The organism is Rhizobium bangladeshense, assembly GCF_017357245.1.
Classification (GTDB): Bacteria; Pseudomonadota; Alphaproteobacteria; order Rhizobiales; family Rhizobiaceae; genus Rhizobium; species Rhizobium bangladeshense.
Genome location: NZ_CP071612.1, coordinates 2939339 through 2996618, shown reverse-complemented (window position 1 = coordinate 2996618; position 57280 = coordinate 2939339). Strand labels below are relative to the sequence as shown.

Genomic DNA, 57280 nt, shown 5'->3' with positions numbered 1-57280 from the left:
TTGTTCAGCTCGGCAAAGAACTTCAGGCCCTCTTCGCCTGCCTTGGCAGCGTCACCGCCGGATGCGGAAAGACCAGCCGCATAAACGCCCTGAACAGCCTGGTTGGCGCTGCGCGGATCGCCTGCGAGTGCTACGCTGTTCGCATAGTCGCTCTTCTTGAGATCGGCCCAATCTGCCGGCGATTCCTTGACCAGATCCTTGTTCACGAGGAACGAGAGAACGCCGTAATAGTCGCCGTACCAGTAGCCTTCGGCATCCTTGGCGCTATCGGGGATCGAATCCCAGGTAGAAACCTTGTAAGGCTGGATCAGGCCATCTTTCTTGGCGGACGGGCCGAAGGAGAGGCCGACGTCGATGACATCGGGGGCCTGCGGGCCGGTGTTGCCCTTGTTGGCCTTGATGGCTTCGATTTCGTCACCCGAGCTGGCATCCGGATTCAACTCGTTGACTTCGATACCGTACTTCGCCTTGAAGCCGGCGATGACATCGCCATAGCCGCACCAGCTGTGCGGAAGAGCGATGGTGGTCAACGTGCCTTCCTTCTTGGCGGCGGCGATAAGTTCTGCGCTCGGTTCTGCGGCGGCAATCGCGGTCGAAGCCACGATCATCGCAGTAGAAAGCGACAGAAGTCGAGAAATGTTAGAGATCACTGTTGTTCTCCTTCGGTTTTAGTGTCTGGCGATGCTGTTAATGAGCTTACATGAAGCTTGTGTGACGGCTGGATGACGTTAATTTTGCCGGAATAGCAGGCGCTTGAGGCAGATGTTTCATTTGCGACTGCATTGCTCATTTCCGCCAATCCGTGCTTGTTTTTCCTCTCCTTAATCTTGGCCCCCTAACCGAGTTTGCGGAAAAGCTTGGTCTGCTCGAATAGCCCTTCCAGCGTCTTCATGCGTTCCTTCGTCTCGTCCCAGGTGGAGTTCTGAACGGCTTCGATCAGAGCCTCGACGATGAAAAGGGTGACGACCGACGAATCCCAGGCCGAAGGCGCTTCGATGCGGACCCGGAAAGCGTGCCGCGCGAGTTTGGCGGCAGGCGAGCCCCATTGGTCGGTGAATAGGACGATTTCGGCCCCGCGCTTGCGGGCGGCGGTGGCAAGGCTCACCATTTCCTGTTCGTAACGTCGGATGTCGAAGATGATAAGGATGTCGCCGGCATTCATGTTGAGGGCATATTGCGGCCAACTGCTGGAATTGGACGACAGCAGCGTCGTTGCCGGCCGGATGACCTGCATGTGAGTGAAGAAGTACTCGGCCAGCGCTCCGGTTATGCGGCCGCCGACGAAATAAAGGCCGCGCTTGCGGTCGGACAACAGCGAGGCGACGCTGTCGAAAGTGGCGGTGTCGAGATCGGTCAGCGTCTGGCGTAGATTGCCCATGATGGCATCGGCAAAGCGGTTGAGGATATGGGTGCCCGGCGCATTTTGCGCCCAGCGGTCATGCTTGGCGATCGGGTTGGAGATCGTTGCCTCGACCTCCTGATGCAGGCGCGCCTGAAAATCCGGATAACCCTTGAAGCCCAGCTTCTGCACCATCCGCACGACAGTCGGCGTGGAGACGCCAGCATTCTCCGCGATGGTGGTGATGCTGCCAAGGCCGGAAACCGGATAATTGTCGAGCAGGCTTTCCGCCAACTGCTTTTCGGCACGTGTCAACACGCTCAGATGCGAGTGTATGACGTCCGAAACCGTCTTCGACGCAGTTGTCACCTAGCTATGCTCCCCGGGATGGTCTAGCGCCACTTTCCCACGCAAAGTTAACAACGCTGTCACAATCAATGTCAACTACTGTCATGAAAAGAAATTTTCAGAGACTGCTTGACACCCGGCAAAAGCTGAAGAATTCTTTTCTTAAAGATTTTATTAAGGGATAGGAGTGGCGGCTTTGGTGCTGGCCCGGCCGAACATCCTCAGCGAAGCGGACGGCGATTGCGTCGGGATTGAGCGCGTTGATGGCCGGAGCCCCGTGATGCTCATCTGTGAGCATGCATCAAACAGGCTTCCTGCCAAGTTCGGCGATCTCGGCCTTTCCAAAGAAGCGCTGTCGAGCCACATCGCCTGGGATCCCGGCGCTCTCTCGGTCGCCCGCGGCATATCAGAAGGCCTCGATGCGACACTCGTATACCAGCGGTTTTCCCGGCTGATCTACGACTGCAACCGGCCGCCGAGCTCTCCGGGGGCCATGCCTGAAACAAGTGAGATCTATGCCATTCCCGGCAACAAGGATTTGACTTTCGAAGAACGTCTTGCGCGCAGAGACGCGCTCTACGTGCCCTTTCATGACGCCATTCGCGGGCTGATCCGCGATCGCCGGGCAAAGGGACAGGACAGCGTCATCGTGACGATGCACAGTTTCACGCCGGTCTATCACGGGCGTGAACGGCTGGTCGAACTCGGCATATTGCATGACGAGGATAGCTGGCTCGCCGATCGGATGCTTGATGCTGCGGCCAAAGCGCCGCTTTATAGAACCGAACGCAATCAGCCCTACGGGCCTGAGGACGGCGTGACCCACACGCTGATCCTGCACGGGCTTTCGAACGGCTTGCGCAACGTGATGATCGAGGTCCGCAATGACCTCATCGCAGACGATGTCGGCCAAGGGGTCGTGGCCGATTATATAAAAGGGCTGCTCCAGCAGAGCCTAGACGCCTGATAAAAAGAAGACCCGAGGGAGCAGTCTAACTGCGGACGTCCGAAGGCGAAATGCTGCGGACTATTGGCAATGAACCGGTCGCAATCCCGCGGCCGATCGTCAACAGGGGGAAGTCATGTCGGATTATACCGAATTGGACAAGAAGCAGGATGTTCACATCCTGCATTCCATGGGCTATGCCCAGGAACTCGAACGGCGAATGAGCTCGTTCTCGAATTTTGCAATCTCGTTTTCGATCATCTGCATTCTTTCCGGCGGCATCAATTCGCTCGGGCAGGCAACAGCCGGAGCTGGCGGAGCGGCGATTGGCATTGGCTGGCCGCTCGGCTGCCTCATTTCGTTCATCTTCGCATTAGGCCTCGCGCAGATCGGCTCCGCCTATCCGACAGCAGGGGGGCTCTATCACTGGGGCTCAATCCTCGGAAACCGCTTTACCGGCTGGCTGTCGGCTTGGCTCAACCTGCTCGGGCTCGTCACCGTGCTCGGCGCCATCAATGTCGGCACCTTTTATTTCTTCTTCGGTGCCTTCGGGCCGCAATTCGGTATTGAGGACACGCTTCTTCATCGTGTCGTGTTTGTGGCGATCATCACAGCGCTGCAGGCGGGGATCAACCATTTCGGCATCGGCCTGACCGCCAAGCTTACCGACTTCTCGGGATATCTGATCTTCGCAACGGCGATCCTCCTGACGATCGTCTGCCTTGCGGCCGCGCCGAGTTGGGATATTTCACGGCTCTTCACGTTCGCCAACTATACGGGCACCGAAGGTGCATCGCTGGTCTGGCCGGTGACCGTCTCCACCGGCATGGCATTCCTGCTCGGCTTGCTGTTGCCAGTCTATACGATCACCGGCTACGACGCCTCGGCGCATACGTCGGAGGAGACAGTGAAGGCCGCCGTTTCCGTGCCCCGTGGCATGGTTTCCTCAGTCCTCTGGTCGGCGCTCTTCGGCTATCTCATGTTGTGTGCTTTCGTGCTCATGATCCCGAACATGGACGACGCTGCAAAGCAGGGCTGGAACGTGTTCTTCTGGGCGATGGAGTCGCAGGTGAACCCGACGATCAAAAGCATTCTCTACGTGCTGATATTCGTCGCTCAGTTCCTGTGCGGGCTTGCGACCGTCACCTCGGTTTCGCGGATGATCTTCGCTTTCTCGCGTGACAAGGGTCTTCCGGCATCCTCGACCCTCTCCAAGGTCAGCCCGAGCTTCCGCACGCCGGTCGCGGCCATTTGGACGGGCGCCATCCTCGCCGTCCTCTTTGTCTGGTTTACCTCGGCGATAACCATTGCCGGGACGCCGGCCTATTCGATCGTGGTGTCGTGCACGGTCATCTTCCTGTTCCTGTCCTTCGTCGTGCCCATCGCTCTCGGCCTCGTTTCGATCGGAACGGCGAAATGGCCGACAATGGGGCCATGGAATATGGGAGTGGGGCTGTACAGGGTGGTTGCCGTCCTCGCTATCCTCTCAATGGCGCTGATCTTCTACATCGGCATTCAGCCGCCGAACGACTGGGCGCTTGAAATTACCGTCGGTTTCCTAGTGTTGACCGCTATCGTGTGGTTTGCATTCGAGAACCGCCGCTTCAAAGGTCCGCCGATCGGCGACGCCATTGCCAAGCGTCAGGCTGAGATCGCGGCCGCCGAGGCGGCTGTCGGCGAGGCCTGAGAAACGAACTTCCCTCGATTGGCGGGGCCGCATCCTGCGGCCCCGCCACCGGTTCAACGAAAAGGCATCGGGCCGCGATACCAGGCCGAGCGTATGCAGTTTCGTTGCCTCGATTTTTCAATCCCTATTTCAGGCGGATCAATCATGAGCAGCAGCTATACAATCGACGATCTCAGGAAGGATGTTGCCGAAGGGCGCATCGATACGGTTCTCGCCTGCCAGGTGGACATGCAGGGCCGGCTGATGGGCAAGCGCTTCCAGGCTGAATATTTCGTCGAAAGCGCCTGGAAGGAAACGCACAGCTGCAACTACCTGCAGGCGACTGACATAGAGATGGAAACCGTCTCCGGCTACAAGGCGACGAGCTGGGAGAAGGGATACGGCGACTATACGATGAAGCCGGATCTTTCGACACTGCGCCGCATCCCCTGGCTCGAGGGTACCGCGCTCGTGCTCTGCGACGTGCTCGACCATCACACCCATGAAGAGGTCGCCCATTCGCCACGCGCGATTCTGAAGAAGCAGGTGAAGCGTCTCGAAGACATGGGCATGAAGGCCTATATGGCCTCGGAGCTCGAATTCTTCCTGTTCGACCAGAGTTATGAGGCGGCGCATGCTTCGGGCTACCGCAATCTGAAGCTCGCCAGCGCCTATAACGAGGACTACCACATCTTCCAGACCACCAAGGAGGAAGAGGTGATGCGGGCGATCCGCACCGGCCTGCAGGGTGCCGGCATTCCGGTCGAAAACTCCAAGGGCGAGGCCTCGGCCGGACAGGAGGAGATCAACGTCCGCTACGCCGACGCGCTCGCCATGGCCGATCGGCATGCGATCATAAAGAATGGCTGCAAGGAGATCGCTTGGTCGAAGGGCAAAGCCATCACTTTCCTTGCCAAGTGGAACTACAATGCCGCTGGTAGCTCCTCTCATATCCACCAGTCGCTGTGGAGCCTTGAGGAAAAGCCGCTATTCTTCGACCATACCGGCAAATACGGCATGTCGCCGCTGATGCACAATTACGTTGCCGGACTTCTCGCCCATGCGAGCGAGATCACCTATTTCCTGGCGCCTTACATCAATTCCTACAAGCGCTTCATGGCTGGCACTTTTGCTCCGACCAAGGCGATCTGGAGCAAGGACAACCGTACCGCCGGCTATCGCCTTTGCGGCGAGGAGACGAAGGGCATCCGTATCGAATGCCGCGTCGGCGGCTCCGATCTCAATCCCTATCTCGCATTCGCAGCGCTGCTCGCCGCCGGTATCGACGGGATCGAGAACAAGATGGAGCTCGAGGCTCCCTTCGTCGGCGACGCCTATGGCGGCAAGGACATTCGTGAGATCCCGCGCACGCTGCGTTCGGCGGCGATTGCGATGACGGAATCGGCGATGCTGCGCAAAGCCTTCGGCGACGAGGTGATCGACCACTACACCCGCGCTGCCGAATGGGAGCAAGAGGAATACGACCGCCGCATCACCGATTGGGAAGTGGCGCGCGGTTTCGAAAGAGCTTAATAGGCATTTCGCGGGGTTGCCCCTCACCCTAACCCTCTCCCCGTAGAAACGGGGAGAGGGGACTTGCCATGCGAGACGTTGCGGGGGGACCGAAAGGTTGCGGCATATCCCCTTCGCCCCGTTTGCGGGGAGAAGGTGCCGGCAGGCGGATGAGGGGCTGTCGCCCACCAATTTTGAAATGATACGAGGACAGGAAATCGATCATGGCAATGATCCAATGCATTTCACCGGTCGACGGATCGGTTTACGCGGAGCGTCCGGCGCTTTCGCTCGATGCCGCCAAGGATGTGGTGGCGCGCGCCCGCAAGGCGCAGAAGGCCTGGGCGAGGCGGCCGCTTGAAGAGCGCGTTCAGCTCGTGCTGAAAGGAGTTGCGCGGCTGAACGAGATGTCGGACGTCGTCGTGCCGGAGCTTGCCTGGCAGATGGGGCGGCCGGTGAAGTACGGCGGCGAATACAGGGGCTTCAACGAGCGCTCCAACTATGTCGCCTCGATCGCGGCTGACGCGCTCGCCCCGCTGGTCGTCGAAGAAAGCGACCGTTTCGAACGCCGCATCGAGCGCGAAGCGCATGGCGTCGTCTTCGTTGTCGCGCCGTGGAACTATCCCTATATGACGGCGATCAATACGATCGCGCCGGCGCTGATGGCCGGCAATACGGTCGTTCTGAAACACGCCTCGCAGACCTTGCTCGTCGGCGAACGGCTGGTACAGGCCTTCGTCGAGGCGGGTGTTCCGGACGACGTATTCCAGAACGTCTTTCTCGATCATGAAACGACGTCGGCACTAATTGCTGCCGGCAGCTTCAACTTCGTCAATTTCACCGGATCGGTCGAAGGCGGTCGCTCGATGGAGCGGGCCGCCGCCGGCACCTTCACCGGCCTCGGCCTCGAGCTCGGCGGCAAGGATCCGGGTTACGTCATGGAAGACGCCGATCTCGATGCGGCCGTCGACACGCTGATGGATGGCGCCACCTATAATTCCGGCCAGTGCTGCTGCGGCATCGAGCGCGTCTACGTGCATGAATCGCTCTACGACGCCTTCGTCGAGAAATCGGTTGCCTGGGTGTCGAACTACAAGCTTGGCAATCCGCTCGATCCCGAGACGTCGCTTGGGCCGATGGCGAACAAGCGTTTCGCCAAGGTGGTGCGCGAGCAGATCGCCGATGCGGTTTCCAAGGGCGCCAAGGCGCTTGTCGATCCCAAGCTTTTCCCTCAGGACGATGGCGGCGCCTATCTCGCACCGCAGGTCCTCGTCGATGTCGATCATTCCATGGCCTTCATGCGTGAAGAGACCTTCGGTCCGGCAGTCGGCATCATGAAGGTGAAGAGCGACGAGGAGGCTCTCGCTTTGATGAACGACAGCCAGTACGGGCTGACGGCCTCGCTCTGGACCAAGGATGTCGAGCGGGCTGCGCGTCTCGGCCGCGACATCGAAACCGGCACCGTTTTCATGAACCGAGCGGACTATCTCGATCCGGCGCTCTGCTGGACCGGCGTCAAGGAGACCGGCCGCGGCGGCTCGCTGTCGATCATCGGCTTCCAGAATCTGACGCGTCCGAAATCCTTCCACCTGAAGAAAGTGACAGCATGAGCAGCAGCAACATCACCGCAAACTGGAGCTACCCGACATCGGTCAAGCTCGGCCGGGGCCGGATCAAGGAACTGGCCGACGCCTGCAAGAGCCTCGGCATGAAGAAGCCGCTGCTTGTCACCGACCGCGGCCTCGCCGCGATGGCGATCACCAAGAACGCGCTCGATATCCTCGAAGATGCCGGTCTTGGCCGGGCGATCTTCGCTGACGTCGATCCGAACCCGAATGAGAAGAACCTCGAGGCCGGCGTCAAGGCCTTCAAGGACGGCGGCCATGACGGCGTCGTCGCCTTCGGCGGCGGCTCCGGCCTCGATCTCGGCAAGTGCGTCGCCTTCATGGTTGGCCAATCGCGGCCGGTCTGGGATTTCGAGGATATCGGCGACTGGTGGACGCGCGCCAGCGTCGAGGGCATCGCGCCGATCGTCGCCGTACCGACGACGGCCGGCACCGGTTCGGAAGTCGGGCGCGCCAGCGTCATTACCAATTCCGAAACGCATGTGAAGAAGATCATCTTCCACCCGAAGTTCCTGCCGGGCGTCGTCATCTCCGATCCGGAACTGACGGTCGGGATGCCGAAGATCATTACCGCCGGCACCGGCATGGACGCTTTCGCGCATTGCCTGGAAGCCTATTCCTCGCCCTTCTATCATCCGATGTCAGCCGGCATCGCGCTCGAAGGCATGCGGCTCGTCAAGGAATTCCTGCCGCGCGCCTATCGGGAAGGCACCGATCTCGAAGCTCGCGCCAACATGATGTCTGCTGCTGCCATGGGCGCGGTCGCCTTCCAGAAGGGGCTCGGCGCAATCCACGCCTTGTCCCATCCAATCGGCGCCGTCTATAACACCCATCACGGCATGACCAACGCGGTTGTCATGCCGGCGGTGCTGCGTTTCAACCGTGCGGCAATCGAGGAGAAGATCAGCCGCGCGGCGGCCTATCTCGGCATTTCGGGCGGTTTCGACGGCTTCTATGACTATGTGCTGAAGCTCCGTTCCGATCTCGGAGTGCCGGAGACGCTGACGGCGATGGGAATCGCCCCCGACCGTATCGACGAATTGTCGGCCATGGCGATCGAAGATCCGAGCGCCGGCGGCAATCCTGTCGCGATGACGCTCGAAAATACCAAGGCGCTTTTCAGGGATTGTTTCTGAGGCCTTGAGAGCGAACCTGCGGATTGGCCCGGAAAGCTCGGCTTTCCGGGCTTTTTCTTCTTTTTCGGCGTCCCCAATTTTCGGAATATGAAAAGTACAGGCTGCAATTTGGGCGGGCGCGTTCGGAATTTGTTAACCATGATTGTAAAGGATAGCTTAACCGCATGATGCTCTGACAGTGCGCAAAAGAGCGATGCCGGCTCGTGCCATTTTCCTCCCGAGGACCGAACATGCCAGTGATTACATTCGCAAATACCAAGGGCGGCGCCGGCAAGACGACCGCTGTTCTCCTGCTCGCGACTGAGCTTGCCCGCAAGGGCTATCGCGTCACCATTCTTGACGCCGATCCGCAACACTGGATTACGCACTGGCACGAGATCTCTGGTCATGTGCCCAATATCTCTGTGATCGATTTCGTCACCACCGCCTCGCTGCCGCAGCATATCAGCGAGAACAAGCATAATACCGACTATTTCATTGTCGACCTGCCGGGCGCGCGAAATCCTCTGCTCGCCACCGCCGTCGGCCTCTCCGACCACGTGCTGATCCCGATCCAAGGCTGTGCGATGGATGCACGCGGCGGCGCGCAGGTGCTCGAACTTCTGCAGTATCTGGACGAGAAGGCCGGCATCAGGATCGGTCATTCGGTGGTGCTGACCCGCGTCAACTCAATGGTGACGACCCGGGCGCTGCAGCTCGTCAAATCGCTCCTGAGCGAACGGCATGTGCCGGTGCTGGATACGGCGATCATCGAACGCTCGGCCTTCCGCGACATCTTCGACTGTGGCGGCACGCTGCAGACCATGGACCCCACGCGTGTCAGCAATCTCGACAAGGCGCGCGAGAACGCCACCTGTTTTGCCGAGGAGATCATGCGCAAGCTGCCGGTCAGGCTTTCGGCGTCGACCCACATGGCGACCGCGGCCTGACAATTTTCCGCATTCTAGGGAAATGCGTCCGGTCCGTCCGCGGCGCATTTTCGCTTTTCAGCCGATGGCCGTGCCGCCGCTATCGTTGAGAGAATGAGCCAGAAGGCCCGACAGACGCCTTTTGACTGCGGCGAGTTCACCCGACATGCGATTGCGCCGCCGCGGCAGCCCTACATCGACCACCTCTTGAATGCGTCCCGGCCAGGGACGCATCACCACCACACGGTCCGCCAGAAAAGCCGCCTCTTCGATGTCGTGCGTGACCAGCAGCATTGTCGTGGCATTTGCGCGCCAGAGGTCGAGCAGATGATCCTGGAGTTCGAGGCGCGTCATCGCATCGAGTGCGGAGAAGGGTTCGTCCGCCAACAGCACGGCGGGCTTTGTCACGAGCGCGCGCGCCAAGGCCACACGCTGAGCCTGCCCGCCGGACAGTTCTTTGATCCAGCGGTTCTCGTAACCACGAAGGCCGATCTTCTCCAGGGCAGCCGATACCTGCTCGTCACTTTCGCTGCTTGGCAGATGGCGCAGGCCGAAACCGATGTTGTCGGCAACCGTCAGCCAGGGAAAGAGGCGAGGTTCCTGGAAGACGATATTCACGAGCGGGTCCGGCTCCGTCAGCCGCCGTCCTTCCAGGCTGATTTCGCCTTGTGTGGGCGCTTCCAGGCCCGACAACAGCCTCAAGAGAGTGCTCTTGCCGCAACCCGAGCCGCCGATGACCGCAACCAGCTCCCCCCTTGCGATGCTGAGAGAAAAATCTTGCAGCGCATGCGTTCCATTGGGATAGATCTTGGACAGAGAGCTGATATCGAGCATGTCAGATTCCGCTCCTATGGCTGTCACGCCAGCGCAGGAACGGCGAGGTCGCAATCAGAAGCAGGCTGTCGGTCGCTTTGCCGACGATGGCAAAGATCAAGATAGCAGCGAGGATCTGATCCGGCTTTCCGAGCTGCTGGCCGTCCACCAGAAGATAACCCAGGCCTTCCGACGCTCCCATGAATTCCGCCGCCACAACGAACATCCACCCGAGGCCGAGGCCGGCGCGGAGCGCAAGGACGAAGTCCGGAAGGACGGCTGGCAGCAGGATCAGACGAATGAGTTCCAGCCCTGAAAGGCGGAAGACGCGGCCGACTTCGACGATGCGCCTGTCGACGCCGACAACGGCGCCGTAGACCCCGAGATAGACTGGGAAGAACACGCCGACGGCAATCAGGGCGACTTTGGAGGCCTCAAAAATGCCGAACCACAGGATGAACAGCGGCACCCAGGCAATCGAGGGAATGGCTCTCAAGGCCTGCAGCGTCGGATCGAGCAAGCGTGCGAGCAGCCTGGAGTATCCGGTAAGCGCTCCGAGCGCTGTTCCTGCCAAAGAGCCGAAGGTAAAACCAATCGCCACTCTGCGCAGCGTCGCGCCCACATGCGTTATGAGATCGCCCGATGCTGCGAGCGTATAGACGGTAAACAGAATCTTCGAAGGCGGCGGCATCAAACGGCCTCCGACTATACCTGTGCGGACCAGGATCTCCCAGGCAGCAAACAATGTAACTGGAAAGAGCATACCGACGATCGGATGATCGAAAGGCGAAACTCGGCGCTGCCGGGTCTCCCTTGCTGGTTCCGTATTGCGCCATGATAGCGCGATGTCGACCAACGACATGGAACATGTTTCCTATCGCGTTACTGCCCGAGGGCGGCAAAGGCGTAGCTGGGGTCAATCAGCGCCGATACGGTCTTGGTAACATCGACATCCGCCTTGATGACATCGGCCCTTTGCAAGGCGAGGCCTGCCGCCTCGATCGTCTCCCGCTGTGCATCGCCGATGACGGAGTAGCCGAGATCCGTGCGCTCCAACTGGCGGTCGATCACAGTATTGGGCAACTTGGTGGCGGTGACGAGCGCTTCTTTGAGCTTGGCCGGATCTTTCAGGGCTTCGGCACGTGCCTTCTCGTATGATGCAAGCACGCGTTTGACGATATCGGGATGGGCGGCGGCAAACTCCTCGCGCACGTTGAGCACGCCCCAGCTGTTGTTCTCGGGCTTGCGATAAAAGAGTACGTCGCCATCTTCGATCTCGGCGGAGGCCATGATCGGATCGAGGCCGGCCCATGCGTCGACATCGCCCCGCTTTAGCGCCAGGCGGCCGTCCGCGTGCTGCAGCAGAACAAGCGAAACATCCTTTTCGGTCAGACCCGCCTCGGCGAGAGCGCGGACCAGGAAAATATGCGGATCGGTGCCGCGTGTCACGGCGATGGACTTGCCTTTAAGGTCCTCGACCTTGGCAATACTGGTATCTCTGCGTGTGACCAGAGCGGTCCATTCCGGGCGTGAATAGACATAGACCGATTTGATCGGGTTGCCATTGATCCGGCCGATCAGGGCAGCTGCGCCCGCAGTCGAACCGAAGTCGAGGGAGCCGGCATTCAGGAATTCCAGCGCCTTGTTGGAGCCGGCTGACTGCACCCACGTTACCTTGATCCCGTCTTTTTCGAATTCCTTTTCCAGAATTCCTTCATCCTTCAGGATGAGGCTGACCGGATTGTAGGTTGCCCAGTCCACCCGAATTTCCGACACATCGGCAGCCTGCGCCGTTGCGACCGCTACTAAACCTGCCAAAGTGCTCAAAGCTAAACGAACAAGCGATTTCATCGGACCTCCACAAATGTTATGAAGGAAAATCTACCGATTTAATGGCTTTATGCGTGCTTTCAGGTTCCAAACTTTGGGAAAGGAGAAGCAAATTTGAACTGCCGCCGTGGGCGACGCTAGATTGTTGTGTCAAACGGCGGGCGGCGGCGGTCCGCCCGCGTCTTCGTCAATCCACGAATTCTACCGTCACGCCGGGCTTAACCATCTTGGCAAGCTCGGTGGCATCCCAGTTGGTCAGGCGGATGCAGCCATGACTCTGGGTACGGCCGATCTTGGAAGGATCGGGTGTGCCGTGAATGCCGTAAGTGGGCTTGGAGAGCGCCATCCAGACGGTGCCGACCGGGCCGTTCGGACCCGGGGGAATGTTGAGGATCTTGTCGTTGGCGCCCTGCTGGAAATTGATCTTCGGATTGTAGGTATAACCGGGATTGAGAGCGACGCGCTCGACTGTCACGGTACCTGAGGGGGAGGGTGTGTCGGCGGAGCCGATCGACGCCGGATAGGCGGCCAACAGATTGCTGGCGCCGTCATATGCGAAGACCTGCTTGCGGCCCTTATCGGCGATGATGCGGGCAACTTCGCCGGTTTTTGGTTCGCCGGGATTGACCACTTTGATCACCGTGCCGGGAACGCTGAAATCGGCACCCGGGTTCATTTCCTTAAGAAAGGCCTCATCCATGTGGAAGCGCTCGGCCAGCATTTCGGTGGTCGAGGTATAGGCAAGCGACGGCAGCATCGCCTTATGCGCATAATCTTCCGGGATCTGGGCGACGAAGGGGCCCGCGGCATCGGCTGGTGTGATCGTGTAGCTTACGACGGGCAGGCCGCCTGTCATGCGGAGTTCTTCGAGAATGGCGTCGGTGTTGTTTGGATCGAGCTTGGAGCCGGTCATTTGGTCATAGGCATAGATCGCCTTGGTGACGTTCGAACCCATATGGCCGTCGATGACGCCAGGAGAGATGCCGGCGCGGTCAAGGAAGACCTGCAGTGCGACGATCTCGGGCTTGGACTTACCCTGGAGCGTAATGACGGGTTCTTCGGGCGCGGTCGTCGGCGCGTCGGCGGGCGGGATCTGCTGGTCGGGATCGATTGAGGCGTAATCTTCGCCCGATTGCGGGTTGCCGATGCTGTTGTCGTCCGGATAGGGCTGCTCGCCTAGCGGCAGGCGCTCGATCGCTGCGTCGCGCGGAATGCCGCCGGTAACGGCGCCGCGCTCGGAATAACGCGTATCGCCATACGGATCGTCGGCATAGTAGGGATCATTGCCGTACTGGTCGGAATAGACTTCGCGCGGACTGGGGCGCTGCGAATAATAGCCGCGGGCGCGCATCTCGGTGGCGACGATATTGCCGTAGGCGTCGATCAGCACGCGATTGCCGCTGCGGTCGCGGGCATAGGCAAAGCCGCGGGGCACATAATCGAGGATTTCACCGTTCGGCGTGACCAGCACAATGTCGCTCTGGCGGCGGTCGCGGAATTGCTGCGCACTTGCGTCGGGTGCTGCCAGCGCAAGGGGTGCCAGGACGGCGGCAACCGAGAATGCCGATTTCAAAAAGCGACTCACGTCTCAAACCTCGAACAGTACTGGGCAGACACACACCCGCGAATCTTGACGCTAGTGTGGAATTTATGAAAGCGTGCTGAACAAAATATGAAAATCACTAAGATTTCCTTTTACTCATAAACGTTTGCGTCCTTGTGTCAGTTCCGCAAAATCCACGGTTGCGGCAAAAGCGCAAGAGGCGAAAGGCGCCGATTGACGAAAGACGGCGTGAAACCTAACGCTACGGCGGCCGATAACCCCGAGGAGACCCGAGATGATCGAATTTGCCGCTGCAAGCGGGCCGCGCCTGATGCTGGATGAAACATCGGTTCTGGATATCGGGGGATGTATCGTCGAAGGCGTCGATATCGCGCCGAAACGAGCCATTCCCGACGATGGCGATCCGCGAATCGATCACTCACTTGAGGGGTTTCTCTTCACCTGCGGGCCGGACCATATCCGCCATCGCCAGCCAATCGCCGGCCGGGGCGACGGCAAGGTCTATCCGCTGCACGGATCGGCCTCCGGCCACGCAGCGAAGGTGCTCTGGACGAAGTTCGAGAATGGCAATGCCGAATGCCGCGCCGATGTCGACATCGTAACCATCGAGGGGCTTCCGCAGCGCATAGAGCGGCTCTGGCGGATCGACGGCGTGACCGGCGAGGTGTGGCTCGAAGACCGCGTCGTCAACACCAGCGACGAGACGGTGCCGACCTTCCTGATGTATCATATCAACATCGGCGGCAAATGGCTGGACGAGGGCACGCGACTCGAAGGGTATATGCTGGAGAACGGCGGCTTTCCCTGGACCTTCGGCGAAGAGCCGGGCGGCATCTTCTGTGTTCCGGCGCCCGCGACGGAGGAGGGGTTTGCGGAAGTCCGGCTTGGTCCCATCGCCGCAATCGGCGGCAGGACGCTGCGCGTCCGCTTCCGCGCCGATACGCTGCCTTATCTGCAGGTGTGGCGAAACCAGAATGCGCCGGCACATGTCATCGGCATCGAGCCCGTCTCGCATCGATGGGTCCTGCGCGACGAACTCGAGGCGTCCGGCGAGTTCAACATGCTGGCGCCCGGCGAGAGCCGCAGCTATGCGCTCACCTTCGCATTCGTGTAAGCGAAGTGTTGTTGACGCTCGCCAGCCTCCCGTCGTAGACCTTCAGCCCACGACTTATGAGGAGACAAGACGATGGATATTCGCCAGATCGACGATGAATATTCGGTTTCGGGACAGATCACGCTTAAAGATCTCGACGAGATCAAGGCGCTGGGCTTCAAATCGATCGTCTGCCACCGCCCCGACCATGAAAGCCCCGACCAAACGTCGTTTTCCGTCATCGAGGCGCGTGCCAAAGAGCTCGGACTCGATATCGCCCATGTGCCGGTTGGACCGATGGGCGTGACCGAAGAGGCGGTGCAGGGCATGGTCGACGCGCTCGACGAGTTCCCGCGGCCGATGCTCGGATATTGCCGCTCGGGCGCGCGTTCGACGGCGATTTACCAGAAGACCCACCATATCCGCAGTTGAGCGTCGCACCAGCCGCCGATTTTCGGGCGCTGCTCCGCAGCGCCGCCACCCTACTATTCACTCAGGAGACGATAATGAGCATTAAGCGTATCGACGTCGGCGCACGCATGAGCGGCGCCGTCATTCACGGCAACACGGTTTATTTGGCGGGCCAGGTCGGCGAGGGTGAAAGCGTCACCGATCAGTGCAAGTCTGCGCTCGCCGAAGTCGACCGCCTCTTGGCGGCCGCCGGAAGCAGCAAGTCGAAGATCCTGCAGACGATCGTCTATCTCTCCGACATCGCTTATTTCGCCGAGATGAACGCTGCCTGGGAAGCCTGGATCGATCCGGCCAATCCTCCGGCCCGCGCCACCAGCGAAGCCAAGCTTGCTGCGCCGAAGTACAAGGTCGAGTTCATCGTCACGGCCGCGCTCGACTAAGGTTGCTTCAATCCTGTCTCTCAAAGCCGGCGGGGCAACCTTACCGGCTTTTTGTTTGCGCGATTTCCGAAAGCGTTCTGGTCGGTGTGATCGCTTCCGGGTCGAGCTTCACCTCGATGATCGCCGGCTTGCCGCTTGCACGCGCGCGCTCGAAAGCGGGGGCAAATTCCTCCGTGTTTTCTACCGTCTCGCCGTGGCCGCCATAGGCGCGGGCGAGGGCCGCGAAGTCCGGATTGGTCAGATCGGTGCTGCTGACGCGGCCGGGATATTCGCGCTCCTGGTGCATGCGGATCGTGCCGTACATGCCGTTGTTGACGACGATTGCGATGATCGGCAGGTCGTAACGGATGGCGGTGGCGAATTCCTGGCCGTGCATCAGGAAGCAGCCGTCGCCGGCAAAACAGATGACCTCACGCTCGGGAAAGAGCCGCTTGGCGGCCACCGCCGCCGGCAGCCCGTAACCCATCGAGCCGGAGGTGGGCGCGGCCTGGGTGTTGAAGCGGCGGAAACGGTGGAAGCGGTGCAGCCAGGTGGCGTAGTTGCCGGCGCCATTGGTGAAGATCGTTTCCGGCCCGATATTGCCTTCCAGCCACTCCATGATCGGTCCCATATGGACGGCGCCCGGACCCGTCGCCGGCGGCTTCGACCAGGCGAGATAGGCCTGGTGCATATGCGCGGTCCGCTGCGCCCACCGTGGCTCGGCCGGGGCTTCGAGATCGACGAGTGTTTCGACAAAATCGGCGGGGCTCGCGCAGATGGCAAGATCGGCGCGATAGACGCGGCCGAGTTCCGACGGATCCGGATGGATATGAACGAGGGACTGACTGGGGTAGGGGATGTCGAGCAGCGTATAACCTGAGGAAGGCATTTCCGACATGCGGCCGCCGAGCAGGATCAGCAGGTCGCTCTCCTTGATCTCCTTGGCGAGCGCTGGATTGATGCCGATGCCGACATCGCCTGCATAACAGGGGTGGAGATGATCGAACAGCATCTGCCGGCGGAAGGAGCAGCCCACCGGCAGCTGAAAACGTTCGGCGAAGATTGCAAAATCGGCGACGGCATCGGCATCCCAGCGTGTGCCGCCGAGAATCACCATCGGCCGTTCGGCCTTCAAGAGTCTTACATAAAGATCATCGATCTGGCTGCGGCCCGGGTGGGCCTCGACGCTGGCATAACGCCTGGCGCGGGGCGCCTCGACCTCATCGCGCAGCATGTCTTCCGGCAGCGTCAGCACCACGGGGCCGGGACGGCCGGAGGTCGCGACCGCAAAGGCGCGGGTTATAAACTCGGGAATGCGGGCGGCATCGTCGATCTCGCCCACCCACTTGGCGAATTCGGTGAAGGCGCGGCGGAACTCGACCTCCTGGAAGGCCTCGCGTTCACGCGCCTCTCGCTGCACCTGGCCGATGAAAAGGATCATCGGGGTCGAATCCTGCCTTGATATATGCAGACCGGCGGAGGCGTTGGTGGCGCCAGGTCCGCGGGTCACCATGCAGATGCCTGGCTCGCCCGTCAGCCTGCCCCAGCAATCCGCCATCATCGCCGCCCCGCCTTCCTGCCGGCAGACGAGGACGTCGATATCGCTGTCGCGCAAGGCGTCGAGAACGGCGAGGAAACTCTCGCCGGGCACGCAGGAGAGGCGCTTGACGCCATTCGCCTTCAGCGCCTCGACAATCAATTCTCCGCCCGTCTTTTTCATGATGATGCCTTCTTCATGACGATGCCTTCCTCTCCAACTCGGCGAGTTCCGCCAGAATTTCCTCCCTGTGCTCGCCAAGACGCGGGCTCGGACTGATGTAGCGCAACGGTGTTTCCGACAGCACAACCGGCGTCCTGACCCCGGGAATGATCGTGCCGGCGGCATCGGTAAGGTCGATGCGCAGATCGCGGGCCTTCACCTGCGGGTCGGCGAACATTTCCTCGATCGTGTTGATGGCGCCGGATGGGACCGCGTTCTGCTCACAGGCCTTCAGAAGATCCGCCTTCTGCAATTTCAGCGTCTCGGCGGAGATCAGGCGGCGGACTTCGCCGCGGTTGGCAACGCGGGCCTTGTTGGTGGAGAAACGCTCGTCGTCCGCGATCGTCTCCAGGCCGAGGATGGCGCAGAGGCGGCGGAACTGACCGTCGTTGCCGACGGCAAGGATGAGATAACCGTCGGCCGTCGGCACGACCTCATAGGGCGAGATGTTGGGATGGGCGTTGCCGAGGCGGGTCGGTGCGGCGCCGGAAATGAGGTAATTCATGTTCTGATTGGCGAGAACGGCCGATTGCACGTCGAGCAGGGCCATGTCGATAAGCTGGCCTTCGCCGGTTTTCAACGCGTGGATCAGGGCGGCCTCGATCGCCGAGACGGCATAGATGCCGGTGAAGATGTCGGCGATCGCCACGCCCGCCTTCATCGGCTGGCCGTCCGGCTCGCCTGTTATCGACATGAAGCCGGACATGCCCTGGACTATGTAATCGTAGCCAGCGAGACCGGCATAGGGGCCGGTCTGGCCGAAGCCGGTGATCGAGCAATAGACGAGCCTCGGGTTCAGCTTGCGCAGGCTGTCGTAATCGAGCCCGTATTTGACGAGGCCGCCAACCTTGAAATTCTCGATCACCACATCGGCGGTGGCTATGAGGCGACGAACGAGATCCTGGTCCTCAGTGCTCTTGAGGTCGGCGGTGATGGAGCGTTTGCCGCGGTTGGCAGCGTGGTAATAGGCGGCCGAGAGATTTTCGCCGTCGGCAGCTTCGACGAAGGGCGGGCCCCATTGGCGCGTATCATCGCCGCCGTCGGGATTTTCGATCTTGATCACGTCGGCGCCGAGATCGGCGAGCATCTGTCCCGCCCAGGGGCCGGCCAGCACGCGGGCAAGCTCGATCACCCGGATGCCGGCAAGCGGCGGCTGTTTCGTCGCGGTCTCGATCATGTTCCTCCCGTCAATGTCTAAGGCGCCAGCGTCACCTCAGATGTATCGGATACGGGCTTTGAAGCAAAGCGGCGCTCACGCCAGAGGATGTACAAGCCCGACACCATGATGATCGTGATGCCGAGCCATTTGACTGCATCCGGAAAGTCGCCGAAGACCAGCCAGGCGAAGATCGTTGCCGAGACGATTTCGAAATATTGCAGCGGCGCCAGCGTCGACGCCGGTGCAGCGCGATAGGCGTAGACGCCGAGGATCCCGGCTATGGCGGCCGTGGCCCCTACGCCAGCGACGTAGAACCACGCGCTGCCCGCAGGCATGACGGGATCGAAGAGATCGGAGCCGCTTCCTTCGCCGACAAAAAGCAGGAGGACGCAGAAGAGCAAGCCCCAGATGCCCATCTGGAACTGCATCGACCAGGGGTCCTCCCTGTGTGAGAGGACGCGGGTCATCAACACGAAGATCGCAACGCAGAGCGCGCTGACAACGGGCAGGAGCGCGACATAGCCGACCTCCTCGAAGCTCGGCTGGATGATCAGCATCGCCCCGAAGAAGCCGACGCCGCAGGCGGTATAGCGCCGCCATCCGATCGTCTCCTTGAGGAAAATGCCGCCGAGGACCGTCACGATGATCGGCTCGATGAAGAAGATCGCGATCGCGTCGGCGACCGCCATGTATTTCAGCGTGGTTACGAACGAGATCATCGAGACTGTGATGATGAAGCCGCGGATGGCGTGGAACAGGCTCTGGCGCCACGAGAAGTCCCTAAATCTGCGCCGCCATAGCACGATCGGCAGCATGCAGAGCGCCTGCACGACGAAGCGGCCGGCGGTGATCTCGGCGGACGGGACTGTGACGACGGCGAGCTTGGAGAAGATATCAATGAGCGGCGAGACCATCACCGACAGAAACATCAGCACGAGCCCCGTCGTCACCTCGGAGGCAGACGAAGCGGTGCGGGCGGAGGGGCTGCTCATGATGGATTCTCTCTGGCTCGGAATATTGCGGGTGCCGCGTCGCACCAGTCCGCGAAGGCTGCGATCGCCGCGTCGGCGCCAATTTCGTTCAGCGTTTCATGCCGCATGCCCTGATATATCACGGTGGTGATCCGAGAGAAGCCCTTGGCTTTCAAATGGTTTGACAGCCAGAGCACGGCTTTTCCACGCTCCGTCGCGGGATCTTCGGCGCCGCCGACGAGATGGATCGGCATATCACGCGGCAGCCGGTCCACATGGAGTTTCTGCGGCGCGCGAAAGGTCAGCTCGAAGAGGTCGAGCCAGAGCGAGACCGATGCGTCGAAGCCGCAGAGCGGATCGGCGATATATTTGTCGACGTCATCGGCGCGATGCGACAGCCAGTCGAACGCCGTGCGGCCTTCCGGGATCGATTTTCCCCAAGCTCCGAAGGTGAGCTTCGGCAATAGGCCACTCGGTACGTCTGACCCCTTCAGCATCCGTTCGGCAAGCAGGATCGCCTGGGCAGCTCGGCCGGCAAGGCCGACAGCGAAATTCGAATTCCAGACGGCGACGGCGTCGAAGTCGGCCGGAGCGGTGACGATGGCATTGAGCGCGATGAGGCCACCCATCGAATGGCCGAAGAGGATCACCTTCAGGCCGGGATGGCGCGAGGCCGCATGGGCGCGCATGGCAATGACGTCGCCGATCACCCGTTCGACGCCATTCCGGCCGGCAAAGCGTCCGATCGGCGCGTCGGGTGCCATCGTCTCGCCGTGGCCGCGGTGATCATGGGCATAGACGTGATAGCCGCGCGCCGCCATCGCCTCGGCAAAGCGGCCGTACCGCTTCGAGTGCTCCGCTAAGCCATGCGATATCAACAGGATGCCGCGTGCCGGACCGGCGGCCTCGGCATGGTGATAGGCCAGCGACGCTTCCCCTATTGCGAGCCTTCGCGTATCAGAAAACATCCGGATCCTCCCTGCCGCAGCAGAGCAGATCGCTACTGCATAATTCCTTAAAGCGGAATCGATTTAAGGAATTATGCAGTAGCTCCAGGCGCGATAGTGTTCTTTGCGCGGCTTCGAACATGACGTGCCATGAACCACCGCATCTTTTCCGGAAATATACAGCTGACATAAATTCTGAATGTGTTTCGATTCAGGGTTGCTGTCGTTTACTCTTTGTGCTTATCTGTTCCCGCATTGTTCTTCTTTTGGGGGTTGAAATGAGCAGCATGCAGTTGCGTACCTTTACGTTCGCCGTATCGATGGTCCTTGCTGGCGCTGCCACGGCGCAGGAGACCGACGGCCGTACCCGTTTCATTCTTGCCGCGAGCTGGCAGCCCGCTTTCTGCCAGACGAACCAGAAGAAAGCCGAATGCGCCAGCCAGACCGGCGAGCGCCATGACGCGACCAATTTCTCGCTGCACGGCCTCTGGCCGATGCGGCAGGACTATTGCGGCGTCAGCGACGACCAGAAGGCCGCCGACAAAGACGGCAAGTGGGATGCATTGCCAGCGGTCGCTGTTTCGGCCGAGACGCAGGCAGCGCTTGCAAAGGCGATGCCGGGCACGCAGTCCGGCCTCGAGCGGCACGAGTGGATAAAGCATGGCACCTGCACGAAAATGAGCGTGGAAGACTATTTCGGCGTCAGCGTCCGTCTCGTGGATGCGCTCAACGCATCGGCCGTGCGCGATCTCTTTGCCGCCAATATCGGCAAGACGGTCAAGGCCGAGGCGATCAAGGCGGCTTTCGACAAGAGTTTCGGGCCCGGTGCGGGTGACCGCGTCAAGATGAGCTGCCGGCGAGCCGGCAATGTCAGAATGATCAGTGAGCTGACGATCGGCCTGTCTGCGGATGCCGGAACGGCATCGGGGAAAAACGCGAGCCTTGCCGATCTGATCCGGGGGGCGGGAAAAACCTCCTTCGGCTGTGACGAGGGCGTTGTCGATGCGGCGGGCTTTTGACCGGAATCCTGCGTAACCGGGTTTCGGCGTTGCTCACAGGCGCTGTTTCGCCTACATAGCGGCACGAAACGAAGTTTCCCGCCCGGAGCAGCGCAGCATGGCACGTCAATTCATCTATCATATGTCCGGCCTCAACAAGGCCTATGGCAACAAGAAGATCCTGGAGAACATCCACCTTTCCTTCTACCCGGATGCCAAGATCGGCATCCTCGGCCCGAACGGCGCCGGTAAGTCCACCGTGCTGCGCATCATTGCCGGCAAGGACAAGGAATATACCGGCGAAGCCTGGCTCGCCGAGGGTGCCACGGTCGGCTATCTCGAACAGGAGCCGCAGCTCGATTCCGCCAAGACCGTGTTCGAGAACGTCATGGAGGGCGTTGCCTCGAAGACCGCGATCGTTGATCGCTACAACGAATTGATGATGAACTATTCCGACGAGACGGCGGAAGAAGGCGCCAAGCTTCAGGACATCATCGACAGCCAGAACCTCTGGGATCTGGAAAGCCAGGTCGAGATGGCGATGGAAGCCCTGCGCTGCCCGCCGCGCGACGCCGATGTCACCACTCTTTCCGGTGGTGAGCGGCGCCGCGTCGCGCTCTGCCGCCTGCTTCTGTCGCAGCCGGACCTGCTGCTGCTCGACGAACCGACCAACCATCTGGATGCCGAAACCATCGCCTGGCTCGAAAAGCACCTGCGCGACTACCCCGGCGCCGTGATGATGATCACTCACGACCGTTACTTCCTGGACAACGTCACCGGCTGGATTCTCGAACTCGACCGCGGCCGCGGCATCCCTTACGAGGGCAATTACTCGGCGTACCTGCTGGCTAAGGCCAAGCGCATGGCGCAGGAAAATCGCGAGGAAGCATCACGCCAGAAGGCGATCAGCCGCGAGCAGGAATGGATTGCTTCCAGCCCGAAGGCTCGTCAGGCCAAGTCCAAGGCGCGCATCAAGTCCTACGAGCAGCTGGTGGAGGCCGCCGAGAAGCAGCGTCCCGGCGACGCGCAGATCATCATTCCGGTCAGCGAGCGCCTCGGCCAGGTGGTCATCGAGATGGAAGGCATCACCAAGGGCTTCGACGGCCGCACGCTGGTCAACGACCTGTCGTTGAAGCTGCCGCCGGGCGGTATTGTCGGCATCATCGGCCCGAATGGCGCCGGCAAAACGACGCTGTTCAAGATGATCACGGGTCAGGAAACGCCGGATGGCGGTTCGATCCGGATCGGTGAGACCGTGCATCTCAGCTATGTCGACCAGAGCCGCGATGCGCTGGATCCCAACAAGACCGTCTGGGAAGAGATCTCCGGCGGCGCCGAAGTGATCAAGCTCGGCAAGTTTGACATGAACTCCCGTGCATATTGTGGCGCCTTCAATTTCAAGGGTGGCGATCAGCAGCAGAAGGTCGGCAGTCTCTCGGGCGGTCAGCGCAACCGCGTTCACCTCGCCAAGATGCTGAAGTCCGGCGGCAACGTTCTGCTGCTCGACGAACCGACGAACGACCTGGATACGGAAACGCTCGGCGCCCTCGAGAACGCGCTTGAGAATTTCGCCGGCTGCGCCATCGTCATCAGCCACGATCGTATGTTCCTCGATCGCCTGGCGACGCATATCCTGGCTTTCGAGGGTGAAGGCCATGTCGAGTGGTTCGAAGGCAATTTCGAGGATTATGAGGAGGACAAGGTTCGCCGCCTCGGCCCCGACGCTCTCAATCCTGGCAGCCAGGCACATAAGCGCCTGACGCGCTGATCGCAGCGTTTTGTTTACGAAAGCCCCGGCTTTTTTCATGTTCGCTCCTGTCGCAATGGGAGCAGTCGATTTCGCAGAGAGTGCGAATTGCCGCTTGTCACCGCCGTTTAAATCACATAAAGATATCTTTATATCTTGATTGGGCTGATGATGAGCGAACCCTTGAAGCTTGGACTGGATGGGCTTGTGGACGTCTTGAAGGCGGCCGGCGAACCCACGCGCCTGCGTCTTCTGGCGCTTCTCGACGGCGGCGACTTGACGGTGACCGATCTTACCGAAATTCTCGGTCAATCTCAGCCCCGTATTTCCCGCCACCTGAAGCTGCTCGGCGAGGCCGAACTGATTGAACGCTACCAGGAGGGCGCCTGGGCCTACTTCCGTCTCAAGCAGGACGGCAAGGCAGCAATGCTCGTTCGGGCGTTGCTCAAGCATGTCTCCGAGAACGATCCGACCATCCTTCGCGATGGCGAGCGGCTGTCGGCGGTCAAGCGCCAGCGGGCCGAGCGGGCACAGGCCTATTTCAGCCGCAACGCTGCTGAATGGGACGAACTTCGCCGCCTGCATGCCGCCGACGAGGAGGTCGACGCCGCCGTCATCCGTCTGCTCGGCAACCAGCCGATCGATTCGCTGCTCGATCTCGGCACCGGAACCGGTCGCATCCTCGAACTCCTATCCGGGCTCTACCGGCGGGCGATCGGCGTCGACGCCAGCCGCGACATGCTGAGCGTGGCGCGCGCCAACCTCGACAAGTCCCGCATCACCAAGGCGACGGTGCGCCACGCCGATATTCTGAACCTGCCGTTCGAGGGGCAGGATTTCGATCTGGTGACGATTCATCAGGTCCTGCATTTTTTCGACCAGCCGGAGATTGCGATTACGGAAGCGGCGCGCATGCTCCGGCCGGGCGGCCGGCTCGTGGTCATCGATCTTGCGCCGCACACGCTCGAATATCTCCGCGACGAGCATGCGCACGTCCGGCTCGGCTTCTCGCACCAGTCGATGTCCGATTGGCTGCGCAAGGCCGGGCTCGATGTCGAGCAGGTCGTCGACCTTCATCCGGGTCAGCAGGGCGGGCAGGGGCTGACGGTCACCGTCTGGCTCGCGCGCGATCCGAGGCGCCTCATGGCTTCGCAGACGAGCGAAGGCGCCGAACCTACATTTGCCGGGAGAGTATGACATGGCTTTGAAAAACGAAGCACGCGGGCGCAACATCGGGATCTCTTTCGAATTCTTCCCGCCGAAATCGGAAGAGATGGAAGGCCAGCTTTGGGAGACCGTCAGCAAGCTGCAGGACTGGGAGCCGGATTTCGTATCGGTGACCTATGGCGCCGGCGGCACGACCAAGGCGCCGACCCTGTCGACCGTCACGCGCTTCCTGGCGCAGACGCCGCTTGCCACCGCATCTCATCTGACCTGCGTCGGCGCGACGAAGGAAGAGACGCATCAGGTGATAGATACATTCCGCAATGCCGGCGTGACGCATTTCGTGGCGTTGCGCGGTGATGCGCCCGGCGGCGCTGGCGCGCCCTACGCGCCGCACCCCGGGGGGTATGCCAACGCGGCCGAGTTGGTGGCCGGGCTCAAGGAGATCGGAAATTTCGAGATCTCGGTCTCCGCCTATCCCGAAAAGCATCCTGAGAGCCGCGATACGGCCGCCGATATCGAGATGCTGAAGCGCAAGGCCGACAACGGCGCCGACCGGGCGCTAACGCAGTTCTTCTTCGACAACGACAATTTCGAGCGTTACCTGGAGCGAGTGCGCGCTGCCGGCATCTCGATCCCGATCGTGCCCGGCATCATGCCGATCCAGAACCTGACGCAACTGAAGCGTTTCGCCGGCGCCTGCGGCACGGTCATCCCCGCCTTCCTCGACGAACGTTTTTCCGGCTTCGACGACAAGCCCGAGGAACGGGCGAAGGTCGCGGCCGACGTTGCCGCCGAACAGATCGAGGATCTCGTCCGGCGCGGCATCGATGAGTTCCATCTCTATACAATGAACCGCGCGCCGCTGGTTTCCGCGGTGCTCGAAAATCTCGGCTTGTCCCGTCGGGCGACAAAGAGCGCGGGCGCAGCGGCCTGATTTTCCGCAACATTCAAAAGTGAAAAAGCGCATGTCGGGCGGGACATGCGCTTTTCGTTGGCGGATTGATCAGGGGAGTTTAGGCACTATCAGCGTACACGCCCGCCACCCCGCTCAAATGAAGAGCATGGATAGGACGAAAACGAACGCTGCACTGACCAACAGAACATTCAAGGATTGCGTGAGTCCCATGTCTGTCTCCTCGCGTTAACCGGCTGATATTATGTCTGAAATATGTCGGTTGGAAAGCGAATTGTATGCTGCGCCGCCGAAATGGGCGGTGGATAAGTCGAACATCGTTTTCGCAAGCTGTTGGAATAAAACAATAATCTTCACGTAATTTTTGTTCACACATTTTAACGCGGCGTTAAATCAGGCGATTACGGATTTACCTGTGAGCCTAAAACATGGCAGGCTTGCAAGTGGTTGAAAGCATAGACGAAATGCAACCGCCCGTCAGGCGGGTTTCACCAGCGCGCGATAGGCGCGGCCATCGAGGATGACGAGGCCGAAACCGATCAGCGCCATGCCGGCGAATTCGCCAAGCGCCAGCCGTTCACCGAGAAAAAGCACGCCGAGAAGGATTGCGCTTGGCGGCACCAGCAGAGTGACAAGCGAGGCGTTCGTGGCGCCGGCCGCCGCCATGATCCGGAAATAGAGAATGTAGGCGAAAGCGGTCGATACCAGCGCCAGCGCCAGAACGGCGAAAACGATATCGAGCGGCGGCAAGGAGAGCGTCCAAGGGCGATCGGCCAGCAATGAGAGCGGCAAGGTAATTAGCGAGGATGCGGTCAACTGGCCGGCGGCGGTGACTGGTGCCGGAACGTCCTTGAACCGCTTTCCGTAGATGGCTGCGAACCCGTAGGAGATGGCGGCAAGCACGGGAAGCAGCAGCGCCCAAAGGGGTGCTTGGCCGCTGGCTGACAGTCCGGGGCCGATCAGCACGATCGTTCCGGCCAGGCCGACGAGGCAGCCTGCGATCTTGGCAGAGGACAGCTTTTCGTCGGAGGTGAGGTAATTGGCGGTCAGCACGGTCCAGATCGGCGTCGTGGCGTTGAGGATCGCCGCAAGGCCGGCGCCGATTCGGGTCTGGCCGAAGAAGATCAGAGCATGCGGCAGAGCATTGTTGATCAGCCCGAGGATCAGGAATTCGCGCCAGCGGGATTTCAGGGTCTGATAGACGTCTAAACGGCCGGCGATATAAATGTGCAATGCGAGCCCGGCCAGCAGCAGCCGGAGGAAGACGAGGGTCAGCGGCGGGATATGCTGGACGGCGATGCGCGCGAAGAAAAAGGAGCCGCCCCAGATGAGACCGAGCAGGAGCAGCAGGCTCCAGGTCCACGCGTTCATTCTGGTGTCCATGCCGTCCTCCTCCATCCCAAGCCGCATCGTCACCGTCTCGTCCAATTCCGGCGTCGCTGCTCACCATAATGGTTTAACGGGCAGGGAAAGCGGCGCCACCCGTTTCTTGCGAAGCGAGCGGCGGGAGTGTCAGCGGCGATTAGAGAGCGTTGAGAAGGGCGGGCGTCGCCCAGCCGTCTGCCGGCATGCCCAACCGCTGCTGCTCCTTCTGGATCGCGACACGCGTGCCGGAACCGAGGATGCCGTCGATCTCGCCGACATCATGTCCGAGCGACTGCAGCTTGCTCTGCAGCGTCTTCATCTGGTCATTGGCGAGCCCTTGTTCCGGTGTGCCCTTCAGGTAAGTCGGGGCGCCAGAAAGGCGGGTCGCGAAATAGGCGGCCGAAGTCGTGTAGATGAACGACTTGTTCCATTCGAGATAGATCTTGAAATTCGGATAGGCAATGAAGGCCGGTCCCATGCGGCCCTGCGGCAGCACGAGGTCGCCTTCGAGATCGCCGAAGCCCGTGTTGCCGTCGCGCGGCTTGACGCCGAGCGCGAACCACTCGCTGGCCTTCATCGTGCCGCCAAGGCCGGATTTCTCGAAGGGCAGGTTGTCGGGCAAGGTCACTTCCTGCAGCCAGGGCTGACCGCGCTCGAAACCGAGATGCTGGATGAATTTCGCTGCCGTCAGAATGGCGTCCGGGCTGCTTTGCTTCAGGCGGACGTGGCCGTCGCCGTCACCATCCATGCCATAGGCGATGATGTCGCGCGGCAGCATCTGTACCTGGCCGATCTCGCCGGCCCAGGCGCCGGTGTTGGTGGCGGGGTCGAGGTCGCCGTGCTGGACCATTTCGATGAGGGCGATAAGCTGCGGACGGAAGAGTTCCGGGCGGCGGCAGTCGTGCGACAGGGTCACCAGAGCGTTGCGAGTGTTGAAATCGCCCTGGACAGCGCCGAAGTCGGTTTCCATCGCCCAGAAGGCGGTGATGACGCCGGGGGGCACGCCGAACTCCTGCTCGGCCCGGGCAAAGACGTCGGCATATTGCTTCATTTTCTGGCGGCCGATGTCGAGGCGGGCCTGGCTGACGGTGCGCTGGGAGAATTCGAGGAAGGTCTGCTTGAAGACGCCTTGGGCGCGATCGCGGCTCAGGACCTTCTGATCGACCTCGGCGCCGGCGAGCGCCTCATCGGCGGCCGCCGCGCTGGCGCCCGCTGCAATTGCGTCGGCCTTGACGCCCTCGAGGAAGTCGGACAGATCGCCGCCGCAGGGCGCTGCCGACGGGTCGGAGGCAGCTGGCGCCTGCTGGGCGGCCGCGCCGCCTGCAAAAGTAAGGGCAAACAGGAGGGCGAGTGCAGAGCGGCTTGTGAGCGAGCGGTGCATGAATGCGGTCCTTATAGAAAATGGATGCCCGTCGCTTTCACAGAGGAATGTGACGGAAGCAAGAAAGATTGAAAGACGTTACTAAGAATTTGCATCCTTAGAAACGGTCGCGACCCAATTGTTCCAGTTCTTTGCGCTGCCGGCAAAAACGTTAATATCGGTCGGTCCCTTGATGCCGGGAACAACACCGGTCGAGGTATATTGCCAGAAGGCCCAGCGACGGTCGGAGTAAGTCGCTTCCGGGTGTTTTGCCACCGAGCGCACCCAGAAATGATAGTCCTGAAAGTAGCCAACGAGGTTTTCGCGGTGGAAATCGACCGAGGTATAGATGATTGGGCGTTTGCCGTAATAGGCCTCCAGCCGGTCCATAAAGCGCTGCATTTCCGCGCGCACCGTTTCCGGGTCGGGACGATAGCGGCAGGTCTTCGATTCGCCGTTCCATTCGACGTCGAGCACTGGCGGCAGGCGCATGGCGTCCTTCGGCACGTTGCGGATGAACCAGTCGGCCTGCTGGTCGGCCGAGGAGCAGAAATAATAGAAATGATAGGGAGCGTGCGGGATACCGGCGGCGCGAGCCTCGCGCCAGTATTCGTCAAAGCGGGGGTCTAGCCGGTCCTTGCCTTCTGTCGCCTTGATGAAGGCGAAGGCGACGCCGGAAGTCTTCACCGTACTCCAGTCGATATCGCCCTGCCATTTGGAGATGTCGATACCATGAACCGCGTTCTGATGCGGATGCTTTGCTCCGAAATCCTGCGGATCAGTGTCCTTGAAGCGCGTCTTCGGTTTGATCGATGCCGTTTCGAGATAGTCATAACCGGAGGAAGAGCAACCGGCCAGCAGGATGGCCAGGGGCAGAACGCAACACAAAAGCCGGCGCATGGGTATCCCGTCGTGAACCGAATGATCTCTTTGCCCCACAGTCTGACCTTCGAAAACGACGAGCCCAGCAGAGGAATAACCCTCTTTTCACCATATCAACGTAAAAAATCGGTTAGTTTCAAGCGAATTATGAACGCCTGCTGATAATTGCCGCCCGCCAGGCGTAACCGCCGCCGACTGTTTCAAAGGACAGTTGCGCACCGTGTTCCCGGGACTGCGCTTCCAGAACCTCCCGCAGATCGGCGCGGGGAGTGACATGGAATTTCGCAAGCCAGGCCTGCAGAATGCTTCGGAACCAGCGCGGCAGGGCTTCTTGCTGGCCGAAATCGACAATATGCAACTGGCCGCCGGGATTGAGCGCGGCGATCGATGCATCGACGGCGCGTTCCCAATCGGGAATCATCGACAGAGCATAGGAAATCAGGATGCGGTCGAAGCCACTGACACCGAATTCACGCGGCGTAAACGCCGTGGCGTCGGCGACGCGGAACTCCGGAATCGTCGCCTTGGTGGCGAAGGTCTTGCGCGCCGAAATCAGCATTTCCTGGGAGATATCGAGGCCGAACAGCTTGGCGCTCGGGAAATGTCGATGAGCCAAAGCCATGTTGCGCCCCGTGCCGCAGCCGACTTCGAGCAAGGTGCCGCCGTCAGGCACGTCCAGATTGCGGATCGTGCTGTCGCGCCCAAGCAGGTAATATTTTCGCGTCAGGTCGTAGATATGGCGCTGGTAGCGGTACATGCCATCCATGAGGCTGGCATGCTGCTCGCTCTTTTCCGCCGTCTCGGCGCCGGCTTTGCTCACGCCTTTTTCCCGTAGATGTGGAAGCCGCCGTAGATCGCCGAGCGATCGAGCGCGCTCAGCTCTCGCGACTTCTCCTCGAAGTAGTCCCATTGGTCGCGGATCGAAGGAGAGAGACGACCTTCGATAATGCTCCTTTCGGCGGCGGTGCGGAAGATCACGCGTGCGCCTTCGCGGGCAGTGCGGGTGATCTCGCGCCAGACGTCGTTCAATTGGCCGTCGGTCATCCAGTCCTGCGCGTCGAGCAGGATGTAGCGGTCACGCGAGGCCGCCGGCTCGCGAGCCAGAAGTTCGGTAAAGCTTGCATGGTGGACGTTGACGCGATCCACATTGGCGCGGATCACCTCGTAGTGCTCGGGCCTCAGATAGGTCGGCAGCGGGCCTTCTTCCTCCGTGCCGTAGCGGCGGCCGAAGGCCTGCCAGGCGAAATAGTTGTCGCGCATCGGGAAATGACAGGCGAGCTTTTCTAGGCGGTGCTTGAGCACCGGCGCGATCGATTGATCGGCGGCAAGGCTTGCAAGCTCGTCATATTGCTGCGGCGGAATCCCGAGTCCGAAGAGCGAGCTTTTGCGGCCAGTGATCCAGCGTACGACCGGCTTCTCGAACAGGGGTGCGATCTGCTCGTCGAAGAACTGACGCTGCTCGCGGATCGAGCGGGTTTTGGTCATCTCGCGCAGTTTGACGCCGTGCAGACGGGCAAGGAGATGGGCTGCGCCGATGAAGCGGCCGAGCAGGCCCGTTTCATAAATATTGCGGTCGAAAACGGTGACGCGGCGGCGGCCGAACTTGCGGCCGTTCCAGTAACTGCGCGTCGTCTCGTCGAGCTTGGCGGCGAGATGCTGATCGTAGGCGCGGCTGTTCGACTTCTCATTCGGCATTGCCAGGAAGCGGACGAGATCGGCGTGACCGGGAAGGTATTTGAATGCGGCAAGCTTCAGGCGGTTCAGCGCAATGTGGTGCGGATTGAGATCGACGACGTCGATCGAGGCCGGTGCCCTGGAGAGATAGGCGAGCATGTTGCAGCCGCCAGAGCCGATGGTGACGATGCGATGATTTGGCTGCAGCTCCATCGCCTGCATGTCAAGATCCGGATCCTCCCAGATCTGCGGGTAGACGAGGCCGGAGAAGAGGAGACCGAAGAGACGCTCGGAAAAGCCATCCTTCGAAAAAGCCTTGTGGCGGAGAAGGGCGTCCTTGAGTTTCCGGTTCTTGCGGAAGCCGGCATCCGGTGCAAATTCTGACATGAGTCTGTCACCTTTTTAGCGTTCAGGGCGTGTAGCGCGCCACTGCTACAGTTTGATGACGCGGGCTGTGAGCCTGCGCTGTTGGAAGACATCCTCCTCCTCGGAAAGTGATCGGGGTGAGGGATCTTCTTCGCGCCGCCCCCTTTCCGGCAGGGGGAAATCCTGCTTCTCTCCGGTCATTCGGAGGAATGTCATGCGATTTGTCCTGCGTGCCCTGAAGGCGCTTGCTCTCCTTCTCGTTTTCACTGTCGTTGCCGGCGCCGCCTGGCTGTTCATCTGGCCGCCGGAACTTCTGCGCGTCGGTGACGGCTATGCCGCCAAGATCGTCTGCTCCAATGTGTTCATCGCCGGAAGGAATGCGGAGGAGGTGCTGGAGGACGACGTGCAGGCGCCGGGAAATCCGTTGCTGCGGCTCGTGCGCGTCAGCGTCGACCGTGACGACAACCGTGTGACCGCGCGCTTCATGGGTCTGTTTGCTTCGAGTTACGCGCTCTACCGCGGCGCTTTTGGGTGCACGAGCGTGCCCGACGGCGATTTCGAGGCGGCGGCGAATGCCGTACCTTTCGACGCGCCGGCAAAAATGGAGGCGAGCGCGGCGTTGTGGCCGGAAGGCGAGGGCATCGGCGGTCGAGACGAAAATATCGCCGCAGTGCTTACTGATACAGCACTTGCCGGACCGGCGATGCGGGCGATCGTGGTGGTGCGTGATGGCCGTATCGTCGCCGAAGCCTACGGCTCCGGATTTTCAGCGAAGACGCCGTTGATCGGCTGGTCGATGACGAAGACGGTGAATGCGGCCGTCCTCGGCCGGTTGATGCTCGATGGCAAGATTTCTTTTGACGATGATCATCTGCTGGCGCAGTGGAAGGACGATCAGCGCGCCAGGATCAAGGTATCCGATCTTCTCGGCATGGAGAGCGGCCTTGCCTTCAAGGAAAACTATGGCACGGTCGCTGACGTGACGCGCATGCTCTATCTCGACCCCGACATGGTGTCGCTGCCGGCGAGTGCGCCGATGGAAGCGGCCCCGGGCCAGCGCTTCCGCTATTCGAGCGGCACGGCGGTGCTCTTGTCGCGCATCTGGATGGACCGGGTCGGTAATGCCCCGGCGGCTTTTTCATACCCGCACGACGCGCTCTTCTCTCCGCTCGGCATGACGAGCGCCGTCTTCGAACTCGACGCGCGGGGCACCTTTGTTGGAAGCTCCTACCTCTACGCGACGGTGCATGACTGGGCGCGCTTCGGGCAGTTCCTGCTGCAGGATGGCGTGTGGAACGGTCAGCGGTTGCTGCCGGAGGGTTTCGTCGGCGCTATGCGCACACCGACGGCGGCGTCGAACGGCCGGTATACGCAAGGCCAGGCTTGGCTCGCGCCAGGTGGTTCAAACGCGGCGTTCGGGCTGCCGGAGGATACGTTCTGGCTCACGGGGCATGACGGGCAGAGCATGGCGATCGTGCCTTCCGCCAATCTGATCGTCGTCCGGCTCGGCCTGACGCCGGGCTGGCTCGGTTATCAGCCGCAGATGCTTCTCAAGGCGATTCTAGCGGCGTCGCCGCAACCGGGAGGGGCGCAACAGGAGGCCGGATCGCAGCAACGGACGCAAGCGCAGCCATAGAGCGGCGTGAGTTCCTTTCGGGCGCAAAAAGCACGCTCCAACACTTTGAATCTGTGCATCGTACATTCCCGAGAATCCGATCCGGGCGTTTACACGTCAAAGCATTTCAGTCTTTGTTGTCAGTAATTGCCTTGGGCAATGTCGTTCATGCCCTTGCGCTTGGCGTCGTAATAATAGCCACGGGCATAGAGTCGTACGGCGTCGTCTTCCTTGTTGTCGGAGACGAGCCAGGCGCCGCGCAGATATTTCGCGGCATATTTGATGTTGGTCTCCGCGTCGAACAGGCCGCCCGGCGCACCGTCATAGCCCATGGACTTGGCGGTGTTGTATTTGATCTGCATGAGGCCGAAATATCCGCGCTTGTTGTAAGCTTTCGGATTGTAGCGGCTTTCGCGATGGACGACGCGGTGGAGCAGCGTTTCAGGGATTTCGTAAATCTTAGAGTATTTCTGGATGAGCTTGGTGACGAAGCTCTTCTCGACGGTCGGCGCATCATCCTTGTCGTCGTCGCTGAACATCGGGGGAGCCGTCGGCGGATCGATCGGCCCGGATTCGTCGAAGCCGTAATCCATGGAACGCGGCGTCGTGTCGACTGCGGCCAGTGCCGCAAGCGCGCTGTTCTGTGGGGTGGCGGCAAAGGCGAGCTGCGTCGCCGGCTGTGCCGGCGTTCCCGGCCGCGGCGTCGGCACGACGGACTGGATCGCCGTCATCTCGGGGGTCAGCGGGATCTGCGCATAGGCCCCCGGCTGGATCCCTGCCTGCATGGTCAGATCGGCAGGCTGAGACGGCGCATTTGCCGGCATCGCCGTTGCGACGAGGGAGGGGCCCGCCGGCGTCTGGGGAAGGGCGGCGATTGCCTGGCCGGCAACACCTTCTGCGGTCGGGACCGCGGCAAGTGTCGCGTCTTCGCCGGGCTTCGGCGTCGGCACCACGGTCTGAGCAGCTGTGAGTTCGGCCTGAGAGGTATATTCGACGCTGGTGCAGCCGGTCATTACGCCACAGCAGAGCACCGTGGAAACGACAAGACTGCGTTTCAGCCCGGATAATCCGATCGCTACCATTCCGTCACTTTCGTGAAATCGCGCCGCCCCGGCAGCGTTATAAAAGTTACTAAAAAGCTTTAACCTGACGACCCCATTAACGTATTCGTGGCATTCCGGCAACCACGGATTATTTTGAGAGCCTTTCCCGATTAGCCGGCACGTTTCACCCAACCCTCCCGCAGATTTGCCCGACAATGCAAGACTTCAGACTCGCCGGACGCACTTATCGCTTCGCCAGCGAAGTGGTGTGGCCGGGCATCTCTAGCAAGATCGAAGGCGATCGGCACGGACGTACCAGGAGGTTTGCTCGTCGCCAACGCCTTTGACCTGACGAAACCCTGCTCCGGCAGAATGCTTCAAGCTGATCGGGAAGGCTCTAAGCTGCAATACGGCGATATCCGGCGGTGACAGCACCTGCAGCGATCAGCAAGGTGCCTCCGGTCCGGTTCACCGCACGCTGGACACTCGCCTTGCGAATCAGTCCGCGAGCGGAGTGGGCGAGAAACGCGTAGGTGGCGGCGTTGAGGATCGCCAGCACGAGGAAGGTCACTTCCATGATGGCCATCTGCCCGAGGAAGGGCAGGGCCGGATTGAGGAACTGCGGTACGAAGGCGACGAAGAAGACGATGCTCTTCGGATTGAGGGCGGTAACGACATAGGCGTGGAGGAAGATCTTGAGCGATTTTTCCTCCGGCAGATTATCGTTGTCAGCGACCGGCTCGCCGATAACGGGAGCCCGCCAGAGCTTGATTCCCAGCCAGATCAGGTAGGCTCCGCCGATCCACTTCAACAGGGTGAAGAGGGTGGCGGAAGTGGCAAGCACCGCGCCGAGGCCGAAGAGAGACGCGGACATGGCGGTAAAGTCGCCAAGCGCCACGCCGCTCACCGTCGCAAAGGCCGTCCGGCGGCCATGGCCAAGCGCATAGGAAACGACGAGCAGTATCGTCGGCCCCGGTATGGCCAGCATGATGGCGGATGCGGCAGCAAAAGCGAGCCAGGCTTCAAGCGACATGGAATCTCCTCCTATTCCGTCGGGAATAAGCAAAGACACCATATTAACCATCCGTCAATCATGCTTCTTTGTATTTCTGCCCTATATTGTCCATGACTTCGGCAAACCATGCCGTAGACAGGTCAAAAGCTTTGCCACCTTTGATGCGGGGAAATTCTATAGTGCGCAACTTACCGTTCTGCGCCTCGTCATGGCCGGTGACGCCGGAGACCTTGTTGAGAGCGCTTTCGACGGCGAGATCGACCATGCTCTGGATCAGCCTTAGGTCGTCGCCGTTGGCTGGCGCCGAGCGAGCGAAGTAGCCCGATTTCTGCACAAGCGAACGTTCGGCGTTCAGAAGGTTGGCGAACTGCTTCTGGAACCAGGCGCCGACATTGATCGTGTCGATCTTCACGTGGCCGAAAGCGTCGCGCTTGACGGTCTCGCCTGCAGCTTCGCGCTCGGCGACGATAGCGTCGAGGCAGGCCCCTTCCGAGACGAACACGGTGGCATGGCCGGTGCGGTCCATAATTTCTTTGAGGCGAGCGGCCTCGGCGTCGAGGTCAAAAGCCATTTCGGGCAGATAGACGGCGTCGACACCCTTCAGTTGCGAATCCATCATCAGGCCGTCGACATATTGATTGTGTCTGGTGCGCTGGAGGTATGCGCGGGCGGTGGCGGCTGTCAGCCAGCCGCAATGGCGTCCCATGACCTCATGGATGACGAGGGTGCGGGGGGCGGCGGTCTGTTCGTTGCCGACATTATCGAAGAAGTAGGCGCCAACCTCCGCGGCCGTCCAGGCGCCGAGCGACTGGCGGATGGGCACGACATCGTTGTCGACCGTCTTCGGCAAACCGACGACGGTCAGGTCGTAGCCGTTGGCGGCGAGGTAAGCAGCAAGGTCGGCGGCCGTAGTATTGGTGTCGTCGCCTCCGATCGTGTGGAGAATGGTGATGCCGTCGCCTGCAAGACGTTCGGCGGCGACCCTCAGCGGATTCTCGCCTTCCTTGACAAGGCCGCGCTTGACGCAGTCGGCGGCATTGGTGAGCTTGACGCGGCTGTTGCCGATGGGGGAGCCGCCATAGCGGTGCAGCAGCGGCGCTTTTTCACGCATTTGACCGGTGATCTCGATGCCTTCGCCGAGCAGAACGCCCTGATAGCCAGACTTGTAGGCGACTATGTCGAGGTCAGGCGCGACGTCGCTGTAGCGTTCGATAAGGCCGCCGACAGCAGAGGAGAGACAGGGCGCCAGGCCTCCGGCGGTCAGCATTGCGACTTTCTGTTTGGCCATGATTCCTCCTATGGTGTTCGGTGCGGCAGCGTTAGCTACCGCATGGATGCGGCAGGGAAAGGGCTCTGTAAAGTAAAGAATTTACGAAAAACGCGGCTTTTTACCGGGTTGAACGCTGAAGGTGGCGCGAAGCATCGATATAATCGGTTCAAGCTCAATTTGCCTGTCGGGAACTGTTTGTGGAAATCGGCGGTTAAGCCTTGAGGAAGCTGTGGGCAATCTTCTCCTGACAGATCAGTGAAGGCGATCGATCGCTTGCTGCAACGCAATAATTACCGAATTGTGAAAAGTGTTTTCGATCCTATGACCAAACGTCGCCTTGCAAAGGCTTAGATTCTTTGGTCAAGCTGATTGCCATACTTGACTAACGTGCGAGAGATTTCGATGTCCTTCTGGGAAAAACTGTTGAATGCCATTGGCAATACCGCGGGCAATGCGCTTTCCGCGGTCGTCGAGGCTATCCGAACGGTTTTCGAAGGCGATCCCGAAACCCGGCGCAAAGTGGCTTTCTCCGTGGCGATCATCGCGCTTTCGGCCAAGATGGCTAAGGCCGACGGCATCGTCACCGAGAAGGAGGTCGACGCTTTCCGGGAAATCTTCGAGTTCCCGCCGGATCAAGCGAAAAACGTCGCCAGACTTTATAACCTCGCGCGTCAGGATATTGCCGGCTATGAGGCCTATGCCGAGCGACTCTCCACGCTTTGCATCACCTGTGCGGCCAATTGCACGGTGCTGGAAGACGTGCTCGATGGGCTTTTCCACATCGCCAAGGCCGACGGGCTGATCCATGAGAAGGAACTGAATTTCCTGCGTCACATCGGCGAGATCTTCGAGATGAGCGAGACACGTTTCGAGCAGATCGCCGCTCGCCACGTGTCGTCCGGCGGCGATCCATACAAGGTGCTCGGCGTGTCGCCTTCCGACGATTTTCCGACGATCCGTCGCCGTTACCGCGGCTTGGTCAGCGAACATCATCCGGATCGACTGATCTCGCGCGGGGTGCCGCAGGAGTTCCATTTGATCGCCAACGAGCGCATGGCGGCGCTGAACGCAGCCTATGCTGCGATCGAAAAGGAACGCCGCGCCGCATGACCTCTTTCGAGGCCGATTATCGACGCGCTTCCGTGCGCCCGTCACCCAACCACGGCGAGCGGGCGGATGGGCGGCATCCCGATATGATCCTGCTGCATTATACCGGCATGCCGACGGCCGATGGTGCGCTCGACTGGCTCTGTCGGGAGGAGAGCCAGGTTTCCAGCCATTATTTCGTGCACGAGAATGGACAGGTTATCCAACTCGTTCCGGAAGCGCGGCGCGCCTGGCACGCGGGCAAGAGCAGTTGGCATGGCGAGAGCGATATCAATTCGCTGTCGATTGGCATCGAGATCGCCAATGCCGGCCATCCCGGCGGCCTTCCCGACTATCCGGAAGAGCAGATCGCCGCCGTGATCGAATTGTGTCACGACTGTGTCAAACGTTGGTCGATTGCGCCGGAACGGGTGCTCGGCCATTCCGATGTCGCCCCGATTCGCAAGGTCGATCCGGGGGAAAAATTCCCTTGGGCCGAGCTTCATCGGGCGGGTGTAGGCCACTGGGTCGAGCCGGCGATGATTACCGGCGGCCGGTTCTTCCAGCGGGGGGATGCCGGCCAGCCCGTGGAGGCGCTGCAATCGATGCTGTCGCTTTACGGCTACGGCACTGAAATCACAGGCGAATTCTCTGAAAAGACGATGGGAGACGTGGAGGCCTTCCAGCGCCATTTCCGGCCGGAGCGGGTGGATGGGATCGCCGATTTCTCGACGATCGACACGCTGCATCGGCTGCTGTCGGCACTGCCGCGTTACTCTTGAGGGCAGGGCGCGGATCTCGCGGCGGTTTTGCCGTCGTTCGCGAGAAATCCTCCCCGCCACATCATTTCCCTATTATCTCCTCATTGCGATGGTCTAAGGACGCCCGCTGAACGGCGCTTACGGCTGGTTTCAAGTGTAACCAAGAGCGCCAAATGAAACGATAAGAATTGCTACGGAACGTGATCAGTCTTGATCACGTATGACCGGATGACGGCGAGGCGCGCAGTCCTGCAATTCTTTGGGTCGGAGTGAAGAGACTATATGAAAAATCTGATTGTTGGTGCTGCGGCATGCTTTAGCATGCTGCTGGCAGGGTATAGCTTTGCCCTGGCTGGTGATGAATGGGGCGTCAGGGCCAAAACTATCTCGCTTAAAACCGTCGATCGCCAGAGCGGCTATCCCACGCCCGATATCTCCACCAGCATCCCCTATGCTGCGCTGATCAACAAATATGCGGCTGAATACAACGTGCCGGTTGCGCTCGCGCAGGCCGTCGTTCGCGTCGAAAGCAATTTCAATCCGAAGGCTCGCGGCAGCGCCGGCGAGATCGGCTTGATGCAGATCAAACCGGCGACGGCGCGGATGATGGGCTATTCCGGGAGGGCCAAAGGGCTGTTCGATCCGGAGACCAACATCAAATATGGCATGAAGTATCTGGCAGCCGCCCATCAGCTCGGCGGTGGACAGACCTGCAACACCATCCTCAAATACAATGCCGGCCATGGCGCGACGCGCATGAACCCGGTGTCGAAGACCTATTGCGGGAAGGTCCTGGCGATGCTCGACTGAGACGCCAGGCGGATCGGAGGAAAATTTTCCGCTGCCGTTTTTCCGATATGAATTGAGACGCTTGCCATGATATCCCACCTCGAAACGGGGTGGGCCACCTCGAGATGAGGTGAAATATGGCAGTTGATTTCAGGTTCATCATCATCGGACGCGGCATGATGGGGGCGGCTGCCGCACGGCATCTCTCCTTGATGGCCGACGGCATCGCACTGATCGGCCCGCCGGAGCCAGGGGAGCGCAAGACCCACCACGGCGTCTTCGCCAGCCACTACGACGAAGCGCGCATAACCCGCACCTTCGACGGCAATCGCGCCTGGGGAAGCTTCGCCGCGCGGGCGCTCGGCCGCTATCGCGCGATCGAGGCGCAGAGCGGCATTTCCTTCTTCTCGGAAGTCGGCTGCCTCTTTGCCGGTCCGCCGCCCAAGGACGAGCAGGACTTTCTTCGCCGGGCGCTGACTGTCAGCCGCACGCTCGGAAGCGATATCGAGATCGTTGCACCGGCAGAGCTCGCTCGCCGTTTTTCCTATCTTAAAGTCAGTCCCGATTTCAGCGGATATTTCGAGCGCAATCGCGCCGGGCACATCAACCCGCGGGCGCTGGTGCGCGCGCAGGCCAGGCTTGCCGAACAGGGCGGCGTCTCTCTGATCGAGGCGACCGCTACATCGGTGCGCGACGCGGGGTCTCATGTCGAGGTGACGGCCGGCGATAGAAGCTACAACGCCGAGCGCGTGCTGGTCGCGGCCGGCGCCTTCAGCAATTTCCATGCCCTGCTGCCGCGGCCCGTCGAACTCAGGGTCATGGCGCGCACAGTTGCCTTCTATGAAATCGGCGAGCGCGAGATGGCTGTTTTCGGCGACATGCCTTCGACGATCGTGCTTGGCGACCGGGACAAGGATCACATCTATATCCTGCCGCCGGTGCGTTATCCCGACGGAAAGACCTATCTGAAGCTCGGCGGCGATACAGAGACGGTTTCCTTCAACCGTCTGGAGGATGCCGGCGCATGGTTCCGTTCCGACGGGAGTGCGGCCGAGCGCGATCATCTCTCGCGCATCGCCCTGCAACTGATGCCGGAGCTTGCCGGCTGCCCGGTCACTTCGGCACCTTGTCTCGCCAATTTTACGCCAACCGGTTATCCCTATGTCGGATTCACGCAGTTGCCGCGCGTCGCGGTGCTGACCGGCGGCAATTTCGTGGCGGCCAAATCCTCCGACGAACTTGGGCGCCTGGGCGCCGTGCTTCTCAAGGACGGGCAGCTCGGGGACGAGGACTTCGGCCGCGAACTGACGCCGGTCTTCGTTTAAGAGGGATAGGATGACGGTCGATTTCAAATATATCATTGTAGGCCGAGGTCTGATGGGGGCGGCCGCGGCGCGGCATCTGGCGCGGCGGGCGGATGGTGTGGCGGTGATCGGACCGGACGAGCCGGTCGACTGCAAGGCGCATACGGGTGTCTTCGCCAGTCATTACGATGAGGGACGGATTACCCGCACCATCGATCCTGATTGCAACTGGGCGCTGCTCGCAAACCGCTCGATCGGCCGCTACGGCCAGATCGCGAGCGAGAGCGGCATCGACTTCTATCGCGAAGTCGGCTGCGTCGTCGTCGCTCCTGATGGAAGCGATTATCTTGAGAAAACCCGCCATGCCGCCGTTTCGCTCGGAGTCGAGACCAGCCTTCCCGACGAGGCCGGGTTGAAGGCGGCCTTTCCATTCTTTGCCTTTCCCGCCGGAAGCGCGGGTGTCTTCGAGGCGACGGGGGCGGGACATATCAGTCCGCGCAAGCTGGTCAAGGCGCAATCTCTGCTGGCGGAAAGGGCAGGCGCTACGGTGATCCGAGACCATGTCGTCTCGATCCGTGAGGAGGGCGGGCTTACGACCGTCGAAACCTCGGGGGGCCCAACCTATCGCGGCGAGAAAGTGCTGCTGGCGGCGGGCGGATTTTCCATTGCGGAGAATCTGTTGCCGCGGCCGGTTGCCATGACGGTTTATGGCAGGACCGTGACCCTTTTCGAGGTGAGCGAGGCCGATGCGTTTCGCCTTGCAGCAATGCCGTCGCTCATACTCGATGTTCCGGATATGCATATCTATCTATTGCCGCCGATCCGTTATCCCGACGGCAAATTCTACCTGAAGATCGGCGGCGATCCCGATGACCTGGTGTTGCGCGACGACGCGGAGATGCGGGCCTGGTTCAGGACCGAGGGGCGCGAGACCGTGCGCGCGCATCTGAAGCGCATCGTCGCCAAAATCGTGCCCGATCTGGCGCCGCTTTCGATTTCGACGGCCGCCTGCGTCGTCTCCAATACGGAAAGCGGCTATCCGATGATCGGCTATGGTTCTTCGCCTGGGATTGCGGTGCTGACGGGCTGTGCAGGCACCTCAGCCAAGAGTTCAGATGAAATCGGCAGGCTCGGAGCAGAGCTGCTTTTATCAGGCAGAATCAGCGAACAGGGCTACTCCACGGATTTCACACCTTATTTCCGTTAAGACTGTTACCTATATTTCGGTAGCAATTACGGGCTCTCTCAGTTAAGGGAGCCCTGCCAGTTGGCCGGGCAGCCGCGCTTTACCAACGCCGAAAGGCGGTAGAGTGAGGAAAGTCCGGGCTCCACGGAAACACGGTGCCGGATAACGTCCGGCGAGGGCGACCTCAGGGAAAGTGCCACAGAAAGCAAACCGCCTGTCATGACAGGTAAGGGTGAAAGGGTGGGGTAAGAGCCCACCGCATCTCCGGCAACGGATATGGCACGGTAAACCCCACCGGGAGCAAGACCGAATAGGGATGACGCGGTGGGCCGAAAGGCCCTCCGGCCGGTTTCCAGGCCAGTCATCCGGGTGGGTTGCGCGAGGCAGCGTGCGAACGCTGTCCCAGAGGAATGGCTGCCACGTTCCGGTTCGCGCCGGAGCCATACAGAACCCGGCTTACAGGCCAACTGGCGATTAACATTCGTGCTGCGGCATGGCACGATTCCCCTAAGTTGCTGACACAGTGCGTTTTCAAGTGAGAGCTAATGCGTCTATAGGATGCGTTTTTGTGTTAAGCCACCTTTGCATGTGTCCGTAAAATCGTGCCGCTAACCCTTTGTTAAACTTAACAGCTTATAAATGTTTGATCATGCGTCCGTTGCAAAATGGGCGTATCCCATTGACGCCCATATGGTCCCATGCTATCCCAAATGCGCACTGCATCGGGGCAATCATTTGCCCATTCATCGCAAAGCAAAGGCGCCTTCCTCTCTGGAAGCGTCGGGTGGGAATTAGCTCATCCGGCTTGCGAAGCTGTGCCTGATATTGGGGGTTTCGGGCATTTGAATGATGTCCGGATCCCTACGGAAACGGATGTTTCGTGTCATGAGCCGCTTCCTTTCGAATGCGACCAACAGGATCGACGCCAAAGGCAGGGTTTCCGTGCCTTCGGGTTTCCGTTCCGTGCTGGCGCAGCGCAACGTCCAGGAGCTCTACTGCTTCCAGGACTTTGTGTTTCCGGCGATCAGTGTCGGCGGCCCGGATCTTCTCGAAAGGTTCGAGCGGCAGATTGCTGCGGAGGATCCGTTTTCGCCGGATGCGAACGAGATGTCGCTTCTCATTCACGGAGGCGGGGTCTTCATGAAGCTCGATGCCGAGGGGCGGCTGATGGTCACGGACTTCATCCGCGACTTCACCGGCATCTCGGACGAAGTGACCTTCGTCGGTCGAGCGGATCATTTTCAGCTCTGGCAGCCGCAGACATTTTCAGCGGCGCAGGCGCAGGCACGAGGGGAGCGCAAGCTGGCGGGCAAGCGTTCCTGAAAGAACGAGGGAACGGAATGGTGGCGAATCCTGGCGGAGGTTCAACTGATGCCGGTGGCGGACCGGTTCGTCACATTCCTGTTCTTCTCGGTGAAGTCCTCGCCGCGCTGGCGCCTGCACCCGGCAAGCTCATCCTTGATGGTACATTCGGTGCGGGCGGTTATAGCTCGGCCATCCTTGCGGCCGGCGCTGAAGTGATCGCGCTTGATCGCGATCCCAGCGCGATTGCCGCCGGCCAGGCGATGGTTGCCGCCCATGCTGGTCGCCTCCGGCTCATTCATTCGCAATTCTCGAACCTTGCCGATCATGCGCCGCAGGGCGGGCTCGACGGCATCGTCCTCGATATCGGCGTCTCCTCCATGCAGATCGACGAGCCCGAGCGCGGCTTCTCCTTCCAAAAAAGCGGGCCGCTCGACATGCGCATGTCGGCGACCGGCGTTTCCGCCGCCGACGTCGTCAACCGCGCCAAGGTCGCGGACCTGATCCGCATCTTCCATTTTCTCGGCGAGGAGAACCAGGCGCCGCGAATCGCGCATGCGATCGAGAAGCGGCGCGAGGAAAAGCCCTTCGAAACGACGCGCGATCTTGCTGGTCTCATCGAGCTGGTCACTCCGCGCAAGATGAAAGACAAGATCCATCCCGCGACGCGGGTTTTTCAAGCCCTGCGCATTTTCGTCAATGACGAGCTCGGGGAATTGGCGCAGGCATTGTTTGCGGCGGAACGAGCGCTGAAGCCGGGCGGGCGGCTCGTCGTCGTCACCTTTCATTCGCTCGAAGACCGCATCGTCAAGAAATTCTTCTCCGATCGCGCCGGCAAGGCGACGGGCTCGCGGCACCTGCCGGCCGCGCATCAGCGGGCGGCGACGTTCACTGTGATCGGCAAGCCGATGGTTTCGGCAAGCGAGGCGGAGGCTGAAGCCAATCCGCGCGCCCGCTCCGCCAAGCTGCGCGCCGGTCTGCGGACGGACGCCGCCGCCGAGGCCGCGGATATGTCGCTCTTCGGGTTTCCCAATCTTGCCACTCTCGGAAAGCTTGGAGGTTGACATGCTGAAAACGTTCGATCTCGTGCTCATCGGCGTGATGACGGCAGCTGCCGCCGTCACCTACACGATCAAGCATCGCGCCGAATTGAAGCTCGAGGAGGTTCATCGCCTCGAAGCCGAGATCAAACTCGAGAAAGATACGATAGACCTTCTCAAGGCTGACTGGGCACTGCAATCGCAGCCGAACCGGCTGGAGCGGCTGGTCAATGCCTATAATGCGGAGTTGCAGTTGCAGCCGACGGATTCGACGGCCCTCGTGCACGCTAGGGAATTGCCGATGCTGAAATCCGAGGTTCCCGTCCCCGACGTGACAGAGGCCAAAGCCGGTGCGAAGGGCGCGACCGTCACGGCCAAAGCGCAGCCCGTGCCGACGCCCGCGCCACGCGGCTCAGGACAGCAGCGCGGCTTGGTGCAGGATGAAGCAGACGAGATCGAAACGGGGTCGGTGGAATAATGTCGTTTCTTTCCCGCATCATGGTCTTGAAGAGCCAGGCGCATTTCTCCGCCGGCGTCTATAATCGCTTCGGCGGTCCTTCCGCCGGCGTAGCCATCGAGGGGTCCCGCAAGAGGAAGTCGGGGCAGGCAAAAAGCCGGGTAGGGCTGCTGATCCTTGGCTTCATGGGTGTCTATGTCGTCATCGGCGGCCGTCTCGTCGAATATGCCATGAAGGATCAGGAGGTGGTCTCCAGCATCCTGCCCCCCGACCGCTTGATGGCCTCGCGTCCCGATATTCTCGATCGCAACGGCGAGGTGCTGGCAACCGACATCCGGACGGTCTCGCTGTTTGCCGAGCCGAACAAGATCGTGGACGTCGACGAGGCCGTGGAGAAGCTTGCAACTGTTCTGCCGGAGCTCGATGTCAGAGACACCTATAAGAAGCTCTCTGTCAAGACCTCGCATTTTGCCTGGCTGCGCCGGCAGCTGACGCCGAAGCAGCAAAGTCAGATCCTGGCGCTCGGCATTCCGGGCATCGGCTTTCGGCCGGAGAAGCGTCGCTTCTATCCGGGCGGGCCGACCGCCGCGCATATTCTCGGCTACGTCAACATCGACAACCGCGGTGTAGCCGGCATGGAGAAATTTATCGACGACCAGGGGCTTGCCGATCTCGCCTCGGTCGGCATGACAAGCGACCAGCCGCTGGAGCCGGTGCGTCTGTCGATCGATCTGCGTGTGCAGAACATCGTTCGCGATGCGGTCGTCAATGCCGTCAACAACTTCCAGTCCAAGGGCGCGGGCGCGGCTGTTATCGACGTGCACACCGGGGAGGTGCTCGGCATGGCATCGGCACCCGATTTCGATCCGAACAATCCACAGGAGGGCGCCAAGGAAGGCTGGCTCAACCGGATGACCAACGGTACCTTCGAAATGGGATCGACCTTCAAGACCTTCTCGCTGGCCATGGCGCTCGACAGCGGCAAGGTGAAGATGTCGGACACATTCGACGCCAGCAAGCCGATCTATATCGGCGGCTTCACCATCCACGACTTTCACGGGCAGCGCCGCTGGCTGACAGTTCCCGAAATCTTCCAGTATTCCTCGAACATCGGCACGGCGCGCGTCATCGATCTCGTCGGCATCGACTCGCAGAAGGACTATCTGACCAAGCTCGGCCTCTTGACGAAGATGCAGACCGAGTTGCCGGAAGTGAAGATGCCGAGCCAACCGCGCGTCTGGAAGAAAATCAATTCGATCACGATTTCCTTCGGCCACGGCGTTTCGACGACCGCGCTGCAGACCGGGATGGCGGCGGCTGCCCTCGTCAACGGCGGCAAGCTGATCGAACCGACATTCCTGCCGCGCACGCGCGAACAGGCCGACCAGATCGCCAAGCAGGTCCTCAAGAAGTCGACCAGCGACGAAGTCCGCTACCTCCTCGATTTCAACGGTTACAAGGGGTCCGGCCGCGTCGCCCGCGTGCCGGGCTTTGGCGTCGGCAGCAAGACCGGTACGGCGGACAAGGTGGTAAACGGGCGTTATTCCTCGACGCTGAACTTCAATTCCTTCATCGCCGCCTTCCCGATCGATAATCCCAGATATGCCGTTATCACCTTCTGCGACGAGCCGAAAACAGGCGAAAAGCAATATGGCGGAACACTCTCCGCCGGTACGGCCGGTCCGATTGCCCGTGATATCATCCGCCGCGCTGCCCCCATTCTCGGCATCGAGCCGAAATTTGGTGAGGGCGGATCGGCCTTGCTGGTGTCTTATTGAGCGTGAATGAATATCGGCGCCGATTCGCGAGGGGTGAACCGGCTTCAACAGAGAAAAGTGCGTTCGATGAAATTGCGAGACCTGGCCGGAGATCAGTTTCCGGAACTTGAAGCACAACTCGAAGGCCCGGCAGGCTTGCTTGATATCTCAGGCCTGTCTTCGGACAGCCGCAAGGTGGAATGGGGCAATGCCTTCGTGGCGGTCGCCGGCACCAAAGCGGACGGCGCCGGCTTCATCGCGGATGCCGTCGGCCGTGGGGCCGCCGTCGCGATCGCCTCCCAGGCTGTCGATGCTCCCATCCCGGTGCTTGCGGTCAAGGAGCCGCGGCGCTTCCTTTCCATCGCTGCCTCACGTTTTTACGGCAGGCAGCCCGAGACCATGGTCGCCGTCACCGGGACGGCCGGCAAGACTTCCGTCGCCTCTTTTACCCGCCAGATCTGGGCGCACGCCGGTCATGCGGCCGCGATGATCGGCACAACAGGTGTCGTTTCGCCGACGCGCAACGAATATGGCGCGCTGACGACGCCGGATCCGGTGTCGCTGCACAAACTGCTGGCGGAGCTTGCCGACGAGGGTGTTACGCATGCCTCGATGGAGGCTTCCAGCCACGGCCTGGACCAGTGCCGTCTCGACGGTGTCAGGCTCGCCGCCGCGGCCTTCACCAATCTCGGCCGCGACCACATGGATTACCATCCGACCGTCGAGGCCTATATGGCCGCAAAGATGCGGCTTTTCGATACGCTGCTGCCGAAGGGCTCACCGGCGGTCGTCTTCGCGGACGATCCGTGGTCGGCGCAGGCCATCAAGGCGGCGGCCGATGCCGGTCATGACGTCCGCACCGTTGGACGCAAGGGCCAGTACCTCTCGCTGAAACGCGTTGAGCATTTCCGCCACAAGCAGACAGCGGAGATCCATATCGGCGACGAGATCTTCGAGGTGGACATTCCGCTGGCCGGCGATTTTCAGGTTGCCAACGCGCTGGTGGCGGCAGGATTGGCCATGTCCACAGGAGTCGAGCCGAAGGCCGTGATGGCGGCGCTCGAGACACTGGTCGGCGCATCCGGCCGCCTCGAACTGGTCGGCCATACCAAAGACGGCGCACTCGCCTATGTCGATTATGCCCATAAGCCGGATGCGCTGGAAAATGTGCTGAATTCGGTGAGGCCCTTCACCACCGGCCGCGTCGTCGTCGTCTTCGGCTGCGGTGGCGACCGCGACCGCGGCAAGCGGCCGATCATGGGCGAAATCGCCTGCCGTCTTGCCGATGTCGTCATCGTCACCGACGACAATCCGCGTTCGGAGGAGCCGGCTGCAATCCGGGCGGAGATTATGGCAGCAGCAAGCTGCGCCTCCGAGATCGGCGATCGCGCCACGGCAATCCGCGACGCGGTCGGTATGCTGAAATCCGGCGACACGTTGATCGTTGCCGGCAAGGGGCACGAGGAGGGGCAGACGGTCGGTGCCGTCACGCTGCCGTTCTCCGATCACGCGGAGGTGCGCAAGGCCTTGGAGGAACTGAAATCTTGAGCTGGCTCTGGACGACCGAAGACATGATCGCAGCGATGGCGGGGCGCCCTTTCGGCACGCCGCCCGAAGGCATCACCGGCATTTCCATCGACAGCCGTTCGATCGGTGCCGGCGAGGCCTTTTTTGCAATCAAAGGCGACCGTGTCGACGGTCACGACTATGCGTCGATGGCGATGGCGAACGGCGCCTCTCTGCTCGTCGTCAGCGAAGCGAGGCTTCCCGCTCTCGGCCGCCTGACGGTACCGATGATCGTCGTCGAGGACGTGCTGGCGGCGCTCGGCCGTCTGGGGCAGGCTTCGCGTGAGCGCTCGCGGGCAAAAATCATTGCCGTCACCGGTTCTGTCGGCAAGACGACGACCAAGGAAATGCTGCGGCATGTGCTGTCGCCCTCCGGCAAGGTGCATGCCTCCGTCGCTTCCTTCAACAATCATTGGGGCGTTCCGCTGACGCTGGCGCGCATGCCTGATGATGCGGATTACGGCGTCTTCGAAGTTGGGATGAATCATCCCGGCGAGATCCGGCCGCTGGTGGCGATGATCCGTCCCCATGTCGCCGTCATTACGACGATTGCGCCGGCGCATCTCGGCAATTTTAAGAACATCAAGGAGATCGCTGCCGCCAAGGCGGAGATCTTCGAGGGGCTCGAGCCCGGCGGCCATGTCGTGCTCAACCGCGACAACGACCAGTTCAATTTCCTCGATCGAACTGCGCAGTCGCTCGGCATCGAACATATTCATTCCTTCGGCCAGCATGCCAAGGCGGAATTCCGGCTCGCGGAGTTCAACGGCGCGGACGAGAATTCGACACTGTGGCTGACGATTGGCGGCGAGACGCTGGAAGTCGCTATCGGTGCCCCGGGCCGCCATATCGCTGAAAACGCGCTCGCGGCCCTCGGTGTCGTCACGATCGTCGGCGCCGACCTCCAAAAGGCGATCGCGGCGCTTGCGACGCTGAAGCCTGAAAAGGGCAGGGGCAAACGCCACCGGCTCTCGATCGGCGGCGGTAACGGCAGCTTCACCCTGATCGACGAGAGCTACAATGCCAATCCCGCCTCGATGCGAGCGGCGATCGCACTGCTCGCGGCTGCTGAGCCGAGCGGCCGCGGACGCCGTATCGCTGTGCTCGGAGACATGCTCGAGATGGGCGAGTATGCTGAGAAGGTCCATGCCGATCTAGCCGGGCCGTTGCTTGCCGCAGGCATCGAACATGTGTGGCTCGCAGGCGCCGATATGGCCGCACTCAGGGAATCACTGCCGGAAAGCGTTCATGTCGAATACCGCGAGAAGACCGGCGAATTGACGGACTATGTATTGGACTCGGTCCTCCCGGGCGACGTGGTGATGGTGAAATCGTCTCTGGGCCTCGGTTTCGGCAAGATCGTCGCCGCGCTTCTTGACAAGTTCCCGGCATTTTCCGACACGCAACGCGAACTTTGACCGGGTAACAAGGGGCCCTGAATGCTGATCTGGCTTGTCGAACTGTCGGAATATTTCAAGTTTCTGAACCTGTTCAGATATATTACCTTCCGCACGGGCGCCGCTCTCTTCACCTCCGCATTGATCGTGTTCCTGTTCGGGCCGACGATCATCAATTCGCTGCGCATCCGCCAAGGCAAGGGCCAGCCGATCCGCGCCGACGGGCCGCAGACGCATTTCAAGAAGGCCGGTACGCCGACCATGGGCGGACTGATGATTCTTGCCGGCATCGTCGGCGCATCGCTGCTTTGGGCCGATCTTTCCAACGTTTATGTCGTCGCCACGCTGCTGGTGACGCTGGGCTTCGGCGCGATCGGCTTTTACGACGATTATCTCAAGGTGACCAAGCAGAGCCATAAGGGCTTTTCCGGCAAGGCTCGCCTCGGCATCGAGTTCATCATCGCCGGCATCGCCGTCTACTTCATGATGCGTACCGCCCTTGCCTCGGGGACTGCCGGCTCGACCTTCGGTTCCTCGATCGCCTTTCCCTTCTTCAAGGACTTCCTGATCAATCTCGGCATCATGTTCGTCGTCTTCGGCGGCTTCGTCATCGTCGGCGCCGGCAATGCCGTCAACCTCACAGACGGCCTCGACGGCCTCGCCATCGTGCCTGTCATGATCGCCGCCGCCTCCTTCGGCGTCATCGCCTATCTTGCCGGTAACGTAGTCTTTGCAAACTACCTGCAGATCAATTTCGTGCCCGGCACCGGTGAGCTTGCCGTCGTGCTCGGCGCCGTCATCGGCGCCGGCCTCGGCTTCCTCTGGTTCAATGCGCCGCCGGCCGCTATTTTCATGGGAGATACGGGCTCGCTTGCGCTTGGCGGTACCATCGGTACCGTCGCCGTCGCCACCAAGCACGAGATCGTCATGGCGATCATCGGCGGGCTCTTCGTCATGGAGACGCTTTCTGTCATTATCCAGGTCGGCTTCTTCAAGATGACCGGCCGGCGCGTCTTCCTGATGGCGCCGATCCATCATCACTTCGAGAAGAAGGGCTGGACCGAGAGCCAGGTGGTGATCCGTTTCTGGATTATCGCGGTGGGTCTTGCCCTGCTCGGCCTTTCGACGCTGAAGCTCAGGTGAGGCGGCGATGATCCCGGTCACGACGCTCAAGGATAAGAAGGTCGCGCTCTTCGGGCTCGGCGGCTCGGGTTTTGCCACAGCCCGCGCGCTGATATCAGGCGGCGCCGAGGTAACCGCCTGGGACGACAATCCCGACAGCGTCGCCAAGGCTTCGGCGGAAGGCATCAGGACTGAGGATCTGCACAGCATCGACTGGAGCCAGCAGGCGCTGTTCGTCCTGTCGCCGGGTGTGCCGCTCACCCATCCGAAGCCGCACTGGACGGTGGACCTGGCGCGCGCGGCCGGTGTCGATATTGTCGGCGACGTCGAGCTCTTCGTGCGCGAGCGCCGCGCCCATGCGCCGGATTGCCCGTTCATCGCCATAACGGGCACCAACGGCAAATCGACGACGACGGCGCTGATCGCCCACATCCTGAATTCGGCTGGCTACGACACGCAACTCGGCGGCAATATCGGCACTGCGGTGCTGACGCTCGATCCGCCGAAGGCGGGGCGTTATTTCGTAGTCGAATGCTCTTCCTATCAAATCGATCTGGCGCCGACGCTCAACCCGTCGGCCGGCATCATTCTCAACCTGACGCCCGATCATCTCGACCGTCACGGCACGATGCAGCATTATGCCGATGTCAAGGAAAGACTGGTTGCGGGCAGCGATGTCGCTGTCGTCGGCATCGATGACAGCCATTCGGCTCTGATTGCCGACCGCGTCGAGCGGGCCGGCGTCAAGGTGGTCCGCATCTCGCGTCGGAGTGTAGTGGCCGAGGGTATCTATGCCGAGGGCGCGAAGCTGATACAGGCCGCCGGCGGCGCCATGCTGCCCTTCGCGGATCTCGACGGCATTCAGACGCTGCGCGGCAGCCACAACGCTCAGAACGCCGCTGCAGCCGTTGCTGCCTGCCTTGCCGTCGGGGTCTCCGCTGACGACATCCGCGCCGGCCTGGCCTCGTTCCCCGGCCTGAAACACCGCATGCAACCTGTCGGCAAACGAGGTCGAGTCGTCTTCGTCAACGATTCCAAGGCGACGAATGCCGACGCGGCGGCACCGGCGCTTTCGAGCTACGATCGCATCTACTGGATTGCCGGCGGTCTGCCGAAATCCGGCGGCATCACGACGCTCGCTCCTTATTTTCCGCGCATCGCCAAGGCCTATCTGATCGGCGAGGCAGCCGCCGAGTTCGCAGCCACTCTCGGCGAAGCAGTGCCTTACGAGATTTCGGGGACGTTGGAGCGCGCGGTCGCGCATGCGGCGGCCGATGCGGAGCGCGACGAGAGCGGTTCCTCGGCCGTGATGTTATCCCCGGCTTGCGCAAGCTTCGACCAGTATAAGAACTTCGAAGTCAGGGGCGATGCCTTCGTCAGCCACGTGGCGGCACTTGATGGAATGACGATGCTGATCGGTCCTGCAACAGGAGAGAAATGACATGGTAAGCCGCGCGGAACGTGGGCCTTTGGCCGATTGGTTCTGGACCATCGACCGCTTCTTCCTGGCGATGTTCATCTTCCTGATGGGCATCGGCTTCATGCTGTCGTTTGCGGCATCTCCAGCTGTTGCCGAGCGCATCGGCCTCGAAACCTTCCACTTCGTCAAGCGCCATGCAGCCTTCATGATCCCCTCGATCGCCGTCATGCTCGGACTGTCCTTCCTGACGCCGCGCCAGGTGAGGCGGACCGCAATCCTGCTTTTGATCATCTCGCTCGCGATGATGGTGCTGGTGTTGTTCGTCGGACAGGAGGTCAAAGGCGGAAGACGCTGGATATGGATCGCCGGACTTTCCATTCAGCCTTCGGAATTCATGAAGCCCGCCTTCGTCGTCGTCTGCGCCTGGCTGTTTGCCGAACATGCGCGCCAGCCTGAGATCCCCGGCAATCTCTTCGCCATCATCCTGTTCGGCATTGTCGCCGCGCTTCTCGTCGCGCAGCCCGACCTCGGCCAGACCATCCTGACGACAGCCGTCTGGGGAGGCATGTTCTTCATGGCCGGCATGCCGTGGATATGGATCGTGCTGCTCGGTATTGGCGGTGCAGGCGGCCTGCTCAGCGCCTATTACGTCTTTCCACACGTTGCCGGCCGAATAGACAAGTTCATGACCGGTGAGGGCGACACTTTCCAGATCGACACGGCGCGCGAGGCGATCATCCGCGGCAGCTGGTTCGGTCAGGGACCGGGCGAAGGCATCGTCAAGCGCATCATCCCGGATGCGCATACCGACTTCATCTTTTCGGTCGCTGCCGAGGAGTTCGGCATCGTCTTCTGCATGGCGCTCGTCGCGCTGTTTTCCGCGTTGGTGCTGCGCGGTCTCTCGCATGCCTATCGCGAGCGCAATGATTTCAACCGTTTTGCCGTTGCGGGTCTTGTGCTGCAGATGGGCATCCAGTCGATCATCAATATAGGCGTCAATCTTGAGTTGCTGCCGGCAAAGGGGATGACGCTGCCGCTGATTTCCTACGGCGGTTCTTCCATGGTGGCGATCTGCGTTACCGCCGGCTTTATTCTGGCGCTGACGCGCCATCGCCCGGAAAAACGCGCGCAGGACCGGAGCCTCTTCCGCGTCCCGCACGGCATGCCCGCGGAGTAAGAGGTCATGAACAAAGGCATCGTGCTGCTTGCCGCCGGGGGACCGGAGGCCACGTGTTCCCGGCGGAGGCGCTTGCCTTCAAGCTGAAGGAGCGTGGCTACTCGGTGCATCTTGTCACTGACAGCCGGGCGGAGCGTTATGCCGGCAAGTTCCCGGCCGAGGAAATCCATGTCGTGCCGTCGGCGACGATCGGCTCGAAGAACCCGGTCGCAGTCGCCCGCTCGCTGTGGACGCTGTGGAGTGGCATGCGGGCGGCCAAGAGGCTGATCCAGCGGCTGAAACCGGTGATCGTCGTCGGCTTCGGCGGATATCCCACCGTGCCGCCGCTGCTGGCCGCCACCCGGCTCGGTGTCGCCTCGATGCTGCATGAGCAGAACGCCGTCATGGGGCGGGCCAATAAGGCCTTGGCTCCGCGCGTCAAGGCGATCGCCGGCGGCTTCCTGCCGGAAAGCGGCGATGCCTTTTCCGACAAGACGGTTGCAACCGGCAATCCGGTGCGTCCGGCGATCCTTGCCGCAGCCGAGCAGCCTTACGTTCCGTCGCATCCGGGCGAGCCATTCAATCTCGTCATCTTCGGCGGCAGCCAGGGAGCGCAGTATTTTTCCAAGGCTATGCCGACGGCGATCAGCCTGCTCGACGATGGCTTGCGTGCAAGGCTCAGGGTGACGCAGCAGGTGCGCCCTGAGGATATGGAGATGGTCAGCGGCTGCGTCGCCAAGCTGGAGATGGGAGCCGATATCGCACCATTTTTCAACGATATGGCGGAACGTCTTGCCCAGGCACATCTGGTGATCTGCCGCTCCGGCGCCTCCACGGTCTCGGAAATTTCCGTCATCGGACGTCCGGCCATTCTGGTGCCCTATCCGCATGCGCTCGACCATGATCAGGCGGCAAACGCCGCCGCACTGGCTGCGACAGGCGGAGCGAAGGTGATCCCTCAGTCCGAGCTTTCGCCTGAACGGATCGCCTCTATACTGAGCCATGTGATGAACGATCCGGACAAGCTTTCGCACATGGCGGCGGCGGCGAAGCTCGCCGGAAAACCGGATGCGGCGAACTTGCTTGCCGACATGGTTGAGGCTATTGCCGCCGGCAAGACAGTCTCAGAATTCAAGAGGACACGCGCATGAAACTGCCGAAGGCGATCGGTCTCGTCCATTTCATCGGCATTGGCGGCATCGGCATGAGCGGCATTGCCGAAGTGCTGCACAATCTCGGCCATAAGGTGCAGGGATCGGACCAGTCAGACAGCGCCAATGTGCAGCGCCTCCGCGACAAGGGCATCGAAGTCTATGTCGGCCACCGGGCTGAAAACCTGGGTGAGGCTGAGGTCGTCGTCGTTTCTACGGCAATCAAGAAGAGCAATCCGGAACTCATCGCAGCGCGCGAAAAGCTGCTGCCGGTGGTGCGCCGCGCCGAAATGCTCGCCGAGCTGATGCGCTTCCGCAATGCGATCGCCATCGGCGGGACGCATGGCAAGACGACGACCACATCGCTGGTCGCGACCCTGCTCGAAGCCGGCGGGCTCGATCCGACCGTGATCAATGGTGGCATCATCAACGCCTACGGCACCAACGCCCGCATGGGCGAGGGCGAGTGGATGGTGGTCGAGGCCGACGAATCCGACGGCACCTTCCTCAAGCTGCCGGCCGATGTTGCCGTCATCACCAATATCGACCCGGAGCATCTCGACCATTACGGCAGTTTCGACGCCGTTCGCGCCGCCTTCCGGCAATTCGTCGAGAACGTACCGTTCTACGGCTTCGGCGTCATGTGCCTCGACCATCCCGAGGTGCAGTCGCTGGTCGGCCGCATCGAGGACCGCAAGATCATCACCTACGGCGAGAACCCGCAGGCCGACGTGCGTTTCAAGAATGTCCGCATCGACGGCACGCGCTCGATCTTCGACGTCGAGATTCGCCGCCGCCGCACCGGCCAGAGGACCGAGCTTAAGGGGCTGGTCATGCCGATGCCCGGGCGTCACAATATATCAAACGCCACGGCGGCGATCGCGGTCGCCAACCGGCTTGGTATATCGAGCGAAGATATCGCCAAGGGGCTTTCCTCCTTCGGCGGCGTCAAGCGCCGCTTCACGCTGACGGGCGAATGGAACGGGGTGCAAATCTTCGACGATTATGGCCACCATCCCGTGGAGATCAAGGCGGTGCTGAAGGCGGCCCGTGAAGCCTGCAAGGGGCGCATCATCGCCGTCCATCAGCCGCACCGTTACACGCGTCTGGCAAGCCTGTTCGAGGAATTCGCGGCCTGCTTCAACGATGCCGACAGCATCCTCCTTGCGCCCGTTTATGCGGCAGGCGAGGATGCGATCGAAGGTATCGACTCCATATCGCTCGTCTCGCGCATCAAATCAGGCGGCCATCGCGATGCCCGCTTCCTCGCTTCGGCGGAGCTTCTGCCGCAAATGGTTGCGGAGGTTGCAAAGCCAGGGGATTTCGTGGTTCTGTTGGGGGCTGGGAGCATCACATCATGGGCAGCAGCACTGCCCAAGCAACTGGAAGGCCTATCGGGAAAGTCCGCATGAAACAGGTGAATGGGGAAAAGCTTCTCGCGTCTCTCGGAGACGGTGTAAAGGATATCCGCGGCCGTATCACGCCGGATGCCCCCATGGACCGTGTCACCTGGTTCAGGGCCGGCGGCCTGGCCGAACTGATGTTCCAGCCGCATGACGTCGATGATCTGATTGCCTTCCTGAAGATATTGCCGGAAGAGGTGCCGCTGACAGTGGTCGGCGTCGGTTCCAACATCCTGGTGCGCGACGGCGGTATTCCAGGCGTGGTGCTGCGTCTGTCGGCCAAGGGTTTCGGCTTCGTCGAGCTTGCCGGCGAAAACCGCATCCTCGCCGGCGCCATCTGCCCTGACAAACATGTCGCGGCGATGGCCATGGACAATGGCATCGGCGGCTTCCATTTCTTCTATGGCATCCCGGGCGGCATCGGCGGCGCGGCGCGAATGAATGCCGGCGCTAACGGCGTGGAGACGCGTGAGCGGCTGGTCGAGGTCAACGCCGTCGACCGCAAGGGCAACAAGCATGTGCTTTCCAATGCAGAAATGGGTTATTCCTACCGGCATTCAAAGGCACCCGCCGATCTGATCTTCACCGCGGTGCTGTTCGAGGGTTATCCGGAAGATCGCGCCCAGATCCGCGCCGAGATGGACGCTGTGCGCAATCACCGCGAGACGGTGCAGCCGGTTCGCGAAAAGACCGGCGGCTCGACCTTCAAGAACCCGCCGGGCCATTCGGCCTGGAAGCTGATTGACGAGGCAGGCTGCCGTGGCCTCGTCATCGGCGGAGCGCAGATGTCGTCGCTTCACTGCAATTTCATGATCAACATGGGGCAGGCGACCGGCTACGATCTCGAATATCTCGGCGAGCAGGTGCGCCGCGAGGTCTTCGAGAAAGAGGGCATCAAGCTCGAATGGGAAATCAAGCGCCTCGGCGTCTTCATGCCCGGTCGCGAAGTGCGCCCGTTCCAGGGCGTGACGAGCGAATAGCGGCTATTTCACTGCCAGTTTCAGCCCCTCGCGCGGGGCGACTACCGGTGACCAGCCGAGAATGTCGCGCGCCCGGGATGTGTCGACCTGCAGCGAACCGCAAAGGCGCTGATAGACGGCGTCCTTCCCGACCGCCTTCGCCGCCATGTGTAGCAGCGCAGGCGGGAAGGGGAGCAGTATCGGCTTGACGCCGAGGCCTGCGGCAATTCCCCTGATGAGCTCCGGCGTCGAGAGGTCTTCACCATCCCCGGCGAGGAAAGTCTCGCCCGCGGCGGCTGGATGAGTCGCGCAGGCGAGGATCAAATCCACGAGATTTTGCACTGCGACCAATGTGCGACGGTTCTTCAGCGAAGCGAAGGGAAGCGGCAGTTTCTTGCGGACAAGATTGACGAGCAGGGCGAAGTTGCCGCGCGCGCCGGGGCCATAGACCAGCGGCGGGCGGATGATGACAACTTCCATGCCGGTGCGCGCTGCGATTTCGCGCAGGCCAATTTCGCATTCCAGCTTCGAAATGCCGTAGGGATCGATCGGTTTCGGCGTGTCGTCGTGCCGGAATGGCCGATCGTTCTTTTCCCCGTTGACCTTGATGGTGCTAACGAAAACGAATCTCTTCACACCTGCGCGGGCGGCCTGTTCGGCGAGATTCAGCGTGGCGGCGGTGTTCGTTCGGCGGAATTCCGCAAGCGGATCGGCCGCGCGGTCGTTCATGATGTGAACGCGGGCGGCGAGATGGATGATGACATCGACGCCTTCAAGCGCTGCCACCCAGTCGGTGCCGTCGGTTATTTCAATCGGAAAATGCTCGACATCCGGCGGAAAGGCCGAGGTCTGGGATCTCGTGCTGGCCACAAGATCGCAATTTCTTTCTGCGTGCATCCGTTTGACGAGCGGTCTACCGACGAAGCCGGCAGCGCCGGTGACGAGGTATCGCATGATCTTCTCCCTGCTCAACCATAAGCCTTCGCTAACCGGAAGTGATATCGGCATCAATAAAAAAGCGGTAACGGCCGAGCGCCGCGGTTCTCTGCATTAATCAAGTCGAGGCGCGGGCCGCCGCCTCACTGTTGCCGGTATCTCACCGAGAGATGCCGTGCGACTCCCTCGTTTGATTCAATCGCGAATGAGCTCGATTCCATATGTCATTGAGCGCATTGGCTTTTTCGATTCCGCCCAGGGTCATTCACGGGCGGGAAGGGCACAATGGGCAAAAGGTAAAAGTTCGCGAAGCTCGCGGCTAAGAATTAACGAAAGTAAACACTTCATTAACCATAATGATGCTCTAATGCATGTGAGGCCTGACAAAGGCGCGAAACGGCGCAGACAGCTTCGCACAAGCGTCGATTTCAAAAGTGGAAGTTATTTTTGGGGGTGTTGATGAGTCGCAAGCATGTCGCGGTCCTGATGGGCGGGTTTTCCTCGGAAAGGCCTGTCAGCCTTTCCTCGGGAAAGGCTTGCGCAGAGGCCCTCGAAGCTGAAGGCTTCAGGGTGACGTGCATCGACGTCGCCCGCGACGTTTCAGAAAGGCTTGCCGAGCTGAAGCCC

General features: G+C 61.0%; 51 protein-coding genes, 1 other RNA gene and 1 pseudogene (2 of these 53 cut by a window edge). 33 read left to right on the top strand and 20 right to left on the bottom strand.

All coding sequences use genetic code 11. The annotated features are described in order from the left end of the window. Both J2J98_RS14595 and J2J98_RS14590 read right to left on the bottom strand, forming a co-directional pair. Positions 1 to 650 carry the 5' portion of an ABC transporter substrate-binding protein gene (locus tag J2J98_RS14595; protein WP_064705633.1) on the bottom strand. It extends 454 nt beyond the left edge of the window, so only the first 650 of its 1104 coding nucleotides appear in the window; its start codon is at positions 648 to 650; its stop codon lies beyond the left edge, outside the window. Between the two features lie 185 nt (positions 651 to 835). After that, positions 836 to 1708 (bottom strand): MurR/RpiR family transcriptional regulator, encoded by an 873-nt coding sequence (locus J2J98_RS14590; RefSeq protein WP_064705632.1) that lies wholly within the window; start codon positions 1706 to 1708, stop codon positions 836 to 838. A gap of 175 nt (positions 1709 to 1883) precedes the next feature. Between J2J98_RS14590 and J2J98_RS14585 the strand changes: the two genes are divergently transcribed. The 6 genes from J2J98_RS14585 to J2J98_RS14560 all read left to right on the top strand — a co-directional run bounded on the left by J2J98_RS14585 (position 1884) and on the right by J2J98_RS14560 (position 9501). Continuing rightward, complete coding sequence (locus J2J98_RS14585) at positions 1884 to 2654, top strand: N-formylglutamate amidohydrolase (RefSeq protein ID WP_207603136.1); 771 nt, start codon at positions 1884 to 1886, stop codon at positions 2652 to 2654. A 115-nt stretch (positions 2655 to 2769) separates the two neighbouring features. Next, positions 2770 to 4320: an amino acid permease gene (locus tag J2J98_RS14580; RefSeq protein WP_207601433.1), complete on the top strand. Its 1551-nt coding sequence runs from the start codon at positions 2770 to 2772 to the stop codon at positions 4318 to 4320. A gap of 144 nt (positions 4321 to 4464) precedes the next feature. Next, complete coding sequence (locus tag J2J98_RS14575; RefSeq protein ID WP_207601432.1) at positions 4465 to 5832, top strand: glutamine synthetase family protein; 1368 nt, start codon at positions 4465 to 4467, stop codon at positions 5830 to 5832. A 203-nt stretch (positions 5833 to 6035) separates the two neighbouring features. Beyond that, positions 6036 to 7421: an aldehyde dehydrogenase family protein gene (locus J2J98_RS14570; protein WP_064711524.1), complete on the top strand. Its 1386-nt coding sequence runs from the start codon at positions 6036 to 6038 to the stop codon at positions 7419 to 7421. Beyond that, entirely contained in the window at positions 7418 to 8572 is a 1155-nt protein-coding gene (locus tag J2J98_RS14565; RefSeq protein ID WP_207601431.1) for an iron-containing alcohol dehydrogenase, read from the top strand. The genes J2J98_RS14570 and J2J98_RS14565 overlap by 4 nt, the downstream gene beginning before the upstream one ends. Before the next feature lie 230 nt (positions 8573 to 8802). Continuing rightward, positions 8803 to 9501, top strand: a complete 699-nt coding sequence (locus tag J2J98_RS14560) for a ParA family protein (RefSeq protein WP_207601430.1) — start codon at positions 8803 to 8805, stop codon at positions 9499 to 9501. Between the two features lie 57 nt (positions 9502 to 9558). Here J2J98_RS14560 and J2J98_RS14555 read toward each other — a convergent pair whose 3' ends face one another. The 4 genes from J2J98_RS14555 to J2J98_RS14540 form a co-directional block, all read right to left on the bottom strand. Further along, a complete protein-coding gene (locus tag J2J98_RS14555) occupies positions 9559 to 10314 on the bottom strand; it encodes an ABC transporter ATP-binding protein (protein ID WP_138393126.1) in 756 nt (251 codons plus the stop codon). A 1-nt stretch (position 10315) separates the two neighbouring features. Next, complete coding sequence (locus J2J98_RS14550; protein ID WP_064705625.1) at positions 10316 to 11155, bottom strand: ABC transporter permease; 840 nt, start codon at positions 11153 to 11155, stop codon at positions 10316 to 10318. 20 nt (positions 11156 to 11175) lie between these two features. Further along, on the bottom strand, positions 11176 to 12144 hold the full coding sequence (locus J2J98_RS14545; protein ID WP_207601429.1) for an aliphatic sulfonate ABC transporter substrate-binding protein: 969 nt from the start codon (positions 12142 to 12144) through the stop codon (positions 11176 to 11178). Positions 12145 to 12310: 166 nt separating this feature from the next. Next, positions 12311 to 13708, bottom strand: a complete 1398-nt coding sequence (locus tag J2J98_RS14540; RefSeq protein WP_207601428.1) for a L,D-transpeptidase — start codon at positions 13706 to 13708, stop codon at positions 12311 to 12313. Positions 13709 to 13961: 253 nt separating this feature from the next. On the opposite strand from J2J98_RS14540, the gene J2J98_RS14535 reads away from it, so the two are divergent. The 3 genes from J2J98_RS14535 (at position 13962) to J2J98_RS14525 (ending at position 15631) form a co-directional block, all read left to right on the top strand. Next, entirely contained in the window at positions 13962 to 14801 is an 840-nt protein-coding gene (locus tag J2J98_RS14535) for a DUF4432 family protein (protein ID WP_207601427.1), read from the top strand. A 72-nt stretch (positions 14802 to 14873) separates the two neighbouring features. Beyond that, complete coding sequence (locus J2J98_RS14530; RefSeq protein ID WP_064705621.1) at positions 14874 to 15212, top strand: protein tyrosine phosphatase family protein; 339 nt, start codon at positions 14874 to 14876, stop codon at positions 15210 to 15212. 74 nt (positions 15213 to 15286) lie between these two features. Then, complete coding sequence (locus tag J2J98_RS14525; RefSeq protein ID WP_064705620.1) at positions 15287 to 15631, top strand: RidA family protein; 345 nt, start codon at positions 15287 to 15289, stop codon at positions 15629 to 15631. A gap of 40 nt (positions 15632 to 15671) precedes the next feature. On the opposite strand, the gene J2J98_RS14520 is transcribed toward J2J98_RS14525, so the two are convergent. From J2J98_RS14520 to J2J98_RS14505, 4 genes are read right to left on the bottom strand one after another with little or no spacing between them, the layout of a single operon-like run. Then, a complete protein-coding gene (locus tag J2J98_RS14520; protein WP_207601426.1) occupies positions 15672 to 17330 on the bottom strand; it encodes a thiamine pyrophosphate-binding protein in 1659 nt (552 codons plus the stop codon). A gap of 13 nt (positions 17331 to 17343) precedes the next feature. Further along, on the bottom strand, positions 17344 to 18546 hold the full coding sequence (gene caiB / locus J2J98_RS14515) for a succinate--glutarate CoA-transferase (protein ID WP_064705618.1): 1203 nt from the start codon (positions 18544 to 18546) through the stop codon (positions 17344 to 17346). Positions 18547 to 18563: 17 nt separating this feature from the next. Continuing rightward, entirely contained in the window at positions 18564 to 19520 is a 957-nt protein-coding gene (locus J2J98_RS14510) for a DMT family transporter (RefSeq protein WP_207601425.1), read from the bottom strand. Then, positions 19517 to 20467, bottom strand: coding sequence for an alpha/beta fold hydrolase (locus tag J2J98_RS14505; protein WP_207601424.1), 951 nt, complete (start codon positions 20465 to 20467; stop codon positions 19517 to 19519). Before J2J98_RS14505 ends, J2J98_RS14510 begins: the two co-directional genes overlap by 4 nt. A 257-nt stretch (positions 20468 to 20724) precedes the next feature. Between J2J98_RS14505 and J2J98_RS14500 the strand changes: the two genes are divergently transcribed. The 4 genes from J2J98_RS14500 (at position 20725) to metF (ending at position 25292) form a co-directional block, all read left to right on the top strand. After that, the gene (locus J2J98_RS14500) at positions 20725 to 21465 is read left to right on the top strand and encodes a ribonuclease T2 family protein (RefSeq protein ID WP_064705615.1); all 741 of its coding nucleotides are present in this window, start codon (positions 20725 to 20727) and stop codon (positions 21463 to 21465) included. A gap of 97 nt (positions 21466 to 21562) precedes the next feature. After that, positions 21563 to 23212 (top strand): energy-dependent translational throttle protein EttA, encoded by a 1650-nt coding sequence (ettA, locus tag J2J98_RS14495; RefSeq protein ID WP_064705614.1) that lies wholly within the window; start codon positions 21563 to 21565, stop codon positions 23210 to 23212. A gap of 150 nt (positions 23213 to 23362) precedes the next feature. Continuing rightward, entirely contained in the window at positions 23363 to 24388 is a 1026-nt protein-coding gene (locus tag J2J98_RS14490; protein WP_064711683.1) for an ArsR/SmtB family transcription factor, read from the top strand. 1 nt (position 24389) lies between these two features. After that, positions 24390 to 25292, top strand: a complete 903-nt coding sequence (metF, locus tag J2J98_RS14485) for a methylenetetrahydrofolate reductase [NAD(P)H] (RefSeq protein WP_064705613.1) — start codon at positions 24390 to 24392, stop codon at positions 25290 to 25292. Positions 25293 to 25748: 456 nt separating this feature from the next. On the opposite strand, the gene J2J98_RS14480 is transcribed toward metF, so the two are convergent. From J2J98_RS14480 to J2J98_RS14455, 6 genes are all read right to left on the bottom strand, one after another. Continuing rightward, positions 25749 to 26654: a DMT family transporter gene (locus J2J98_RS14480; RefSeq protein ID WP_207601423.1), complete on the bottom strand. Its 906-nt coding sequence runs from the start codon at positions 26652 to 26654 to the stop codon at positions 25749 to 25751. A gap of 139 nt (positions 26655 to 26793) precedes the next feature. Then, a complete protein-coding gene (locus J2J98_RS14475) occupies positions 26794 to 28017 on the bottom strand; it encodes a lytic murein transglycosylase (protein ID WP_207601422.1) in 1224 nt (407 codons plus the stop codon). A gap of 81 nt (positions 28018 to 28098) precedes the next feature. Beyond that, on the bottom strand, positions 28099 to 28896 hold the full coding sequence (locus tag J2J98_RS14470) for a glycoside hydrolase family 25 protein (RefSeq protein WP_064705610.1): 798 nt from the start codon (positions 28894 to 28896) through the stop codon (positions 28099 to 28101). A 127-nt stretch (positions 28897 to 29023) separates the two neighbouring features. Further along, on the bottom strand, positions 29024 to 29698 hold the full coding sequence (locus J2J98_RS14465) for a class I SAM-dependent methyltransferase (RefSeq protein WP_207601421.1): 675 nt from the start codon (positions 29696 to 29698) through the stop codon (positions 29024 to 29026). Next, a complete protein-coding gene (locus J2J98_RS14460) occupies positions 29695 to 30939 on the bottom strand; it encodes a BtaA family protein (RefSeq protein ID WP_207601420.1) in 1245 nt (414 codons plus the stop codon). The genes J2J98_RS14465 and J2J98_RS14460 overlap by 4 nt, the downstream gene beginning before the upstream one ends. A 45-nt stretch (positions 30940 to 30984) precedes the next feature. Then, entirely contained in the window at positions 30985 to 31134 is a 150-nt protein-coding gene (locus tag J2J98_RS14455; RefSeq protein ID WP_207601419.1) for a hypothetical protein, read from the bottom strand. Here J2J98_RS14455 and J2J98_RS14450 point away from each other — a divergent pair. Continuing rightward, a complete protein-coding gene (locus J2J98_RS14450) occupies positions 31133 to 32554 on the top strand; it encodes a serine hydrolase domain-containing protein (RefSeq protein WP_207601418.1) in 1422 nt (473 codons plus the stop codon). The genes J2J98_RS14455 and J2J98_RS14450 overlap by 2 nt on opposite strands. Positions 32555 to 32673: 119 nt before the next feature. Here the strand turns inward: J2J98_RS14450 and J2J98_RS14445 are convergent, their stop codons facing one another. The 3 genes from J2J98_RS14445 to J2J98_RS14435 all read right to left on the bottom strand — a co-directional run bounded on the left by J2J98_RS14445 (position 32674) and on the right by J2J98_RS14435 (position 35879). Then, positions 32674 to 33615 carry a lytic transglycosylase domain-containing protein gene (locus J2J98_RS14445; protein WP_207601417.1) on the bottom strand — a complete coding sequence of 314 codons (942 nt, stop codon included), beginning with the start codon at positions 33613 to 33615 and terminating at the stop codon, positions 32674 to 32676. A gap of 358 nt (positions 33616 to 33973) precedes the next feature. Then, a complete protein-coding gene (locus J2J98_RS14440; protein ID WP_207601416.1) occupies positions 33974 to 34609 on the bottom strand; it encodes a LysE family translocator in 636 nt (211 codons plus the stop codon). A 58-nt stretch (positions 34610 to 34667) separates the two neighbouring features. Beyond that, entirely contained in the window at positions 34668 to 35879 is a 1212-nt protein-coding gene (locus tag J2J98_RS14435; protein ID WP_207601415.1) for a pyrophosphate--fructose-6-phosphate 1-phosphotransferase, read from the bottom strand. Positions 35880 to 36263: 384 nt separating this feature from the next. On the opposite strand from J2J98_RS14435, the gene J2J98_RS14430 reads away from it, so the two are divergent. From J2J98_RS14430 to murB, 18 genes and pseudogenes are all read left to right on the top strand, one after another. After that, entirely contained in the window at positions 36264 to 36971 is a 708-nt protein-coding gene (locus J2J98_RS14430; RefSeq protein ID WP_064705603.1) for a J domain-containing protein, read from the top strand. Beyond that, positions 36968 to 37729, top strand: a complete 762-nt coding sequence (locus J2J98_RS14425; RefSeq protein WP_207601414.1) for an N-acetylmuramoyl-L-alanine amidase — start codon at positions 36968 to 36970, stop codon at positions 37727 to 37729. The genes J2J98_RS14430 and J2J98_RS14425 overlap by 4 nt, the downstream gene beginning before the upstream one ends. Before the next feature lie 261 nt (positions 37730 to 37990). Continuing rightward, positions 37991 to 38518, top strand: coding sequence for a lytic transglycosylase domain-containing protein (locus J2J98_RS14420; protein ID WP_064705601.1), 528 nt, complete (start codon positions 37991 to 37993; stop codon positions 38516 to 38518). Between the two features lie 116 nt (positions 38519 to 38634). Then, positions 38635 to 39822 carry an NAD(P)/FAD-dependent oxidoreductase gene (locus tag J2J98_RS14415; protein ID WP_207601413.1) on the top strand — a complete coding sequence of 396 codons (1188 nt, stop codon included), beginning with the start codon at positions 38635 to 38637 and terminating at the stop codon, positions 39820 to 39822. 10 nt (positions 39823 to 39832) lie between these two features. Further along, positions 39833 to 41008 carry an NAD(P)/FAD-dependent oxidoreductase gene (locus J2J98_RS14410; RefSeq protein ID WP_138393155.1) on the top strand — a complete coding sequence of 392 codons (1176 nt, stop codon included), beginning with the start codon at positions 39833 to 39835 and terminating at the stop codon, positions 41006 to 41008. 56 nt (positions 41009 to 41064) lie between these two features. Continuing rightward, positions 41065 to 41462, top strand: an RNA gene (gene rnpB / locus J2J98_RS14405) — RNase P RNA component class A. 410 nt (positions 41463 to 41872) lie between these two features. After that, positions 41873 to 42310, top strand: coding sequence for a division/cell wall cluster transcriptional repressor MraZ (gene mraZ / locus J2J98_RS14400; protein WP_221109917.1), 438 nt, complete (start codon positions 41873 to 41875; stop codon positions 42308 to 42310). A 17-nt stretch (positions 42311 to 42327) separates the two neighbouring features. Beyond that, entirely contained in the window at positions 42328 to 43353 is a 1026-nt protein-coding gene (gene rsmH, locus J2J98_RS14395) for a 16S rRNA (cytosine(1402)-N(4))-methyltransferase RsmH (protein WP_207601411.1), read from the top strand. A 1-nt stretch (position 43354) separates the two neighbouring features. Next, complete coding sequence (ftsL, locus tag J2J98_RS14390; RefSeq protein ID WP_064705597.1) at positions 43355 to 43807, top strand: cell division protein FtsL; 453 nt, start codon at positions 43355 to 43357, stop codon at positions 43805 to 43807. Next, positions 43807 to 45564: a peptidoglycan D,D-transpeptidase FtsI family protein gene (locus tag J2J98_RS14385; RefSeq protein WP_138393157.1), complete on the top strand. Its 1758-nt coding sequence runs from the start codon at positions 43807 to 43809 to the stop codon at positions 45562 to 45564. Before ftsL ends, J2J98_RS14385 begins: the two co-directional genes overlap by 1 nt. A gap of 6 nt (positions 45565 to 45570) precedes the next feature. Next, complete coding sequence (locus J2J98_RS14380) at positions 45571 to 47091, top strand: UDP-N-acetylmuramoyl-L-alanyl-D-glutamate--2,6-diaminopimelate ligase (protein WP_207601410.1); 1521 nt, start codon at positions 45571 to 45573, stop codon at positions 47089 to 47091. Beyond that, complete coding sequence (locus J2J98_RS14375; RefSeq protein ID WP_207601409.1) at positions 47088 to 48527, top strand: UDP-N-acetylmuramoylalanyl-D-glutamyl-2,6-diaminopimelate--D-alanyl-D-alanine ligase; 1440 nt, start codon at positions 47088 to 47090, stop codon at positions 48525 to 48527. The genes J2J98_RS14380 and J2J98_RS14375 overlap by 4 nt, the downstream gene beginning before the upstream one ends. A 21-nt stretch (positions 48528 to 48548) precedes the next feature. Then, positions 48549 to 49649 carry a phospho-N-acetylmuramoyl-pentapeptide-transferase gene (gene mraY / locus J2J98_RS14370; protein WP_004668823.1) on the top strand — a complete coding sequence of 367 codons (1101 nt, stop codon included), beginning with the start codon at positions 48549 to 48551 and terminating at the stop codon, positions 49647 to 49649. A 7-nt stretch (positions 49650 to 49656) separates the two neighbouring features. After that, positions 49657 to 51069 (top strand): UDP-N-acetylmuramoyl-L-alanine--D-glutamate ligase, encoded by a 1413-nt coding sequence (murD, locus tag J2J98_RS14365; protein ID WP_207601408.1) that lies wholly within the window; start codon positions 49657 to 49659, stop codon positions 51067 to 51069. Between the two features lies 1 nt (position 51070). Beyond that, on the top strand, positions 51071 to 52225 hold the full coding sequence (gene ftsW / locus J2J98_RS14360) for a putative lipid II flippase FtsW (protein ID WP_207601407.1): 1155 nt from the start codon (positions 51071 to 51073) through the stop codon (positions 52223 to 52225). Between the two features lie 6 nt (positions 52226 to 52231). Next, positions 52232 to 53355 (top strand): annotated as a pseudogene (murG, locus tag J2J98_RS14355) (undecaprenyldiphospho-muramoylpentapeptide beta-N-acetylglucosaminyltransferase). After that, positions 53352 to 54767, top strand: a complete 1416-nt coding sequence (gene murC, locus J2J98_RS14350; protein WP_138393160.1) for a UDP-N-acetylmuramate--L-alanine ligase — start codon at positions 53352 to 53354, stop codon at positions 54765 to 54767. Before murG ends, murC begins: the two are co-directional and overlap by 4 nt. Continuing rightward, positions 54764 to 55738 carry a UDP-N-acetylmuramate dehydrogenase gene (gene murB, locus J2J98_RS14345; protein ID WP_207601406.1) on the top strand — a complete coding sequence of 325 codons (975 nt, stop codon included), beginning with the start codon at positions 54764 to 54766 and terminating at the stop codon, positions 55736 to 55738. The genes murC and murB overlap by 4 nt, the downstream gene beginning before the upstream one ends. A 3-nt stretch (positions 55739 to 55741) precedes the next feature. Here murB and J2J98_RS14340 read toward each other — a convergent pair whose 3' ends face one another. After that, the gene (locus tag J2J98_RS14340; RefSeq protein WP_207601405.1) at positions 55742 to 56671 is read right to left on the bottom strand and encodes a UDP-glucose 4-epimerase family protein; all 930 of its coding nucleotides are present in this window, start codon (positions 56669 to 56671) and stop codon (positions 55742 to 55744) included. Positions 56672 to 57112: 441 nt separating this feature from the next. Here J2J98_RS14340 and J2J98_RS14335 point away from each other — a divergent pair, with 441 nt between their 5' ends. After that, on the top strand, positions 57113 to 57280 hold the beginning of the coding sequence (locus J2J98_RS14335; RefSeq protein ID WP_064711548.1) for a D-alanine--D-alanine ligase. 759 nt of this gene lie beyond the right edge of the window; only the first 168 of its 927 coding nucleotides appear in the window; its start codon is at positions 57113 to 57115; its stop codon lies beyond the right edge, outside the window.

Excerpts from the sequence above, each read along its gene's own strand:
- J2J98_RS14580 (WP_207601433.1), top strand. The coding sequence starts at position 2,770 with ATGTCGGATTATACCGAATTGGACAAGAAGCAGGATGTTCACATCCTG.
- J2J98_RS14575 (WP_207601432.1), top strand. The coding sequence starts at position 4,465 with ATGAGCAGCAGCTATACAATCGACGATCTCAGGAAGGATGTTGCCGAA.
- J2J98_RS14570 (WP_064711524.1), top strand. The coding sequence starts at position 6,036 with ATGGCAATGATCCAATGCATTTCACCGGTCGACGGATCGGTTTACGCG.
- J2J98_RS14565 (WP_207601431.1), top strand. The coding sequence starts at position 7,418 with ATGAGCAGCAGCAACATCACCGCAAACTGGAGCTACCCGACATCGGTC.
- J2J98_RS14560 (WP_207601430.1), top strand. The coding sequence starts at position 8,803 with ATGCCAGTGATTACATTCGCAAATACCAAGGGCGGCGCCGGCAAGACG.
- J2J98_RS14555 (WP_138393126.1), bottom strand. The coding sequence starts at position 10,314 with ATGCTCGATATCAGCTCTCTGTCCAAGATCTATCCCAATGGAACGCAT.
- J2J98_RS14550 (WP_064705625.1), bottom strand. The coding sequence starts at position 11,155 with ATGTCGTTGGTCGACATCGCGCTATCATGGCGCAATACGGAACCAGCA.
- J2J98_RS14545 (WP_207601429.1), bottom strand. The coding sequence starts at position 12,144 with ATGAAATCGCTTGTTCGTTTAGCTTTGAGCACTTTGGCAGGTTTAGTA.
- J2J98_RS14535 (WP_207601427.1), top strand. The coding sequence starts at position 13,962 with ATGATCGAATTTGCCGCTGCAAGCGGGCCGCGCCTGATGCTGGATGAA.
- J2J98_RS14530 (WP_064705621.1), top strand. The coding sequence starts at position 14,874 with ATGGATATTCGCCAGATCGACGATGAATATTCGGTTTCGGGACAGATC.
- J2J98_RS14525 (WP_064705620.1), top strand. The coding sequence starts at position 15,287 with ATGAGCATTAAGCGTATCGACGTCGGCGCACGCATGAGCGGCGCCGTC.
- J2J98_RS14520 (WP_207601426.1), bottom strand. The coding sequence starts at position 17,330 with ATGAAAAAGACGGGCGGAGAATTGATTGTCGAGGCGCTGAAGGCGAAT.
- caiB (WP_064705618.1), bottom strand. The coding sequence starts at position 18,546 with ATGATCGAGACCGCGACGAAACAGCCGCCGCTTGCCGGCATCCGGGTG.
- J2J98_RS14510 (WP_207601425.1), bottom strand. The coding sequence starts at position 19,520 with ATGAGCAGCCCCTCCGCCCGCACCGCTTCGTCTGCCTCCGAGGTGACG.
- J2J98_RS14505 (WP_207601424.1), bottom strand. The coding sequence starts at position 20,467 with ATGTTTTCTGATACGCGAAGGCTCGCAATAGGGGAAGCGTCGCTGGCC.
- J2J98_RS14500 (WP_064705615.1), top strand. The coding sequence starts at position 20,725 with ATGAGCAGCATGCAGTTGCGTACCTTTACGTTCGCCGTATCGATGGTC.
- ettA (WP_064705614.1), top strand. The coding sequence starts at position 21,563 with ATGGCACGTCAATTCATCTATCATATGTCCGGCCTCAACAAGGCCTAT.
- J2J98_RS14490 (WP_064711683.1), top strand. The coding sequence starts at position 23,363 with ATGAGCGAACCCTTGAAGCTTGGACTGGATGGGCTTGTGGACGTCTTG.
- metF (WP_064705613.1), top strand. The coding sequence starts at position 24,390 with ATGGCTTTGAAAAACGAAGCACGCGGGCGCAACATCGGGATCTCTTTC.
- J2J98_RS14480 (WP_207601423.1), bottom strand. The coding sequence starts at position 26,654 with ATGGACACCAGAATGAACGCGTGGACCTGGAGCCTGCTGCTCCTGCTC.
- J2J98_RS14475 (WP_207601422.1), bottom strand. The coding sequence starts at position 28,017 with ATGCACCGCTCGCTCACAAGCCGCTCTGCACTCGCCCTCCTGTTTGCC.
- J2J98_RS14470 (WP_064705610.1), bottom strand. The coding sequence starts at position 28,896 with ATGCGCCGGCTTTTGTGTTGCGTTCTGCCCCTGGCCATCCTGCTGGCC.
- J2J98_RS14460 (WP_207601420.1), bottom strand. The coding sequence starts at position 30,939 with ATGTCAGAATTTGCACCGGATGCCGGCTTCCGCAAGAACCGGAAACTC.
- J2J98_RS14450 (WP_207601418.1), top strand. The coding sequence starts at position 31,133 with ATGCGATTTGTCCTGCGTGCCCTGAAGGCGCTTGCTCTCCTTCTCGTT.
- J2J98_RS14455 (WP_207601419.1), bottom strand. The coding sequence starts at position 31,134 with ATGACATTCCTCCGAATGACCGGAGAGAAGCAGGATTTCCCCCTGCCG.
- J2J98_RS14445 (WP_207601417.1), bottom strand. The coding sequence starts at position 33,615 with ATGGTAGCGATCGGATTATCCGGGCTGAAACGCAGTCTTGTCGTTTCC.
- J2J98_RS14440 (WP_207601416.1), bottom strand. The coding sequence starts at position 34,609 with ATGTCGCTTGAAGCCTGGCTCGCTTTTGCTGCCGCATCCGCCATCATG.
- J2J98_RS14435 (WP_207601415.1), bottom strand. The coding sequence starts at position 35,879 with ATGGCCAAACAGAAAGTCGCAATGCTGACCGCCGGAGGCCTGGCGCCC.
- J2J98_RS14430 (WP_064705603.1), top strand. The coding sequence starts at position 36,264 with ATGTCCTTCTGGGAAAAACTGTTGAATGCCATTGGCAATACCGCGGGC.
- J2J98_RS14425 (WP_207601414.1), top strand. The coding sequence starts at position 36,968 with ATGACCTCTTTCGAGGCCGATTATCGACGCGCTTCCGTGCGCCCGTCA.
- J2J98_RS14420 (WP_064705601.1), top strand. The coding sequence starts at position 37,991 with ATGAAAAATCTGATTGTTGGTGCTGCGGCATGCTTTAGCATGCTGCTG.
- J2J98_RS14415 (WP_207601413.1), top strand. The coding sequence starts at position 38,635 with ATGGCAGTTGATTTCAGGTTCATCATCATCGGACGCGGCATGATGGGG.
- J2J98_RS14410 (WP_138393155.1), top strand. The coding sequence starts at position 39,833 with ATGACGGTCGATTTCAAATATATCATTGTAGGCCGAGGTCTGATGGGG.
- mraZ (WP_221109917.1), top strand. The coding sequence starts at position 41,873 with ATGAGCCGCTTCCTTTCGAATGCGACCAACAGGATCGACGCCAAAGGC.
- rsmH (WP_207601411.1), top strand. The coding sequence starts at position 42,328 with ATGGTGGCGAATCCTGGCGGAGGTTCAACTGATGCCGGTGGCGGACCG.
- ftsL (WP_064705597.1), top strand. The coding sequence starts at position 43,355 with ATGCTGAAAACGTTCGATCTCGTGCTCATCGGCGTGATGACGGCAGCT.
- J2J98_RS14385 (WP_138393157.1), top strand. The coding sequence starts at position 43,807 with ATGTCGTTTCTTTCCCGCATCATGGTCTTGAAGAGCCAGGCGCATTTC.
- J2J98_RS14380 (WP_207601410.1), top strand. The coding sequence starts at position 45,571 with ATGAATATCGGCGCCGATTCGCGAGGGGTGAACCGGCTTCAACAGAGA.
- mraY (WP_004668823.1), top strand. The coding sequence starts at position 48,549 with ATGCTGATCTGGCTTGTCGAACTGTCGGAATATTTCAAGTTTCTGAAC.
- murD (WP_207601408.1), top strand. The coding sequence starts at position 49,657 with ATGATCCCGGTCACGACGCTCAAGGATAAGAAGGTCGCGCTCTTCGGG.
- ftsW (WP_207601407.1), top strand. The coding sequence starts at position 51,071 with ATGGTAAGCCGCGCGGAACGTGGGCCTTTGGCCGATTGGTTCTGGACC.
- murC (WP_138393160.1), top strand. The coding sequence starts at position 53,352 with ATGAAACTGCCGAAGGCGATCGGTCTCGTCCATTTCATCGGCATTGGC.
- murB (WP_207601406.1), top strand. The coding sequence starts at position 54,764 with ATGAAACAGGTGAATGGGGAAAAGCTTCTCGCGTCTCTCGGAGACGGT.
- J2J98_RS14340 (WP_207601405.1), bottom strand. The coding sequence starts at position 56,671 with ATGCGATACCTCGTCACCGGCGCTGCCGGCTTCGTCGGTAGACCGCTC.